Here is a 55991-nt window from a genome sequence, read left to right as displayed (position 1 = left end):
AGACGCCGGTCGAGAGGTACTTCCAGCCGCCGTCGGCCACGACGAACACGATGTCCGCCGACTCGCCCGCGGCCACCGCCTTGCGGCCGACGCCGATCGCCGCGTGCAGTGCGGCGCCCGTGGAGACGCCCGCGAAGATGCCCTCCAGCTGGAGCAGCTCCCGCGTGCGGGTGACCGCGTCCGCCGAGCCCACCGAGAAGCGGGTGGTGAGCACCGAGGCGTCGTAGAGCTCCGGGACGAAGCCCTCGTCGAGGTTGCGCAGGCCGTAGACGAGGTCGTCGTAGCGGGGTTCCGCCGCGACGATCTTCACGCCCTCCACGTGCTCCCGCAGGTAGCGGCCGACGCCCATGAGGGTGCCGGTCGTGCCCAGGCCCGCCACGAAGTGGGTGATCGAGGGCAGGTCCGCGAGGATCTCCGGGCCCGTGGTGGCGTAGTGCGCGCCCGCGTTGTCCGGGTTGCCGTACTGGTAGAGCATCACCCAGTCCGGGTGCTCGGCCGCCAGTTCCTTGGCCACCCGCACGGCGGTGTTCGAGCCGCCCGCCGCGGGTGAAGAGATGATCTCGGCTCCCCACATGGCCAGCAGGTCCCGGCGTTCCTGGGAGGTGTTCTCCGGCATCACGCAGACGATGCGGTAGCCCTTGAGCTTGGCCGCCATCGCCAGGGAGATGCCGGTGTTGCCCGAGGTCGGTTCCAGGATGGTGCAGCCGGGGTACAGGCGGCCGGACTTCTCGGCCTGCTCGACCATGTGGAGCGCGGGGCGGTCCTTGATCGAGCCGGTCGGGTTGCGGTCCTCCAGCTTGGCCCAGATGCGGACGTCCTCGGACGGCGACAGCCGGGGCAGCCGGACCAGGGGCGTGTTGCCCACCGCGGCCAGGGGGGAGTCGTAACGCATCAGACAGCGCCGCCGGCCACGGCCGGGAGGATGGTGACGTTGTCGCCGTCCTTGAGGGCGGTGGAGATGCCCTCGAGGAAGCGGACGTCCTCGTCGTTGAGGTAGACGTTCACGAAGCGGCGCAGCTGGCCGCCGTCTGCCTGGTCGACGAGTCGCTCTCGAATGCCCTTGTGGCGGGTCTCCAGGTCGGCGAAGAGGTCGGCGAGGGTGGCGCCTTCACCGGTCACGGCCTTCTCGCCGTCGGTGTAGGTGCGGAGGATGGTCGGGATGCGGACCTCGATGGCCATGGCAGGCTCCAGTGTCGTGAAAGGGGCGAAGAAGTGTGCGGGCGCGCGTTCGTGCAGCCCCGCGCGGAAGGGGCCCGGTGCTCAGGCGGCAGGACAGATGGCGCTGGCGAGGCGGCACAGGTCGACGTGCAGCCGCGCCACGAGCAGAAGCCTGCCGGGCGTCTCGATGCTCACGTCGTGGGAAACCATGCGGTCATGTTAACGATTCCCGGTCCCCCGTTTGGAGTGTGATCCCGCATCGTGGACGCCGACTGCTCACATGGTGGTCAGTAGGCGGCTACGACCTGCACTTCTTCCTCCGTGATCACCCCGTCGACGATCCGGTACGAGCGGAACTGGAACTCGCCGAGGCCGTCCTTGTCCGCCGTCGAGACGAGGACGTAGTGCGCGCCGGGCTCGTTGGCGTAGGTGACGTCCGTGCGCGAGGGGTAGGCCTCGGTCGCGGTGTGGGAGTGGTAGATGATCACCGGCTCCTCGTCGCGGTCGTCCAGTTCGCGGTAGAGCTTCAGCAGGTCCTTCGAGTCGAACTCGTAGAACGTGGGCGACCGGGCGGCATTGAGCATCGGGATGAACCGCTCGGGCCGGCCGGTGCCCGCTGGGCCGGCCACGACGCCGCACGCCTCGTCGGGGTGGTCCTGGCGGGCGTGCTCGACGATCTGGTCATACAGGGCCTGGGTGAGGGTCAGCATGAGCGACAGGATAAGCAGACGGGCCCTTCCGTACCGAGGTGTGGTACGGAAGGGCCCGAATGGTGGACAGGGTGCTGCTACGAGGCCTTGGTGAAGGCGTCGGCGCGCGGGTTGCGGGCCTTCAGGGCCAGGTAGGACACGCCCAGGATCAGGCCCCACAGCGGGGCGCAGTAGAGCGAGACCCGGGAGTCCTTGTCCATGCCCATCATCACGATGACCATGGCGATGAAGGCGAGGGAGACGTAGCTCGTGTAGGGGGAGCCGGGCGTCTTGAAGCGGGAGGCGGGCAGCTCGCCGCGGTCGGCCTTGGCGCGGTAGCGGATCTGGCAGACGAGGATGACGATCCAGGCCCACATGCCGGAGATGGTGGCGAAGGAGACGACGTAGTCGAAGGCCTTGCCGGGGGCGACGTAGTTGATCCAGACGCCGACGAGCATCAGCGAGGCCGAGAAGGTGGTGCCGACCAGCGGGGTGCCGTTCTTCGTCAGCTTGGTGAAGACCTTCGGGCCCTGGCCGTTGAGCGCGAGGTCGCGCAGCATGCGGCCGGTGGAGTACATGCCCGAGTTGCAGGAGGAGAGGGCGGCGGTCAGCACGACGAAGTTGACGATCGCGGCGCCGACGCCGAGGCCCATCTTCTCGAAGGCGGCGACGAAGGGGCTGACGCCCGGCTGGAACTCGTGCCACGGCACGACCGACAGGATCATGATCAGTGCGCCGACGTAGAAGACGGCGATGCGCCACGGCACGGTGTTGATGGCCTTGGGCAGGGTCTTCTCGGGGTCCTTGGACTCGCCGGCGGTGACGCCGACCAGTTCGACCGCGAGGAAGGCGAAGACCACGATCTGGAGGGTCATCAGGGTGCCGCCGATGCCCTTGGGGAAGAACCCGCCGTCGTTCCACAGGTTGGAGACGGAGGCGGTGGCCGCGGCGTCGGAGAAGCCGATGGTCAGGATGCCCGCGCAGATCAGGATCATGCCGACGATGGCGGTGACCTTGACCATCGAGAACCAGAACTCCAGCTCGCCGAAGAGCTTCACGGAGATGAGGTTCGCGGCGTAGAGGATGACCGTGAAGATCAGCGCGTAGGCCCACTGCGGGAAGCTGTCGCCCGTCCAGTAGGCCATGTACTTGGCGGCGGCCGTCACCTCGGTGATGCCGGTGACCACCCAGAACAGCCAGTACGTCCAGCCGGTGGCGTAGCCCCAGAAGGGGCCGAGGAACTCGCGTGCGTAGTCGGAGAACGACCCCGCGACCGGGCGGTACATGAGCAGTTCGCCCAGGGCCCGCATGATGAAGAAGATGATCACGCCGACGATGGCGTAGGCCAGGATCAGGCTCGGTCCGGCTTTGGAGATGGCCTTGCCGGCTCCCAGGAAGAGGCCGGTGCCGATGGCTCCGCCGATCGCGATCATCTGGATCTGGCGGGCGCCGAGTGCGCGGTGGTAACCCTCGCCACCCTCGGCGGGTGCGCCCTCGCCGGGCGTCCTGTCGTTCTGCTCGACCTGCACTGAGGTCATGTCTTGATGCGCCTTTCTCCACGCCGACCCGCGCCTTCATTGGCTGCGGATCGGGTCCTCGATCCCCCCGGATACGGATGGAGCTGCACGCCGGCGGTCAGCCGGTTCAAGCGGGCCGCGGAACAGGGGTGGCGTCCCGGCGGTCGTGAAGATTTATCACGCCATTACGGACGCCCGAGGGGGTGGAATGTGACGCAGGACACCGGAAATCCTGGGCAAGGGGCCAGAAATGCATCAGATCACCGCATCGCAGTGATCTGATCGTTATCCGGATTTGAGCGTCCGCTGAGCGAACGGACTGTCGCCTTGAGGCTCCCCTGAGGGTCCCGGGATGATCTCCGGGTCCTCCTCACAGGGTTTCGATGAGGGTCTCCTGGAGGCCGCCCAGCCAGAGGTACGCCATCACCATCGGCTTGCGCGGGTCGTCGTCGGGCAGCCGGAAGAGCGCCGCGCTCTCGTCGTCCTCCGTGATGTCGAGGCGGGACGCGATGGTCAGGCGCAGGTCGTTGAGCGCGCCGAGCCAGCGCAGCGGCAGTTCGCCGGTCAGCTCGAGCACCGCGGCTCCGTCGCCGGCCGGGGTGAGGCCGTCCAGGCTGCGCACGACGGAGAGGGCGTCCTCGCGCTTGCGGGTGCGCAGGTCGTTCTCCGTGAACCGGCGGAACTCCGCGGAGCGGGCCTTCAGCTCGGCCTGGTCGACGCCCTCGTCGCCGCTGCCGTCGGGGGAGCCGTAGGCGTCGGGGAAGAGCCGGGCCAGCGCGGGGTCGGACGGGGGCTCGGAGGGGCCCTCGGCGAAGAGGGCGGCGAGCGGGTCGGCGTCCTCGGCCGGTTCGGGCTCGCCGGGCCCGATGAGCTCCAGCAGCTGGACGGCCAGGGAGCGGAGGATGGAGATCTCGATCTCGTCGAGCGCGATGGCGGCGCCGCCGCCCTTGAGTGCCTCGAAGGTTCCGCCGCCCATCAGACGCGGTCCTGCGAAAGGGTCGCCCACAGGCCGTAGCCGTGCATGGCCTGCACGTCGCGCTCCATTTCCTCGCGGGTGCCGCTGGACACGACCGCCCGCCCCTTGTGATGGACGTCCAGCATCAGCTTGTGCGCCACGTCCTTCGAATAGCCGAAGTACGCCTGGAACACGTACGCCACGTAGCTCATGAGGTTGACCGGGTCGTTGTGCACCAGGGTCACCCAGGGGACGTCGGGTTCCGGGACCGCGAAGGTCTCTTCGGCCGACTCGGTGCGTTCGATCTCAATGGGAGCAACACTCACTCGTCCCATGCTGCCACCGTAACGGGGTCGTCGCACAAACGGGTCCTACATCTCGTCACTCTGACGAAATGTGCGCTAGCATCCGTGCCATGAATCCTGCGGACCTGGGCCTGCCGGTGGACGTGCCGTCGACAGCGCTCTTCACGGACCATTACGAGCTCACGATGCTGCAGGCCGCCCTGGCGAACGGCACGGCCGACCGCCGCTCGGTCTTCGAGGTGTTCACCCGGCGGCTGCCCGAGGGGCGGCGCTACGGCGTCGTCGCCGGCACCGGGCGGGTGCTCGACGCGGTGGAGAACTTCCGCTTCGACGGCGCCGTGCTGGAGTTCCTGCGCGAGCGGGCCGTCGTCGACATGCGGACGCTGGACTGGCTCGCCTCGTACCGCTTCTCGGGCGACATCTGGGGCTACCCGGAAGGGGAGGTCTACTTCCCCGGCTCGCCGATCCTGCGGGTCGAGGGCAGCTTCGCCGAGTGCGTGCTGCTCGAGACGGTGATCCTGTCGATCCTGAACCACGACTCGGCGATCGCGGCGGCGGCCTCCCGGATGTCCTCGGCGGCCGGCGACCGGCCGCTGATCGAGATGGGCGCGCGGCGCACGCACGAACTGGCGGCGGTCGCGGCCTCGCGGGCCGCCTACGTGGGCGGCTTCGCCTCCACCTCGGACCTGGCGGCCGGCTTCCGGTACGGGATCCCGACGGTGGGCACGAGCGCGCACGCCTTCACGCTGGTGCACGACAGCGAGCGGGACGCCTTCACCGCGCAGATGGCCTCGCTGGGCCGGGGCACCACCCTCCTGGTGGACACGTACGACGTGGCCGAGGCGGTCCGCACGGCCGTCGAGGTGGCCGGTACGGAGCTGGGCGCGGTCCGCATCGACTCGGGCGACCTGCTGCTGGTGGCGCACCGGGTGCGGCAGCAGCTGGACGAGCTGGGGGCGACCTCGACGAAGATCGTGGTCACCTCGGACCTGGACGAGTACGCCATCGCCTCGCTCGCGGCCGCCCCGGTGGACGCGTACGGGGTGGGCACGCAGCTGGTCACGGGCAGCGGGCACCCGACGTGCTCGATGGTCTACAAACTGGTGGCGCGGGCCGTCTCGGCGGACCCCAAGGCGGCGCTGGCGCCGGTGGCCAAGCGGTCCACGGGCGGGAAGACGTCCATCGGGGGCCGCAAGTGGGCCGCGCGGCGCCGCGACGCCGAGGGGGTCGCGGAGGCGGAGGTCGTCGGCGTGGGCCCGGTGCCGGCTGCGCTGTCCGACCACCAGCTCCTGACCCAGCTGGTCAAGGCGGGCGAGGTCGTGGCCCGCGAGCCGCTGGAGGCCGCGCGGGACCGTCACCGCGCCGCGCGGGCGGGGCTCCCCCTGTCCGCGACCCAGCTCAGCCGCGGCGAGGCCGTGCTCCCCACGGAGTACGTGTAGCCCCCTGCGCCTCCGGGGCTCCGCCCCGGGGACCCCGCGCCGGGCAAAGCAGCCCTCAGCCTCGCCGGCGTTTGAGGCGCGGGGGTCTGGGGGCAGAGCCCCCAGCAGCCGGCCCGCACCGTTCACACCGCCAAAGCGAAGGGCACCGAACATGCACCGCGCACTGATCGTCGTCGACGTACAGAACGACTTCTGCGAAGGCGGCAGCCTCGCGGTGGCCGGCGGCGCCGACGTGGCCGCCGCCGTCACCGAGTACATCGGCCAGGCCACCCCCGCCTACCGGCACGTCGTGGCCACCCGCGACCACCACGTCGACCCCGGGGCGCACTTCGCGCACCCCCCGGCGCAGCCGGACTACGAGACCTCCTGGCCCGTGCACTGCGTGGCCGGGACCGAGGGCGTGGGCTTCCACCCGAACTTCGCCCCCGCCGTGGCGTCGGGGGCCGTGGCCGCCGTGTTCGACAAGGGCGCGTACGAGGCCGCGTACAGCGGCTTCGAGGGCGCCGACGAGAACGGGGACACGCTCGCCGAGTGGCTGCGCGCCCGCCAGGTCACCGAGGTGGACGTGGTCGGCATCGCCACCGACCACTGCGTGCGGGCCACCGCCCTCGACGCCGCCCGCGCCGGCTTCGCCACCCGCGTCCTGCTGGACCTGACGGCGGCCGTGGCCCCCCGCACCACGGAGAGGGCCCTGGAGGAGCTCCGGGCGGCCGGGGTGGAGCTCGTGGGCGGGGAGCGGCTCGCGGCCTCCTAGCGGCCTCCTACGTGCCCAGCAGGGCCCGGATGGGGTGCCAGAGCTCCTGCGCCCGGTCGGGGGCCCCGCGCCACAGGAGGCCGTCCGGGTGGTGCAGGACGGCCGTGACCTCGTCCGGGGTCGGCGGGTGCGCGTTGCCCCGCAGGTAGACGGCCCGCATGCCGTGGTTCCGCAGCCTGGTCAGGGCGCGGGCCCGGTTCGCGGCGTGTACGAGTACACGGACATTTCCGCCCTCTCCGGACGGCCTCGGCAGTGTGAGCGCGACCACCACACTGCCGCCTGGCAATCTGACGAAACCTCCACCGGGCACGGCTGTCATCTCCCCCGTCAATAAGAAACTCGTACCGCGCATCTAAACGCGATCGGCCGCCGCCCGCTAGAGGGCGACGGCCGATCATGCTTTGACCTGCGGTTTTATCTAATTACTTGGTGGCGGGGCCGACCTCGACCGTCATGACCTGACCGTCGTAGGTCTCCTTGGCGATCTTGATCTTGGTGTTGGTGTCAGTGACCTTCACCGAACCGGTCGGGTTCTCCTCGTACCAGTACTTGCCCTTGTGGTCGTCGAAGACCAGCTGGGCCGGCTTCGGCTTGAGGAAGAGCTCCTCGCCGTTCTTGTGCAGCGTGATCGCGTCCGTCGAGTAGGCGCTGAAGGCGGCGTCGTACGGCTGGATCTTGTTGCGCAGCAGGGTGCCGTCGGCCCACTTCATGGGCTTGGCGTTGGCGTCGATCGGGAGGATCAGACCGGAGCCCGGGTGCTGGCTGGTGTTGTTGTCCTTCTGGGAGGTGTCCCAGAGCCAGATCAGGAGGCCGTCCTGGTAGGCGTAGTGCTCGACCCAGTTCGGCTTGGTGTTGGCGAAGCCGAAGTTGTACGGGCCCACCTTGAGGGTGGAGTCGTACGAGACGTAACGGCGGTTCTCCGCCAGGTAGTACTGGTCGTACTCCTTGGTGAAGCCGTTGCCGATGCGGGAGAAGCCCTTGCCGGTCCAGCCGTTGTCGCCGTTCTCGGCGCCGTCGGTGAACAGCGCGGCGCCGTCCGCGGTGAGGGTCATGGCGTCGGCGGTGAAGCCCTTGCCGCCCGCGCCGCCGTCCGTCTGGTAGCGGAAGCGGAGGTCGACCTTCTTGCCCGCGTAGGCGTCGAGCGGGAAGTTCAGGTTCTTCCAGGCGCCCGAGACACCGGTCAGCGACGGGCTGCCGGAGGCGTCGGCCGGGATGGCCGTGCCGTCGGCGGTACCCGCGAGGGCGGTCCAGGTGGCGCCGCCGTCGGTGGACACCTCGGTGTAGAGGTAGTCGTAGTCGGCCTCGATGTCCCACCAGCCCTTGAGGGACAGGGCTGCGGACTTCTTGCCCGTCAGGTCGACCGAGCGGGTCAGGGTGTTCTTGAGGTCGTCACCCATGTTGCTCCACCACTGGGTGGCGCCTTCGGCGGGTGCGGTGACCTCGGTCTTGACCTGCTTCTTCGGCAGCTCGACGACCAGGGCCTGCTTGTCCTTGGTGTTGAACTCCGAAACGCCCAGCTTGTGGGTGGACTTCGTCGCGGCCTTGGCCTTGTCGTAGTTCAGCCAGCCCAGCTGGAGCTTGTCCCAGGCGGTCATGTCGCCCGGCATGTCGCCTATGGAGTCCTTGCCGGTGCCGAGCCAGGAGCCGGCCGACATCAGGGACCAGAAGCCGACCGAGTTCTCGCCGCCACCGGAGGTGTCGTAGAGGTCGGGCAGGCCGAGGTCGTGGCCGTACTCGTGCGCGAAGACGCCGAGGCCGCCGTTCTCCGGCTGCATCGTGTAGTCGCCGACCCAGATGCCCGAGTTGCCGATCTGGGTGCCGCCGGCCTTGTTGTTGGCCGGGCCGGTCTTGCCCGCGTCGGTGCCGTAGGCGTACCAGCGGTGCGCCCAGAGGGCGTCCTTGCCCTGGACACCGCCGCCGGCCGACTCGTCCTCGCCCGCGTGGACGATCTGGAAGTGGTCGATGTAGCCGTCGGGCTCGTTGAAGTTGCCGTCGCCGTCGAAGTCGTTGCGGTCCCACTGGTCGTACTGCGCCAGCTGGGCCTTGATCTGCTCGTCGGTCTTGCCGGCCTTCTTCTGGGCCGCCACCCACGCGGTGACGCCGTCGCGGACGGTGTCCCACACGTTGCCGCAGTTGCTCTGGCCGCAGTAGTTCGAGCCGTAACGGGCCTCGTTGTACGGGACCTTGACCCAGTCGGCGACCTCGCCCTCGACCGAGTAGCGGCCCGAGGAGGTCTTCTCGTAGTAGGTCTTCAGCGAGTCCTTGCCCGAACCGGACGCGAAGTACAGGTCCTGGAAGTACTGGCGGCTGAAGTCCTTGCGCCAGGCCGTGCTGTTGTTGCTGGCACGGTCGGGCTGGGCGATCGTGTTGTGCAGCGGACCGGGGGTACCGCCGTACTTCGGGACGGCCGGCTTGGGGCCCGGGCCGTCCGGGTCGAACATGGTGGTGTTGTCGACCTGGTCGCCGAACTCGACGAGGATCGTGAAGATCTTGTCGGTCTTCTCGCGGCCGAGCTCGACGTACTTCTTGTCGTCGAGCTTGACGACCTTGGAGGCGCCGCGCTGCTCGACGGTCTTCTTGCCCTTGAGGACCTGGTCCAGGGCGGCCTTGCGCTGCGCGGCGCGCTGCTCGCTGAACGGGCCCTTGAGGTCGTGCTCGACCACCTTCGAAGGGGCGGTCGGGTCCTGGCGGTCGGCGGCGGAGACGCTCGGGCCGGTTTCGACTGCCTGGGCCGCGGTGACGGCGAAGAAGGTGCCGCTCGTCGCACAAGCAGCCATGGTGACGCCGATGGCCACGGCGCGCATCGCGCGCTTCCTGGCGGAGTTGCTGGTCACTTGATGTGTTCCCCTCCCGCGGCCGCATGGATGGTCGGAACGTCTCCATCGGAGCAGGGGGGTTCCGCGCGGCGCGCGTCTCAAGTGACGACATTTGACCGGACGGGCGAGAGAAAAGACAGACCTTGACTTGTTCCTTACAACTGCACTATGCGGTCAGCGAGTTCCGCTATCCGGACGTTCCGCTCCCATACGGGGCGAAGGGCGCTTCCCGGCCGGGCATTTGACGCCTTCCGGACTCGACAGGCCCCGCCCGCCGCGGATGTGGTGAGAAAGATGACCCCCGTGCGCCCCCCGTGCTCCGGCACCGTGGGTTAGGTCACGCTTACTGGCGGTTCCGTTCGGGCATCTCCCGTCGTAGAGTCACTTGACGCGCGACCTAGTTGAGCCGACTCCCCCTCCCCTCCCTGAGGACGGATATCGCCATGCCGCGTCCGACTGCCGCACAGCTCGCCTACGGGTCCGCCACCGTCATCGTGTCGACGATCGCCATGCTGCTGCTCTCGCAGACCAGCACGGGGCTCGGAGTCGCGGTCATCTCAGCGGCCGCCCTCGCCCTCGGTCTGCTCGTCGCCGTCACCGTGCCCGCCCCCGGGCGACGCGGACGGCACGCGGCCCGCGCGGGTGCTGCCGCGGGCCCGGCCTCCGCCGACGCCGTCACCGACGTCGTCACCGGGGCCGTCGCCGAACAGCCCGTGCACCACTGATCCGTACGGCACCGACCCGTACGACGCGGAGCGGGCGGCCTCCCCGGAGGGAAGACCGCCCGCAGCGTAGTGCGTGCCCGTGCCGGCTGCCTAGGTGGTGACCTGGACCACCACGGTCTTGCCGACCTTGTCGTGCAGGCCCTGCCGGTACGGCTTGTCGACGAGGATCGAGACGATCAGGGCGAGCGGCCAGAGGCAGAAGCAGCAGATCAGCGTCGGCAGCCAGAGCACCGCGGCGCGCGACAGGGCCGGCCCGTTCTGCGGGACGCTGCCGTCGTTGAGCATCGCGACGCGCAGGCCCATCGCCTTCTTGCCGACGGTCTGACCGTTCTTCTTGGTGAACCACCAGTCGTAGCCGACGTAGGCGACGATCGAGATCAGGGTCATCAGCAGGCCGCTGCCGCTGTACGACTTGGTGACGATCTCCGTGACGTCCTCGCCCTTGTTCGTCTCGACCGTGTAGCGGTTGCGGTCGCCGATGGCCAACTGGATGAGGAACAGCGGTACGGCGACGATGATCACGTCGATGACGCGCGCGGCGAGCCTCTTGCCGAAGTCGGCGAGCGGGGGCATGCCGGCGAGCGGATCGGGCATGCCGTAGCCACCGCTGCCGCCGTACGGGTCACCGCCGTACGGGGGCGGCGGGGGCGGGTATCCACCGCCGCCGCCTCCGGGGGGCGGGGGCGGGTAGCCGCCGCCTCCTCCTGAAGGCGGGGGCGGATAGCCGCCGCCTGCGGGGGGCGGGGAGTCGTACGGCGAACCACCCGACGGAGGCGTCGGTTCCTGGGGCTTCTTGAGGAACGGGTCGTCCTCTGGCGGCTCGCCCGGCGGCGGCTGGTCGGTGCTCATGGCCCGAGTCGAACCCGGCTCCGCCGCCCCCGCAACGGGACGGCGTCCGTTCGGGGTACGGGCCGTGCGGGGGGCGGTGCGGGGCCGGGCGGGCCCGGTGCGGGGTGCGGCGCGGCGGGCTCAGCGGGAGACGTACGTCTTGGCTGCCCTGTCGTGCCAGGCCCGTCGGCGCGGGCGGTCTCCCAGGCAGGCGAGGCTGCCGGGGAGACCGAGGAAGGCGTACACCAGCCAGCGGCGCAGGGCCGCGCCGAAGCGGGGCGGGCGCAGGGTGGCGGCCGCCAGCACCCTGACGCCGAGGAGCCCCTTGCCCGGGGTGCGGCCCCAGCGGGCGGTGGGCAGGACCTCGTAGAGGATCCCGAAGAGGAGGACGGCTCCGAGGACCAGGGCCAGTCGGCCGGTGATGGTGGCGTCGAGGAGCCAGACGGTGGTGGCCCGGCCGCTCGCCCGGGCGGCGTCCACCTTCGACTCGATGTGGGCGGTGGCCCCGGGGAGCAGGGGCCGGGCGGCGGCGTACGCGGCGGCCGCGTACACGAGGGAGTCCAGGACTCGGGCCGCGAACCGGCGGCCGAGTCCTGCGGGGCGGACGGCGTGCTCGGCCATCCGCTCGAAGACGGCCCTGGCGGGGTCCTCGCGCGGCTCGCGGAGCGCCGCGGGCGGGGTGTCCTGCTCGGGGCGCGGGAGCACCGGGCGGGTGCCGGCCGCGCGGGGCGGCCACGCCTCGGCCTCGCGGGGCGTGGCCTGGCGGGGGGCTGCTTCGCGGGGCGCTGCTTCGCGGGGCGCTGCTTCGCGGGGCGTTGCTTCGCGGGGCGTTGCTTCGCGGGGCGTTGCGGGCTGGATGTCCTCCGCGGGGCGCGGGGGGACCGGGCGGGCGTCCTCCGCGGGGCGGGGCAGCGCCGGGCGGGCACCGGCCGCGCGGGGCGGCCACGCCTCGGGGCGGGGCATCGCCTCGCGGGGCGGGGCGGGGGCGGGCTCCGCCTCGGGCCAGGAGGACGTCAGGCCGGACACCGAGGCCCCGGCGGCTTCGGGCCAAGCGGTGTCGGACCACGCGGGGGCGGCCGGGGCGGGCGGAACCTCGGCGGCCGGGGCCGGGGAGGTCCCGCCGGGGCCGTGCGGCCGCCGGGGCGTCTCCTCGGGCGCCGAACGCTTCCAGGGGTCGGAGGGGAGGGCGTGGTCGTGTTCGGCGCCCTGCGGGGACGCCCCGGCGTCCACCCGGCCCCGGCGGCGGCCCGCTTCGGCGTCCTCGAACCCCGTCGCGTCGTATGCCGCGCCCTGCGGGGACGCCCCGGCGTCCGCCCGGTCCCGGCGGCTGCCCGCTTCGGCGTCCTCGGGGCTGCGGGTGCCGTAGGCCGGGAGCCGGCGGGGTTCGGGGCTGGCCTGGGGGCGGGCCAGGCTGATGCCCGGGCGGGGTTCGGGTTCCGGGCTGCCCCAGGAGACGCGGCGGTCGTGCGGGCCGCCGAAGCCGGCCTGGTGCACGGGATCGGCCTGCCACACCGCCGGTTGGTCCAGGAACACCGGCCCCGTCTCCTCGGAGCGCGCGGCGGGGACCGCCGCGGCGGGGCGGCTCGTACCCGGCACCCAGGACAGGCCGTTCCAGTAGCGGACGTACCCGGGGATGGACGGATCGGGGTAGTAGCCCTCACGGGCCACGTGCTCTCCGTCACCAGGGGAGGCCGTCAATGTCCCCAACTCCGATCGTGGCTTGAGGCTTGCGCAAGGGAGGACCATAGCCAAGAACCCCTGTGCGGTAGGGGTGGTAACGGGAGAATCCAAACCTTCGGGCGAATGTTTCGTACGGCGACTTTCGGTCAGCCGACAGAATTCGGCCAATGTGCGCGAAGTCGCGTCATGGTCCGGTGCCCCGGTGCTCTCTGCGGATGTGGGGCCAGATCCCGGTCCCACAGCGACACCGCGAAGTGAGGCCGCCATGCACCACCACCCCGTCGTCGAGCGCGAGCTGGAACTCAAGCTGGTCCTGTCCCCCGAGCGCAGCGTCCCCGTCCCCGCACGGCTCCTCTACCTGACGGACGACCCGTACGCCGTGCACATCACCTTCCACACCGGCTCCAACACCCCCGTGAACTGGACCTTCGCCCGTGAGCTGCTGGTCGAGGGGGTGTTCCGGCCGTGCGGGCAGGGCGACGTACGGATCTGGCCCACCAAGGTCGACGAGAAGGCCGTGCTCTGCATGGCGCTCAGCTCCCCCGACGGCGACGCCCTCCTGGAGGCTCCGGCCTCTTCCGTGTCGGCATGGCTGGAGCGCACCCTGCGCATCGTGCCGCCCGGTACCGAGGCCGAGCGGCTCGGCCTGGACGACGCCCTGGCCGAGCTGCTGGCCCCGACCCCGGCGGACGAGCTGTGGCTGCGCGATCCCTGGCCCTCGGACGAGTCGGCCGACGGTGATGCGTGATGCGTGATGGGGTCAGAAGAGCTTGCCGGGGTTGAGCAGGCCCTGCGGGTCGAAAGCGGCCTTGACCGCCTGCTGCATCTCCAGTCCCACGGGGCCCAGTTCGCGGGCCAGCCATTCCTTCTTGAGCACGCCCACCCCGTGCTCGCCGGTGATGGTGCCGCCGAGCGAGAGGCCCAGGGCCATGATCTCGCCGAAGGACTCGCGGGCCCGCCGCGTCTCGTCCTCGTCGGCGGGGTCGAAGCAGACGATCGGGTGGGTGTTGCCGTCGCCCGCGTGCGCGCAGACCCCGATGAGCAGGTCGTGCGCGCGGGCGATGGCGGCCGTCCCGTCCAGCATCTCGCCGAGCCGGGAGCGCGGTACGCACACGTCGTCGATCATCGTCGCGGGCTTCAGCGCCTCCAACGCCGGGAAGGCCATCCGGCGGGCCTGGAGCAGCAGTTCCGACTCGGCCTCGTCCTCGGCGGGTACGACGGCGGTGGCCCCGGCAGCGGTGCAGAGCTCCCCCACGGCGGCGAGGTCCTCGGGGGCGTGCGGGGTGTCGAAGGCGGCCATCAGCAGCGCCTCCGTGGCCTCGGGCAGGCCCATCTTGCCGAGCGCGTTGACCGCCCGGACGGTCGTACGGTCCATCAGCTCCAGCAGCGAGGGGGTCAGGCCGGCCTCCATGACGGCGCAGACGGCTTCGCAGGCGGCGGCGACGGAGGGGAACTCGGCGGCCAGCGCGAGCTGCCGGGGAGGGGCGGGGCGCAGGGCGAGGACGGCCTGGACGATGATGCCGAGGCTGCCCTCGGAGCCCACGAAGAGCCGTGTGAGGTCGTAGCCGGCGACTCCCTTGGCGGTGCGCCGGCCGGTGCGCAGCAGCCGCCCGTCGGCCAGGACCACGTCGAGGCCGAGCACGTATTCGGCGGTGACGCCGTACTTGACGCAGCACAGGCCGCCGGAGGCGGTGCCGATGTTGCCGCCGATGGTGCACTGCTCCCAGCTGGAGGGGTCGGGCGGGTAGTACAGGCCCCGTTCGGCGACGGCGCGGGAGAGGACGGCGTTGACGACGCCGGGTTCGACGACGGCGATGCGGTCGACGGCGCTGATCTCCAGGATCCGGTCCATCTTGACGAGCGAGAGGACGATGCAGCCGTCGGAGGCGTTGGCGCCGCCCGACAGGCCCGTGCGGGCGCCCTGCGGGACGACGGGGATCCGTAGGGCGGTGGCCGTGCGCATGACGTGCTGGACCTGTTCGACGGTCCGGGGCAGGACGACGACGGCCGGGTTTCCGGCGGGGCAGAAGCTGGCCATGTCGGTGGCGTAGGAGGCGGTCACCCCGGGGTCGGTGATCACTGCCTCGGCGGGGAGTCCGTCCAGCAGGCTCGCGCGCAGGCGGGCGAATCCGGTCTCAACATCGGCATCCATGGGACCAGAGTGGCAGTCGGGGCCATCGGTGTGAACACGGCCGCAACGCTCTTCGGACACCGCGGCGAACTCTTCATATTGACGCACAGTGACTCCATGGAGCGTATGGACATCGTCGAGGAAGCACAGCAGCCGGCGCCGCCCGTGACCTTCACCGGCCGCAAGACGCTCGTGCCGGCCGCGGTCGCGGTGGTCCTGATCGCCGGGGCCCTGCTGATCAGGCCGGCCCGGGCCGGTGACGACGCCCGCCCGCCGGGGCCGACCGAACGGGCCGCGTCGGCGGTGGGCATGGGCGCGCCCGTGGCCGCGGTGGACCTGACGGCGCTGGTCGCGGACCGGGAGAAGTGGCTGGCCAAGCACGCGGACGACGAGGCTTCGTGGGCGGTGCTCGGCGCCGCCTACCTGGAGCAGGCGCGGCGCACGGCCGATTCGGGCTGGTACCCGAAGGCGGAGAAGTCGCTGAAGCGGTCGCTGGAGCTGCGCCCCGCCGAGAAGGGCAACTTCGAGGCGATGACGGGCATGGGCACGCTGGCGAACGCCCGGCGGGACTTCGGGACCGCGAAGAAGTGGGGCGAGCTCGTACGGGCGCAGGCGCCGAAGCAGTGGTCGGCGTACCCGGTGCTCGTGGACGCGTACTCGGGGCTCGGCGACTACAAGGGCGCGCAGAAGGCGATGGAGCGGCTGCAGGAGCTGCGGCCGGGCCTGGTGGCGTTCCTACGGGCCTCGCAGGTGTACCGGGACCGGGGCTGGCGCGAGGACGCGGCACTGGCGATGGAACAGGCGGCCGGTGAGGCGAAGACCCCGGCGGAGAAGGCGTACGCGCTGTTCCGGCTCGGGGAGCTGTTCTGGGAGCGGGGCGAGGCGCAGCAGGCGCTGGACCACTACGAGGGCGCGCTGCGGGCCGATCCGGCGCAGGCCCAGGCGCTCGCCGGCCGGGCCCGGGCGCTGGGCGCGCTGGGGCGGGGCGGTGAGGCGGTCCGGGACTACCGGCTGGCGCTGGGAAGGGCCCCGGTGCCGCAGGTGGCGCGGGAGCTGGGCGAGCTGCTGGAGTCGCTGGGGCGCGGGGAGGAGGCGCGGGCGGCGTACGACGTGCTGGGCGGTCTGTCGGCACGGGACGGTACGAACGGGGTCGACGACGACGTGGTGCTGGGCCTGTACGAGGCGGACCACGGCGATCCTGCGGCGGCGGTGCGGCGGCTCTCGGAGGAGTGGTCGCGGCACAAGAGCGTGGAGGTGGCGGACGCGCTGGGGTGGGCGCTGCACAAGGCGGGCGAGGACGCGGCGGCGCTGGAGTACGCGACGAAGGCGACGGAGACGGGGCTGCGGAACGCGGAGTTCTCGTACCACCGGGCGATGATCGAGCGCGGTGTCGGCGACGAGGCCGCGACCCGCCGCTACCTGCAGGACGCCCTGCGCATCAACCCGGGCTTCTCGCCGCTGCGCAGTCCGCTGGCGAAGGAGGCCCTGGCGGCGATCGCCGCGCCGCCGCCGGGCGGCCCGGAGAACATCCTCCCGACCAAGCCGTGGGTGGCCCCGGAGCTCCCGAAGCCGAAGCCGGTGGTGAAGCCGGCGTCGAAGCCCGCGCCGAAGCCGAAGCCGTCCCCCACCGCCCCCTGACGGGGCCGCGACCCTCCCCTCGCGGGGTCGCGACCCCAAGGGGTGGCACACGGCACAAGACCGCTGCGCGGCCCTCCCGGACTCCGCCCGGCCCGCGCCTCAATCGCCGGCGCGGCTGGGTCTGCCTCCGGCGGCGCCTCGAACGCCGGCGGGGCTGACATTGCCCTCCGGGCAATCCAGCCATGCCTGGCGGCCCGCAGCAGCCACATCCAGCCCCGTCGGCGTTTGAGGCGCGGGGTCCGGGCGGAGCCCCGGCAGCGGCGCCGCAGACGCAGCGGCGGGCCCCCCGGCGGCCGATCGGCGGCGGCAGCCGGGGGGCCCGGGTGGCGCAACCTACAGGTTGCCGCGCTTGGCCTGCTCGCGCTCGATCGCCTCGAACAGGGCCTTGAAGTTGCCCTTGCCGAAGCCCATCGACCCGTGCCGCTCGATCATCTCGAAGAAGACCGTCGGCCGGTCCTGCACCGGCTTGGTGAAGATCTGCAGCAGGTAGCCGTCCTCGTCGCGGTCGACGAGGATCTTCAGCTCGCGCAGGGTCTCGACGGGAACCCGCGTCTCGCCGGCCCACTCGCCGAGCGTGTCGTAGTACGAGTCCGGGGTGTCCAGGAACTGCACGCCCGCCGCCCGCATCGACCGCACGGTCGCCACGATGTCGTTGGTGGCCAGCGCGATGTGCTGGACGCCCGCGCCGCCGTAGAACTCCAGGTACTCGTCGATCTGCGACTTCTTCTTCGCGATCGCCGGCTCGTTGATCGGGAACTTCACCTTCAGGGTGCCGTCCGCGACCACCTTCGACATCAGCGCCGAGTACTCGGTCGCGATGTCGTCGCCCACGAACTCCTTCATGTTCGTGAAGCCCATGACCTTGTTGTAGAACGCGACCCACTCGTTCATGCGGCCGAGCTCGACGTTGCCGACGCAGTGGTCGATGGCCTGGAAGGTGCGCTTGGCCGGGGGCTCGACCATCGGGTCGACGGCGACGTAGCCGGGCAGGTAGACGCCGGTGTAGCCGTCGCGCTGCACGAGCGTGTGGCGGGTCTGGCCGTAGGTGGCGATGGCGGCCAGCGTCACCGTGCCGTGCTCGTCCTTGACCTCGTACGGCTCGTCCAGGCCGCGCGCGCCGTGCTCGACGGCGTACGCGTACGCGGCGCGCACGTCCGGGACCTCGATGGCGAGGTCGATCACGCCGTCGCCGTGGGCCGCGACGTGCTCTTCGAGGAAGCGTCCGTGGTCCGTCGTCGCCTTGATCACCGACGTCAGGACGAAGCGCGCGCCGCCGTTGGTGAGGACGTAGCTGGCCGTCTCGCGGACGCCGTTCTCCGGTCCGGAGTACGCCACGAGCTTCATGCCGAAGGCGGTCGAGTAGAAGTGCGCGGCCTGCTTGGCATTGCCGACGGCGAAGACGACCGCGTCCATGCCCTTCACCGGGAAGGGGTCTGCCTCACGCGCGGTGTGCGGGGTGGTTTCGAGGTTCGCCAAAGACTCAGTCATGAGCGCAGAGTCCCGCCGATCCACAAGCTGCGCAATAGTTTCCATTTCTGCTGTACATATTGACCAGCTCAGCCGCAGGATGACTGAGACATCTGTGCACTATGACCACTCCCGAACCATTCGCGGGCCACACACCCTGCCGGAGGCACCCATGGGCATCGACGAGCTCGACGGCCGTCTCATCGTCCTGCTCGCCCGCGAGCCCCGGATCGGGGTCCTGGAGGCCTCGCGCCGCTTGGGCGTGGCCCGCGGGACGGTGCAGGCCCGCCTCGACCGGCTCCAGGCCAACGGGGTCATCCGCGGTTTCGGCCCGCAGGTGGATCCGGCCGCGCTGGGGTACCCGGTGACCGCGTTCGCCACCCTGGAGATCAAGCAGGGGCAGGGTGCCGACGTACGGGCCCACCTGGCCGGGGTGCCGGAGGTGCTGGAGCTGCACACGACCACCGGGCACGGGGACATGCTGTGCCGGCTCGTGGCACGGTCCAATGCCGATCTGCAGCGGGTGATCGACCGGGTCGTCGGCTTCGAGGGGATCGTCCGGGCTTCGACGGCGATCGTGATGGAGAACCCGGTGCCGCTGCGGATCATCCCGCTGGTCGAGCAGGCGGCGGAGGACGACGACCGCTGAGCCACACCCCCGCCCGAGGGGTTCCAAAGAAGACGTTGCAAAGAAAACCTTGCATAGGACTCTTTGCAACTCTACTGTTGAGCCATGCCCGAGAAGCCCGAGCCCCACCAGCCCGCCCAGCCGGACGCACCCAAGGTCCGCACCCTCGACGCCCGTTCGCTGCGCGGCCTCGCCCACCCCCTGCGGATGCGCATGCTCGCCGCGCTGCGCCAGGACGGGCCCGCCACGGCCTCCCAGCTCGCCGAGCGGCTCGGGGAGTCCAGCGGGGCCACCAGCTACCACCTGCGCCAGCTCGCCGCGCACGGGTTCGTCGAGGACGCGCCCGAGCACGGCAAGGGCCGCGAGCGCTGGTGGCGGGCGGCGCACGAGGGCACGGCGTTCGACGAGTCGCTGATGTACGACGGCGACCCCGAGACGCGCGGCGCCGCCGACGCCTTCCTGCACGAGATCGCGACGATCCACACGCAGGAGATGAACACCTACCTCGGCGACGCCCACAACTGGTCCAGGGAGTGGCGCCGCGCCTCGGACCTCAGCGACTTCACGCTGCGCCTGACGCCCGAGCAGAGCCTCGAACTAGTCCGCAAGATGCACGAGTTGGTCGAGACCTACCGCGACCTGCCGCCGGCCGAGGGCATGGAGACGGTGCGCGTCCACACGCACGCCCTCCCCCGCCGCAGCGGCAACTAGGGCCCACGACACCCCACCCCGTTTCCCCAGAAGGAGTCCTGCCATGCACGCCTTCACCCACGCCGCCGACCACACCGCCCGCACCGCCGAACTGTCCGCCGAGGCCGCCGCCTGGCACCTCGCCGCCGAGGCGCACACCGCCCCCGCCCTGCGCGACCGGCTCGGCGAGGCCCTGATCGCCGCCGGGGTCCGCCTCGTCCGGCCGGAGCACGCCCACGGCCGCCTCCGGCACCAGCACCGGCTCGCGGCATGAGCAGGCGGCCGTTCACGGCCGTCCTGGCCGCCAACACGATCTCCATAGCCGGGAGTTCGCTCACCCTGATCGGCGTCCCGTGGTTCGTGCTCCAGACCACGGACAGCGCCGGCCGGGCCGGGATCGTCGCCTTCTGCGCGACGCTGCCGGTCATCGTGGCGGCCCTGGTCGGCGGACCGGTCATCGACCGGATCGGCCGCCGCCGGGTCTCCGCCGCCTCCGACGTGATCTGCGGGCTGGCGGTCGGCGCGATCCCGCTCCTGCACCACGCGGGCGTGCTGGAGTTCTGGATGCTGTGCGCGCTGATGGCCCTCGGCGGCCTCGTGCACACCCCGGGCCTGACCGCCCGCTACGTGCTCCTGCCCAACCTCGCCGAACACGCCGGCACCACCGTCGCCCGGGCCGCGAGCCTGTACGACGCGGTCTCGCGCGGAGCGCGGATGATCGGGGCCGCGCTGGCCGGCGTACTGATCGCCGCGTTCGGCGCCGAGACCGTACTGCTGCTGGACGCGGCGACCTTCGGGGCGTCGGCGCTGCTGGTCTCCGCCTTCCTGCGCGGGGTGCCGGCCGCCGAGCCCCAGCGCACCGCCGGGAAGGTGTCGTTCGCCGTCTACCGGACCGAACTCGCCGAGGGCTGGACCTTCCTGACGCGTTCTCGGCTTCTGATGGGCATCACCGTGATGGTGATGATGACCAACGGCCTCGACCAGGGCTGGTCCTCCGTACTGCTGCCCGTGCACGCCCGCGACTCCCTCGGCGGGGCCACCGCCATGGGCCTGCTGGTCGCCCTCTTCGGCGGCTCCGCCCTGCTGGGCGCCCTGTGCTACGGCGCGTGGGGCGAACGCTTCCCGCGCAGGACCGTCTTCGCGGCGGCCTTCCTCGCCTCCGGGGCCACCCGCTTCGCGGTGGCCGCGTTCACCGGCACCACGCTCCCGCTCGCGGTGACGATGGCCCTGGCCGGACTGGGCGCGGGCATGCTCAACCCGATCCTGTCCACGGTGATGTACGAGCAGGTGCCGGAGAGGCTGCGCAGCCGCGTCTCCGGGGTGACCACGGCGGGCTGCGAGCTGACGATGCCGGTGGGCGGACTCACCGCCGGTCTGCTGGTCGACGGCTTCGGGGCGGCGCACGCGCTGCTGCTGTTCGGCGGCACCTACCTGCTGACGACGCTGGCCCCGGTGGTCTTCCCGGCGTGGCGCGCGATGGAGGCCAAGGCCTCCGGGGAGCCCGGGGACTTCAGGGAGCCCGGGCAGCCCGGGGACCTCAGCAGGACGGAACCGAGTCCTCTCCCCGGTTCAGCGCGCGAAGGGCGTTCACCGCATCCGTCAGCGAAGTGACGGGGACCAGCCGCAGCCCCTCGGGGAGTTCCGATTGCGCGTCCGAGCACTCCGCCTTCGGTACGAGGAACACGGTCGCCCCGTCCCGCCGCGCGGCCTGGGTCTTCAGCGCCACGCCGCCGACCGCGCCGACCTCGCCGTCCGCGGTGATGGTGCCCGTGCCGGCGATGTTGCGCCCGCCGGTGAGGTCGCCGCCGCTGCCGTCGCCGTCGAGCTTGTCGACGATGCCGAGGGAGAAGAGCAGTCCGGCGCTGGGGCCGCCGACGTCGGCGAGGTTGAGGTCGACCTTCACGTCCTTGGGGTTCTTGTGGAGGTAGCCGAGCGCGGCTTCGGAGGCGGCCGACTGCGACTTGGCCATTTCCTCCAGATTGTGCTCTTCGATCTCCTTGTCGCTTCCGCCCGAGGAGTAGACGACTTCCCTGGGCATGACCGCCCGGGAGGAGTCGAACCAGTCGCCGACGAGATCGGGCAGGGTCACCGTGGTGGAGGGGCCGGTGGCCTGGATGGTCGTCATCCGGAGCTGCCCCTTGGTGTCCCGGGTCGGGGCGCCGGAGACGGAGATGACGGCCTTGCCGTCCCGCTCACCCAGTACGTCGGCCGTGAGCCCGGGCTGGGCGATCACGAACGGCAGGGGCGCGAGGGCCGCGACGGCGAACAGCCCGACCACGGGCACGGCGCAGACGGCCAGTGCGGCGGGACGCGGCAGACGCGTGAGACGAGAGAGCACCCGCCCAATCTATCGGCCACCCCCCACCACCCCCACCAGGGGCACAACCGGCCCGGCCCCGCCGGGGGCACATCCAGCCCCGCCAGGGGGCATGAACAGCCCCGCCGGCGTTCGAGGCGCGGGGGTCCGGGGGCGGCGCCCCCGGCAACGGCGCCGCACGGGCAGACCCGCCGACCCCGGCAGAATCCGCCCGGTCCGCGCTAGCGAAGGGCGTCGGCGACTTCCCGCGCCGCGTCGACCACCCGCGGCCCGACCCGCTCCGGCACCGCGTCGGCCAGCATGACGACGCCCACGCTGCCCTCCAGCCCGGTGATGCCCACGAGCGGCGCGGCAGCGCCACTGGCGCCCGCTTCGAGCTCCCCGTGGGTCAGCGTGTACCCCGGTTCGATCAGCGAGCCCTGACGGGCGGCCAGAATGGCCCGCCCGGCGGCCCCGCGGTCCAGCGGGTGGCGGAAGCCGGCCCGGTAGGCCACGTGGTAGTCCGTCCAGGTCGGCTCCACGACGGCGACGGCGAGCGCCTCGGACCCGTCGACGAGGGTCAGGTGCGCGGTGGCCCCGATGTCCTCGGCGAGGGACCGCAGCGCGGGCAGCGCGGCTTCGCGCACCAACGGGTGCACCTGCCGCCCCAGCCGCAGCACGCCGAGCCCGACGCGGGCCCGGCCGCCGAGGTCGCGGCGGACCAGGGCGTGCTGTTCGAGCGTGGCGAGGAGCCGGTAGACCACGGTGCGGTTGACACCGAGGCGGTTGGAGAGCTCGGTGACGGTCAGACCGTGGTCGGTGTCGGCGAGCAGTTTGAGGACTCGGAGCCCTCTGTCGAGAGTCTGGGAGGTTTCCGCGGTCACGACGCCTCTCCCTCTTTCGGTGAGCGGCGGTGACTCTCGGGTGACGCACGTCGCCGGTCCCGCGGCGACGCACGGAGAGGCCGCCGGTAGCGGCCATTGCACCGGCTGCGCTCCCGCGGCGGCGCTGCCACGGTGCGTTCAATGCGGGGACATTAGCGAGCAGGTCCGCTCAGCGGAAGGCCTCGTCCAGAATCCGGGCGCCTACTACCCGTTTATGCCGGTTCCTGAACGCCTGCGGAACCGTTTCGCGGCCCGCTCGCCACAACCCGTCTGTAGGACCGCACATGCGCGGCGGAGGCCCCGCGCGGCCGGTGTCCGTACGATGATCCGCACCGGCCGGCGTCACGCTCCGTAACACCCGACCGGTCCTGGCGGGGCTCCCACTCGCCCCGACCCACCCCGCCCGGGCACCCCGCCCGGCCACCCCCGCCCGGCCACCCCCGCCCGGGTCACCCCACCGGGGTCACCGCATCCGGGTGGCCCACTCCTGCACCTTCTTGATCCGCTCCCGGATCTGCCCCGCCGTCGCCTCCGCGCTCGGCGGCCCGCCGCAGACCCGGCGCAGCTCGGTGTGGATCACGCCGTGCGGCTTGCCGCTCTGGTGGACGTACGCGCCGACCATCGTGTTCAGCGATTTGCGCAGTTCCAGCAGCTCCTTGTGGGAGACCACCGGCCGCCGTTCCGCGGGCAGCTCCAGCAGGTCCGCCTCGGAGTCCGGCTTGCGGCGGCTGTGCGCGATCTGCCGCGACTGGCGCTTCTGGAGCAGCATCTGCACCTGGTCCGGCTCCAGCAGCCCGGGGATGCCGAGGTAGTCCTGCTCCTCCTCGCTGCCCGGGTGGGCCTGCATGCCGAATTCGGCGCCGTCGTACAGCACCCGGTCGAAGACGGCGTCGGACTCCAGTGCCTCGAAGGACATCTGCTCGTCCTCGCCGGTGTCCTCGTCCTCCTGCTTGTTCGCCTCGTCCATCTCCTTCTCGGACTCGGCGTACGGATCTTCCTCGCCCTGCTTCTTGGGCTTGTCGAGGACGTGGTCGCGCTCGACTTCCATCTCATTGGCGAAACCGAGGAGATAAGGAATGGTCGGAAGGAACACGGATGCGGTCTCGCCGCGTCTGCGTGATCGCACGAAGCGGCCGACCGCCTGCGCGAAGAACAGCGGGGTCGAGATGGTCGTCGCGTACACGCCCACCGCGAGGCGCGGTACGTCGACGCCCTCGGACACCATGCGGACCGCGACCATCCAGCGGTCGGTGTTCCCGCTGAAGGTGTCGATGTTCTTCGAGGCCCCGGTGTCGTCGGAGAGCACCAGGGTCGCCTTCGTGCCCGTGATCTCGCGGATCAGCTTGGCGTAGGCGCGCGCCGAGTCCTGGTCGGAGGCGATGACGAGCCCGCCCGCGTCCGGGATGCCCTTCCTGACCTCCGTCAGCCGCTGGTCGGCGGCGCGCAGCACGTTCGGCATCCAGTCGCCGCGCGGGTCCAGGGCCGTGCGCCAGGCCTGCGAGATGGCGTCCTTGGTCATCGGCTCGCCGAGCCGGGCCGCGATCTCGTCGCCGGCCTTGGTGCGCCAGCGCATGTTGCCGCTGTAGGACAGGAAGATCACGGGCCGGACGACGCCGTCGCCGAGCGCGTTGCCGTAGCCGTAGGTGTAGTCGGCGGAGGACCGCCGGATCCCGTCGTTCCCCTCTTCGTACGTGACGAAGGGGATCGGGTTGGTGTCGGAGCGGAAGGGCGTACCCGTCAGCGCGAGCCGCCGGGTCGCCGGGTCGAAGGCCTCGAGGCAGGCCTCGCCCCAGGACTTCGAGTCGCCGGCGTGGTGGATCTCGTCCAGGATCACGAGGGTCTTGCGCTGCTCGCACCGGTTGCGGTGCAGCATCGGGCGCACGCCGACGCCGGCGTAGGTGACGGCGACCCCGTGGTAGTCCTTGCTGAGCGGTCCCGCCGAGTACTCGGGGTCCAGCCGGATGCCTATCCGGGCCGCCGCCTCCGCCCACTGCTTCTTCAGGTGCTCGGTCGGCGCGACCACCGTGACCTGCTGCACGACGTGGTGGTGCAGCAGCCACGAGGCGAGGGTCAGCGCGAAGGTGGTCTTGCCTGCGCCCGGGGTCGCGACCGCGAGGAAGTCACGCGGCTGCGTCTCGATGTACCGGGTCAGGGCACCCTCCTGCCAGGCACGCAGCTTGCTGGCGGTGCCCCACGGCGCACGGCCGGGGAAGGCGGGTGAGAGGTGGTGGGAGGCGGTAGTAGTCACGGTCTCCGGTTCGGGCTCTCGGCGTACTCGCGTACTGGCATGGGCAGTCGTACGTAGGACAACCGGGCCACCTTACCGGGACGGGCCCGCCCCTCGCGGAGGGACAGGCCCGTGACCTCGGGCGGTGCGGCGAGGGTCACATCGGAATCTCAGCGGGCGAACCTCGGGAGCTGCGCCGCGATCTTGGGCACGTCAAGAGCCCCTTGGCACACGTCGAGCACGAACTGCTCGGCTTCGTCCACGTCGAAGTCGGCGTCGAGCGGATGGCCGTTCATGTGGAGGAAGACCCAGGTCGCGTACCAGGCGATGCGCTTGTTTCCGTCCACGAGGCCGTGGTTGCGGGCGAGCGATTCCATCAGGGCCGCAGCCTTCTGCCACACGTCCGGATAGGCGTCCTGGCCGAACACGCTGGCTTGCGGGCGCGCGAGCGCCGAATCGAGCAGCCCGTAGTCGCGCACTTCGTTCGCCCCGAGACGCTCCGCGAGGTTCAGCAACTCGGGAAGCGTGAGGTAGTGCATCAGGCAAGCCTCCGATTGAGTTCGGCGCTCGCCTTCAGCACGTGCTCCGCCGCCTCGTTGAACAGCCGGGAGTGCTCGTTTATGGCCTTGATGACCGCGTCGTGCGCGAAGGACTGCATACTGCGGCCCTCAGCCTCGGCGCGCTGGCGCAGGGCGTCCAGCTCTTCTTCGGTGAATCTGACGTTGAGACCAGCCATGACACGACGGTACCGCGCGGTACCAGTCGGTGTCATGCGGATTCTGGAACCGGCTCCAGTCGGGTCGCCACCCACGCCCCCACCAGCGCCACGCAGGCCATCGGCAGGAAGACCACCAGGAACGCGGCGGGGTGCGAGGCCGCCCCGTCGGCCGTCGCGGCGTGCCCGGCGCCCACCGCTCCCCCGCCCAGCGCGGCGAACGCGGCCCCGCCCACGGCCAGCAGCACCACGTTGGCGAGCGCGTCCGAGATCTGCAGCGCGGCGGAGTTCGCGCCGGCCTCCTGCGGCGCCGACAGCTTCAGCAGCAGCACGCTCGTGGAACCGATGACCAGACCCATGCCCAGGCAGCCGACCGCCCAGGACAGCGCCACCGTCCACACCGGGACGGAGGCGATCAGCACGGCGGGCGCCGTGACGATGGCCAGCGCCACCATCACCATCCCGCCCACCATCAGCCGCTCCCGGTACGGAGCCATCCGCCCCTTCGACTGCACCCACGAGCCACCCGCCCACGTGACCCCGCCGAGCGCGAGCGAGAACCCGGCCATGGTCGGGCTCAGCCCCCGCTGGGTCACCAGCATCAGCGGTACGAAGCTCTCCGCCGCGATGAACGACCCCGCGGCCACCCCGCGCAGCAGCACCACCGACGGCAGCCCGCGCCGCGCCAGGTACGTCCCGCGCGGCAGCAGCCCCAGCACGGCGGGCACGAGCAGGGCCGCGCCGACCGCACCCGGCACCAGGGACCACCACTCCAGCCCCTGGGCGGCGTACTGCAGCAGCCCCGCCCCCAGCGAGATCCCGAAGGCCAGCCGGATCCGCCGCCGGTCGAAGGCCACGGGCTCCCCGCCGACGGGCCCGGAGGCGGTCCGCCGGATCGCCGGCAGCGCCACGCACAGCGGCACCACCACCAGGACCGGAATCCCCAGGAACACCCACCGCCATCCGAGGTGCTCGGTGACGGTCCCCGCCGCCAGCGGCCCGACGATCGACGGCACGACCCAGCTCGCGGCGAAGGCCGCCATGATCGCGGGCCGCAGCCGTTCCTCGTACGCCCTGCTCACCACCACGTACAGCGCGACGATGACCAGCCCGCCGCCGAAGCCCTGCACGGCCCGCCCGACCACGAAGACCCCCATGACCTGGGCGGTCCCGGAGCACACCAGCCCGGCGGCGAAGGCCCCGATCCCGACGGTCAGCGGCCGCAGCGGCCCCTGCCGGTCGGCCCACTGCCCGGAGAGGACCATCCCGAACAGGCTGGTCGTGAAGTAGGCCGAGAACCCGAAGGCGTACAGGCCGACCCCGTCCAGCTCCCGCGCGGCGACGGGCATGGCCGTCCCCACCGCGGTGGCCTCGAAGGCGATCAGGAAGACAACAGAAATGATCCCGACACTGAGCGTCCGGTACGCGGGCCCGAGAACCCCGCCCGGCGACGGGGCCGGGCGGGGCGGGGATATCGGGGGCACGCGGGGTTCAAGGGCGCTCATCGCCCCAGAGTAAGGTGCGTGGCCGCATCTCGACCCTGTCATTTAGACGGATCCGGCCCTCCGCCTCCGGCCCTGGTCCTCCCCGGACTGTGAACGCGGCATGGCAGTCGCATTGCACCCCGCCCGAAACCCTTCCGGGCCGCTCCGGACCCCCATACGGTCATGTCCATCACCACCACACAGCCGTGTGCCCGAGTGGTTGAGGGACTCGCCTGCAAAGCGGGTTACGCCGGTTCGATTCCGGTCACGGCTTCGACGCGAAGGCCGCTCAGGGGGAGGCGCACCCCTGAGCGGCCTTCTCTCTGCCACCGCCGCTAGACGCCGCAGCCGGTCTGCTGCTTGGCGGCGTCCAGGTACTTCGTCATGAGCGTGGTGAACAGGGGCCGTGACGTACCGGGCTTCATCCGGTCGGTGGAGCCGCTGATCCCCAGCTCGAGCTCGAAGGAGCCCTCGGACCCCTTACAGGTGAGCGCGACGCGGGCACCGGTGTTCCAGACGATCCCCTTGTCACCGAGCGGCAGCGGATCCGGTGAGGGCTGGTTCTGGTCCATGGGCGGCCAGACGGTGCTCTGCCCCGACGGCTTGCGCGTGGCGGTGACCAGGACCCGGCCCTTGCCGTCGACGTACACGTTGCACGTCGCCCCGGGCCGCTGCGCGGTCAGCCGCACATCGGCCGGCGAATCCACCTTCACCGTCTCACCGGTACCCAGCAGAGGCTCCAGGTCGGCCTGCGTGAAGATGCCGAAACAGGTCCTCTCGGGCAACTGCGGGGCCGCCTCCTTCTTCTCCTCACCGCAGCCGGTCAGGGCCACGGCCGCAGCCAGGGTGAGGGCGCAAGCGAGCGGGAAACGAGGGTTGCGCATCAGGAGCCGCCGTTCGACGTGGCAACCTGTCCGCGCCCGACCGCGTGCGCGTTCGCCGTCTCCGTCGAAGCCACACCGGCGAGGGCGTCGATGGTCCTCTGGCTCATGCCCGTTCCCTCCACAGCCTTGCGGACCGATTGCGCTGCGGACTCACCGGCTTCCATCTGCGCGTTCGTGTAGTCGATCACAGCCTTGTGATCCGCCTCGCCGGTCTTCTCCGCCTGGTCCTTCTTCGCGCGTTCCACCACACTCTCCGTGATGTCTTCCTGGAGCCACTCCACCACATCCCCGGCCAGCGGCACCATCTCCAGGTACTTGCCGCCCGCCGCGCTGATTCCGCGGTTGATCCACTTGGCGTTGTCCTCGACGCCCTTGACGTACTCCTCCGCCTTGTGGCCGTTCTCCGCGAACGTGCCCTCGGCCCGGGCCTCGGACAAGATGCCGGCGATCTGACCTCCGGGGTGCACAGCGCTCTTGATCGCCGCGTCCAGGTCGTCGTATTCCGTCCGGTGCGCGACGACGTCGTTGATGAGTGTGGTCGTGAACGCCCGCTGGGAGTTGGTGATCGCGCCATATGCGTCCGGGTCCTGGCCCACGGCCCCGATGAACGCTGCCATGTCCGCCTTGTGGAACTCGGCCATCACACCATTGGCCTTGATCATCCGGCTGCCGTTCTCTGCCGACGCCTGCATGTCCGGCATGTACTCTGCGGCCATCTGCCCGAAGTGGCCAGCCATCCCCTTCAGACGGCCGTCGTCCTCACCCGGCTTCGCAGCGATCAGTTCCGGCTTATCGCCCACCTTCTCGACGACGCGCTCCATGATCGACGCCATTTCCTTGGTGTGCGGCACCGGCTTCGCATCCTCGTCGCCCGCCGCGCGCCCGCTGACCGCCGCCTCCAGGGCGGAGCCGAGCGCCTCCTGGCCCGGGCCCGCTTCGCCGTAGGGATGGCCCGGGGCCCGGTCGAAGGCGTCGGCCCAGGACTCCTTGTCCAGCATGTAGTCGACCATGCCCCGCGCCTTGCCGTGCTGCCCGTCCACGGCCTTGTCGGCCGTCGTGACGATGCCGTCGCCGTTGCTGTCCTGGCGGACCGGCTCGTTGAAGAAGGCCGTCGCCGCATCCGGGTTGTGGGACATCGCGTCCATCAGGCCCGTCAGCGGATAGAACCCGCGGCTGCCGTCCTTGCCCTGACTCAGCACCGTCTTCGGGTCGTACGGGGCCCCGTGCTCCCACTCCTTCGCGTGCTCGCGGTCGAACGCGACCATGTCCCGGCCGACCGAGGTCAGGAAGTCCTTGTCGTACTTGCCCTCGTGGAGCAGCGCACCGAGCGCCTGGTAGCCGTAGATCTTGCTGGTCAGATCGCCGGTGACCTGCATTTCCTTGCGGCCGGCCTTCATCAGGTCGGTCGTCCAGGCCGCGTCCAGGTGGTTCGGCGTGTCCTTCTGCGTGGCGAGCCCGAGCATCGCGCCCATGTCGTTCTGGATGTTGCCGACCATCGCCAGGCGGTCCTTGCCGGCGTCGCCCAGGGTCGACGCGTCGATGGACAGCTTCGCGTACGCCTCGAGCGTGCCGTCGGGGCCGAGCTTGCGGTAGAAGTCCGGCGCGAACTCGGGGTCGTTGCGGTTGTCGTCGAGCAGGTCCTCCAGCTCGCGCAGCGCCTCGGGATTGCGCGCCACCCCGCCCGGCTCCTTGCTGAGCTTCTTCATCAGGTCGGCCGCCCGGTCGGCCTGTTCGCCGTCCAGGGTGGTGTACTTCGGCCCGCTGAAGTCGTGGTCGTCCGTGACGTTGGCGCGCAGGGCACGGGCCAGGGAGTCGTCGGCGTCCGCGACGTCCTCGACGAGCCGGTCCACCTTCGCCTGCCAGGCCTTGCGGTTCTCCTCCTGCTTGCGCTTGAACTCGGGGTAGTCCGGGTCGTGCCGGGCCGCGAACTCCGTCTTCGGGTCCATCGGGATGGCCGTGACCTTGCCGGCCCCGTCCACCTGGAACCCGGCGGCGGGGGCCTCCTCCTGGACGGCCTTCTTCAATGCGTCCTGGGCCGTCTTGATGGTGGTGTGGCCGTCGCTGAGGAGCTGCTGGACGCCCCTGGCCTCCTTGGCCGCGTCCTCGAACTCCTTGGCCGTCTTGTCGACGAACGCCCGACCGACCCCGGCCGTGACCCCGCTCCACTCCGCCTTGTCGGACTTCGCCTTCATGCCGTTGCGAGCGGCCTCGGCCATCTCGTCCAGCTTGTCGACCATGGCCTTCCAGTCGGTGGCCGCCGTCTGGAGCTTGTCCAGCGGGGCGTGCATCACGTTCTCGTACGTCAGCATTCCGGAGGCCTACTTCAGGTATTTGTCGATGGCGGACGCGGTGAAGTCGGCCTGGAGCTGCTGCTCGTCCTTGGCGTGGGACTTGAGCGAGTAGTTCAGGCCGTTGGAGATGTTCGCGCAGGCGGCCACGAGGGTCTTCACCTGGCTCTCCCACATGCTGTTGACCTTCAGCAGCGCCGCCCCGCTCGCGAAGCTCTCCTTCGTGAGCGCACCGGCCGCCTCTGTGGTTGCGGTGGCGGCGTGCTTGCCGTCGGTCTGGAGACGGGAGTGCAGCTTGAACGCCTCGGAGCCGATCGCGCCGATGTGGTCCTGATTCAGCTCGAGGTCACCACCGCCACCGCCGCCACCACCGCCCGGGTCCATCGGGACGTGGTTGAGGCGCATGGCGACATTGGCACTGGCCGTGGCGCGCGCCGACGCCCATTCCTCGTCGAACGACATCGCGTGAACTCCTGTGTCAGGTCGTGGGGGGGGTGGTGTCAGCGTTCCGGCGTACGACAACCGCGGTGACGGCACCGGCGACCAGCAGGCACTGTAACGCTTGTTCGACTCCGGATCACTGCGGCGTGGCGGCGCCCTGGCTGCGGGCGTACGGGCTCACGGCCTTGCGGCCTTACCTGGTCGGCGCGGCCTTCTCCTTGACGACCAGCCTGTCCGGCAGCCCGCCATTGTCCTTGCATCCGAGTTCCTTGGCCATGGCCAGGGCAGCCGAGTGAACGATGGCCAGGTTGGCCTCGCGCAGCTCGGGTTCGTCCCCCTTGGAACCTTCCGAGACGCTGACACTCGCCGCGACGGGCACCACCTTTTCGAGACCCCCGAGGCGGGTGCTCGCGCAGTCGAAGAACAGCATGGCCTGCCGCGAGATGGCCAGGGCATTGCGGCCGAGGTCGTACTCCCAATAGCGGCCCTGGCCACTCTCACTGTGTTCCCCGGTCCGCTGCAGGTCGCTCTGGATCTCGAAGCTCACCGAAGCCTTCCGCCGGTTCTTGTCGTCCAGCGGAGTGGCCTTGCATACCGGCCCGCCGAGCGAGGCGCCCGCCTTGGCGTAACCGGCGACCAGTAGGTCCGCCACCCCCGGGACTCCCTTGCTCTCACCGTTCTCCGGCGGCGCGAAGACCGTAGCCCCGGTGACCTTCTCGAGTCCGCGGACCGCGTCGGGGCCGAGCATGCCTCCTGGGCACACCTGTGCCGCGGTCAGCTCGGTGGGACCGCTGGGCTCGGCGCCGTCCCCGGAACAACCCGCGAGCAGCACCGCGCCCACGACGGCCAGAGCCACTCCTCTGGCCCGCCCTTTCGCGGTCCCCGGAATCGCTGGTGTCATCCTCGCCCCTCAGTTCCCTGTGACGGGCTGGTTGCCCGTGTGCCGCTCCAGTCCCCAGCCCGTGTTGTAGCCGGTCTGCGAAGACTGCCTCAGGATCTCGTCGAGCGGGTCGGTCGAACTAACCGGGTGGCGGATCAGGAACCGGTCCACCGGTCCCGAGGCATTGGCCTCCCCCTGGGTATACACGCTCTGCTTGTCCTGGTGCGCCTTGGCTTCCCTGCGGTCCTTCTCGCGGTCGCCCTCGGCCTCGGACCAGTCTCCGATGAGGTTGCCGGCGACCTGTTCCAGCGCCCCGCTGCCCGTGTCGACCGCCAGCGGAACGATGATGGCCGCAGCTCCGGCCGCCGCCGCCGTGGCGGGCAGGAAGGCAACACCCGCTGCTATCCCCGCCGTGGCACCGAACTCGATCCACCCGGAGCGCTTCTCGGCGGCCTTGTCGTAATCTTCGGTCCACTTCTTCGCGTCGGCGTCGATCTGCTTGCCGCGGGACTCGTCCAGAATGCCCTGGAACTCTCCCCCGGTCCGTGCCGCCTCCATGAGACCGCTCTGGTTGAGCTTCCCGTCAGGCGCCACCTGTGATTCCAGCATCGAAGCCTGGAAGACGGACTCGGCCTGGGACATCGTGAGGTAGGAGTCGGGATGCTGCCCGAGGCTGCTGAGGAACTTCCGCGCGTCGTCGCGCTCGAACTCGGCATGGCCGTCGGCCACCTTGGCGAACGCGCTGTCCGGACGGTTGTCGTTCAGCCCGTGGTTGAGGTCGTCGATGTATCCCGCCCCCATGTTCCCCAAACTGTCCGCCAGGGATTCCTGGTTCTTCAGCAGTTCGGCGTCACCGCCGTACTTGGAGACGACCTCCTGCATGATGCGCGAGGACGCCTCGTCACGCTCCAGCTTCGGCGACGGGTCGTCCCAGGCGTGGCCCAGGGTCGCCGCCTCCAGCGCGTGACCGAGCGCGTCCGGCATGTACTGCTGGACCTTCTTCAGGTCGTCGGGGTTGGTCCCCTCCATGTCGATGGTGAAGTCGTACTTCTCGTTGCCGAAGAAGTCGAGGTAGTTCTTGACCGGGTGCTTGTCCTTGTCCTTGCCCAGATCGGCCGGCCCGGACTTCTCTGTCCCGTCCGTGTTGTACGCACGCGGTTCGCGCTCCGGGTCGAAGAACTCCTTCGCCGCCTCCGGGCTGTGCCCCATCGCCTCCAGGAAGCTGACCACCGGGTCATAGCCCGCACCGTTGACCCCGGAGGGGTTGAACAGGTTCTTGCCGTACCCGTTGATGTGCCGCGTCGCGTTGAAGAAGTCCGGGTCCTTGGCGTGGATCTGCGTGGCGTGCTCCGCGATGGGCACCAGGAACTTGGGGTCGTAGTTCCCGTAGCGCATGATGCCGCCGAGCAACTGGTACCCGTACGGCGGATTCTGGTCGTACTTCGCGAGCGGGATGTGCTGGGTGCCCAGCTTGCGCAGCTCCTGCGCGTAGCTGTCCGGCAGATGCGGCTCGTTCTTGGAGTTGGTGGCCGTGGCCAGGTTGAGGCCCAGGTTCTTCTGGAGTTCCTGGACGTCCTTGAGGCGCTGCTCGTCGAGTTTGGAGTAGTCGTACGTGTCGGTGGACATGTAACCGAAGAACTGGAGCGCCCCCTTGGGGCCGAGCGTCTCGTAGAAGTTCTTCGAGAACTCCGGCACCTTGGCGTTGTCCGCCAGCAGCTCGTTGAGCTCCACGAGCTCGTCGTGGCTGATCTCCCGGCCCTTCTTCGCGAGATCGGCGGCTCGGCCGGCCTGTTCCGCGTCGAGGGTGGCGTACTTCGGACCGCTGAAGTCGTGCCCGTCGGTGACGTTGGCGCCGAGCATGCGGGCCAGCGACTGGTCGACGTCGTCACAGTTGTCGATGATGGCGTCGATCTTCTGCTGCCACAGTCCGCGGTTCTCGCTCAGGGACCGCTGGTAGTCGGGGTCGTGCCGGGCGGCGTTCCGCTCCCCCTCCGTGGCCGGGAGGATGGCCGTCACACGCCCGGTGGCATCGACCTGGAAGCCGGCCGCCGGAGCTTCCTCCGTGGCGATCTTCTTCAGCTGGTCCCTGGACTGCTTGAAGACGGCGAGGCCCTCGGTCAGGGCCTTGTGGATGCCCTTGGCCTCCTTGGCCGCGTCCTCGAACTCCTTCGCCGTCTTGTCGACGAACGCCCGACCGACCCCGGCCGTGACCCCGCTCCACTCCGCCTTGTCGGACTTCGCCTTCATGCCGTTGCGAGCGGCCTCGGCCATCTCGTCCAGCTTGCCGACCATCGCCTGCCAGTCGGTGACCGCCGTCTGCAGCTTGTCGACGGGCGCGTTCAACACGTTCTCGTACGTCAGCATGCGGGCGCCGCCTACTTGAGGTATTTGTTGATCGCGGATGCGGTGAAGTCGGCCTGGAGCTGCTGCTCGTCCTTGGCATGGGACTTGAGCGAGTAGTTCAGGCCGTTGGAGATGTTCGCGCAGGCGGCCACGAGGGTCTTCACCTGGCTCTCCCAGGTGGAGTTGACCTTCAGCAGCGCCGCCCCGCTCGCGAAGCTCTCCTTCGTGAGCGCACCGGCCGCCTCTGTGGTTGCGGTGGCGGCGTGCTTGCCGTCCGTCTGGAGACGGGAGTGCAGCTTGAACGCCTCGGAGCCGATCGCGCCGATGTGGTCCTGATTCAGCTCGAGGTCACCACCGCCACCGCCGCCACCACCGCCCGGGTCCATCGGGACGTGGTTGAGCCGCATGGAGACATTGGCACTGGCCGTGGCGCGCGCCGACGCCCATTCCTCGTCGAACGACATCGCGTGAACTCCTGTGTGGGAGGGGCTGGGTCGGTCAGCGGTTCCGGCGTACGACGACGGCGGTGACGGCACCGCCGATCAGTACGCAAGCTCCCAGTCCGAGGCCGATCCAGGGAAGGAGACTGCTCTCCTTCTTCTGCTCGGCCTGGGGGGCGGGGGCGGGCGCGGCGGCATCGGGGGCCTTGGCGTCCGGGGAGCCGGAGGGTGATCCCTTGGACCCGGATGCGGCTGCTGCCGCCAGGTCGGGGAGGGGGTAGACGTCGGCCGGGCCGGGGTCGCCGGGGTTCTGCAGCGCTACGCGGGGGCGAACCACGCCGTAGCCGACGTAGTCGTTGCGCTGGCTGCCGTCGAGGGGCTTGCCAGCAGTGTTCAGCAGGACACGGAGGACCTGGTTGTTGGTCCAGTCTGGGTGGGCGGACCAGACGAGGGCGGCGGAGGCAGAGGCGAGGGCGGAGGCATCACTCGTACCGTGGGTTTTGCAGAGCCCCGTCTTGCCTGAGCAAGCGGTGACGATGTCGATGCCAGGTGCGGCCATGTCCACCTGGGGGCCGTGCTCCGACTCCTTGGTCGGCTCGCCTGTGGGATCGACTGCCCCAACCCCCACCACCCCGGGAGTCCCGGCCGGGTAAAGAAGCTCGTTGGTCGAATCCCCGTAATTGCCAACGGCAGCAAAGATCAACTTACCCTTTGAGAGCGCGTATTTCACCGCCTCAGCCCGTGCTAGATCATCCTCCGGCTTACCGTCGATACCGATGGACATATTGATGATCTTGGCATCCGAGTCCGCGGCGTATCGAATGGCCGCAACCCATGACGGCGTTTTCAGTTCTTTATTGTCAACGAGGAGCGGGAGAATCTTGGCACCCGGCGCAAGTCCGTAGCCACCGTCGCCACTCGGATGCTTTCCCGTTCCAGCGATCATCGCGGAGATGCCTGTGCCGTGGCCACTGTTCTCACTGCGTCCGTCGCCACCACGCGGTGTGAAAGTCTTGCCAGAGACAATCTGACCTTCCAGCTCGGGAATCACCTGCACCCCGTCATCGATTACCGCGACGGTGACACCCTTCCCCGTGCTGATTTTCCAGATCTCGTCGGCCTTCATGGCGTCGAGATGCCATTGCTGCGATCGGATGGTCTCCGCGTGGGCCGGGGTCGCGGCGACCCCGGCCAGCAGGAGACCCACGAGGGCCGAGGTCGCCTTACGCATGTGCATCCCGCGCAATGTCCGTTCTGCTCAGTCGATCACCGGCGGAGCAACACGACGGTTGCCCTGCCAGGTCTCTTCGTCTTCGACCAGGTAGTCGGGGCGTTCGCCCCCCTGGTCGTCCCCTCGCTTACCCGGAGCGTGCGCACCCGCGCCAACAGCGCCGTTCCGCACCAGGCCCGAGCCGCCCTGGGTGAACGGCTTACCACCCGCGATCGGGCGACCGGCAGCAGACTGGCGTCCTCCGACGACGCCTCCCGGCTCCGAGGCGAGTCGGCGGCCCGCCGCCGGGCCGCCTCCGTGAGCGCCGCCACCCATGCCGCCACCCATCGGGCCACCCATGCCACGGCCGGCCTGGGCTCCTTCGCCGATGACCGTGCCGCGCGGGATGCCCGAGCCAGGACCGTTGGATGTCACGGGTCGACCGCCCATGATGCCCGTGTCACGCGGGGGCATGCCCGGCGGCATACCGCCGACCCTGCCAACCGGACTGTTGGGTCCTGTCAAACGCGGGTAAGGGCCAAGTCCGGGTCCTGCGCCCGGGCCAGTCCCCTTCAGGCCGCCGACCGGCGGGAGACTCGCGGGCGGGACGAAGGGGCCGGGGGTGGGAACGCCGGGGCCCGGACCAGTGGGCAGCGGCCCACTGGGCGGGGCCGTCACCGGCGGCACAGCCCGATCCGGGAGGGTGCCCAGGGAGTCGAGACCCACGTTCACGTTGCGGTCCGGAATTCCCGGCACGGGTACCGACGGGACCGTGTTGTCCGGCTGCGGCTGGTGCCCGGGCACCCAACCGGGGCTGTTCGAAGGCGCATCACCGTACGAGCTAGGCGGCGTGTATGAGGAACCGGCCGAGCCGTATCCCCCGCCTGAACCGCCTCCGGACCTCGCCATGTCTTCTGAACCGTAGTAGGAAGGCGGCACAAGCACCTTCGGCGGCGGCGGAAACGTCGGGGCCTTCGACTGTGCCCTGTTCATCTCCAAAGTCGACTGGTCGTACGCCCCGGCCAGCTTGTTCATCGCGTCCACGGCCCGCGCGTGGTCTCCGTTCAACCTCCGCCACGCGTCCTGGCCGAGCTGCACCGCATCCGGATCATTGTGGTACTTGCGGGACAGCTCGAGGTCTTCCTTGAGGCTCGCCTCGGTACGTGGGTTGTAAGGAGGCATGTTGCCCTCCGCACCGTCGGACCCCTTGACCTCCCCCATGACCTGAGCCGCGTGGACCATGCTCTTACCGCTCTCCGCGCTGTACTCGGCCAGCACCAGCGTGGCACTCCCCGCCTGGCTCACCCAGTTCTGGAACGCGTCGGCCGATTCGCCCTCCCAGCCCGTGACCTTGTGGTCCTTGAGCTTGTTCCCGATCTCCTCGATCGTCTTGGCGGCATCGGCGAGCTGCGTTCCCAGCGCACGGACCGCTCCCGGGTCGATCGCAGTAGCCATCGCGTGAAGCTGCGCGTGCGTGTAGCCCTCAAAATTCGTCATCCGAGAAGAGCGCCCTTCCTCGTCCCCTTCGGCTGCGGACTGTTCGGCGCGGCCTGTGTTCCATCACCCTTCTTGTCCGCGTACGGGTCACGGTCAGGGATGTACTGATCATGGGCCTGCTTGGCGAGGGCGACCAAGCGACGCTTGGTCTCCTCGTCCACCTCGGCAAAGCTCTTGCCCGCAGACTGGACTGCGAGACCCAGGGCCTCGATCTGCACCGCCAACCCCTTCGACAGCTTCTGCAGCTCCGCGTGAACGGTGCGGTACGAATGGTTGAGTTTGGTGGCCTCGGCGAAGTCACCCAGGGCTGATGTCGACAGCGCGCCGTCGGCCAGCTTTCCGTGGTGCGCCGGAGATTCCTGAAGCTTCGTCAGAAGGTCGTCCACCAGCTTCTGGTAGTCCTTCAAATTGTCGTACTGAATCCGCAGTGCCGCGGCGGTGGCTTGCGCGGCCGCCTGCGCGGCGATTCCGCTCGCCACGCCCGCTGCGATGCCAACCCCGAACAGACTTGCCCCGTTGTCCTCTGCCACGTCGCTCTCCCCGTCTCCCCGTGGTCACGGCGCTCGTCAGCGCCGCTCCCCGTCCCCGTTCGCGGGCGTTCGCGCGCATTCACATGCGCACGTACCCACTCTCACCGATCACTCTAGCGATCTGCTCCGACAGCCCCAAGTCCGGGTTGCACGTGCAATGCGGTTCACACGGTCACGAGTTGGGCACCGCGACCGCCGCCGATGGCCGGATCGGGAGCCTGTTGACCGGGCGGCCCGTGGCCGCGCGTACTGCCGAGGCCACCGCCGCCGGGGCCGTGACCACGGGGACCGCGCTCGCCGCCTTCGCGCCGAACGGGGCCACCACGTCGCGCTCCTCGACCAGTTTGACGATGCGGACCACCGGCGCGTCCAGTGCGGTCGGCAGGGCGTAGCCCGTCAGGTCGGGGTGGCGGACGAGGCCCGAGACCGTGCGGAGGTTTTCCGTCAGCGCCGCGCCCACGCCCTGGGTGACCCCCGCTTCGATACGGGCTTCCAGCTGGCGGGGGTTGAGGATGCGGCCCACGTCCTGGGCCACCGCGAGTTCGACCACGCGGACCGAGCCGAGCTCGATGTCCACGTCCACCACCGCGCGGATCGCGCAGAAGGCCAGGCCGACGAAGGCGTCGCCCTGCCCGTCGCCGTCCAGGGGTTCCGTGGGGTGCGGGCGGCACTGGGCCGTCGCCCAGAGCTCCTTGCCTTCTATGGCCTCCGCGACCGTCATGGAGAAGGCGCCGTCGTACGACGTGATCCGGCCATCCGCGATCTGCAGGAGTTCCGTGGACATGCCGAGTTTGTGGGCCATCGGCTGGAGGAGCTGCGTACGGACCATCTTGGCCGCCCGCTCCACCGCTCCGCCCGACACCCAGGTGTGGCGGCCGTGCGCCGCCGGGCCGGCCGGCGGCTGGTCTGTGTCGACGGGGGCCGTCGTCACCTCGTCGACGCCCAGGACCTCCTGGACGATCTGGCGGGCGAGGGTCGCGAAGCCCTGGCCGGTGTCGACGGCGGCGCAGATGACCGTCGCCGCGCCGTTCACCACCTTGACGGTGGCGGTGGAGACCTCGTCGGTGCCCTCGGCGCCGAGCATGTGCACCATGCCGACGCCGTAGCCGACGCCCCGCCGCACCGCGCCCGGCTCGCCCGCGCCCTCCGGGCCGCCCGGGAGCAGCCACTCGTCCTCAGGAGTGTCCTTCGGGAGGGCAGGGAGTTCGAAGTCGCGGACCGCGCGCAGGAGTTCCGCGACCGGGGCCGGGCAGGTGACCGTCTGGCCGGTGGGGAGCAGGTCGCCCGTCGCCAGGACGTTGCGCATGCGCAGTTCCGCGCCGTCGATGCCGAGGGCGGCGGCCAGTTTGTCCATCTGGCCTTCGTACGCCGCGCAGACCTGCATGGCGCCCTCGCCGCGGACGTGCCCGGAGGGGGGGTTGTTGGTGCGGACCGCCCAGCCTTCGACGAAGGCGTGCGGCACCACGTACGGGCCGCAGGCGAACGCGACCGCCGCGGCCAGGGATTCGGAGGACGAGTCGGCGTACGCGCCGGCGTCCATCAGGATCTGCGCCTCGACCTTGACCAGCCGCCCCTCCGCGTCCGCGTGGTGGCGGTAGCGCAGCAGGGTCGGGTGGCGGTGGGTGTGGCCGAGGAAGGACTCCTCGCGGGTCGCGGCCAGCTTGACCGGGCAGCCCGTGCGCAGGGCGAGCAGGCCGAGCGGGAGCTGGAAGGCGGCGTCCTCGCGGTCGGCCATGGCACCCGGGACGCCGGTGACGACGACCCGTACGCGGTCCGGGTCCAGCCCGAAGCAGGCGGCGGCCAGGTCGCGGTCGGTGTGCGGGTCGGTCGAGGCGGTGTACAGCTCGACGCCGCCGTCGGGGCGCGGTACGGCCAGCCCGGCCTCGGCGCCGATGGGCGCGGGGTCCTGGCGGCCGATCCGGTAGAGGCCCTCGACGACGACCTCGCCGGTGATCTCCGGGTCGCCGTAGCGGAGCGGGATGTGCCGGATGAGGTTGCCGTCGGGGTGCAGCGGGGCGGCGCCGAAGGACTGCTCGGGGTCGGTGACCGCGTCGAGGAGCTCGTACTCGACGGCGATGGCGGCCGCTGCGAGGCGCGCGGTGTCGGGGTGGTCGGCGGCGACGGCGGCGATGGGCTCGCCGTGGTGGCGTACGACGTCGTGCGCGAAGACGGGCCGGTCCGCGATCCGGCGGCCGTGCGTGGTGGCACCGGGGACGTCGGCGTGGGTGACGACGGCACGCACGCCCGGCATGGCGGCGGCGGCCGTGGTGTCGATGGAGAGGATCCGGGCGTGGGCGTGCGGGGAGCGCAGCACGGCGGCCCACAGCAGGCCCTCGGCCCACAGGTCGGCGGCGTAGGGGAAGGTGCCCTCGGTCTTGGCCCGGGTGTCGGCGGAGGGCACGGAGGCGCCGATTCCGCGCGGAACCTGCTGGTCGGCTGGGTCCGTGGGCGCCGCCAGGGCGGTCACCATCGTGTTCAGCGCCGTCGTCGCCGTCGCCGCGTCCTGACCGCTCACGCCGTGCCTCCGTGGTGGATGCCGCCCTCGCCGGGCGCTGCCTGGTGCGGAATACGCGGCTCCGGCGAAGCCGCGGACTCGGCGGCCGCCGCCTCGCGCTCGGCCACGACCTCGCGCACGGCGTCGACGACCCCCGCGTAGCCGGAGCAGCGGCAGAGGTTGCCGCAGAGCGCCTGGCGGGTCTCCAGCTCGCTGGGAGCGTGGTTGCCCTCCAGCAGGTCGTGGATGGTCATCGCCATGCCGGGCACGCAGAACCCGCACTGCACCGCACCCGACCTGCACAACGCCTGCTGCACGTCCGAGAGTTCCCCGTCCGTCGCGAGACCTTCGACGGTGCGGACCTCGCTGCCGGCGGCCGTCGCCGCCGGGACCAGGCAGGAGGCGACGAGCCGGCCGTCGACCTGCACGGCGCACGCCCCGCATTCGCCCTGCGAGCAGCCGTCCTTGGCGCCGGCGAGGCCGAGGCGCTCGCGCAGCACGTAGAGCAGGGACTCGCCGATCCAGGCGCCGGTGACGGGGCGGTCGGCGCCGTTCACACGCAGGACGTAGGAGGCCTGGGGGTGCTCGTTCTCTTCTTCGTACGTCGGCACCTCGGCCGGGACACCTCCGGTGGTGTCCTCGTCCAGGGGTGACAGGGCGCTGTCGGCGGTGACCGCGGTCGGCACGGGCGCGGAGGCGTCGTCCGCCGGGGCCTGGACGGCTTCGCCGGGCCCGGATCCGCCGGCCTCGGCGGGGTCGGCGGCGCCGGCTCGGGGTGCGGCCGTCTCCGCGGGCGCGTGCGGGTCCGCGTCGGCGGCCTCCGCCGCGGGCCCGGTGGCGGCCGGACCGTCGACCGCGGCGTCGACCGGGGCGTCGACCGCGGCATCGGCCGGACCGTCGACGGCGACATCGGCGGGCAGCGCCGCGGACTCCGCCGGGGCCCGGTCGGGCGCCTGCCCGAAGGCGTCGAAGCCGCGGCCGTCGGTGCCCACGGGCGGCACGAACTCCGCGTGCCCGGTGTGGCTGGTGAGGTCGATGTGGCCGGTGTGACTGGCGTGCCCAGAGTGATCGGCGTGCCCGGAGTGGTCCACATGGCCGGAGTTGTCGACCTGCCCGGAGTGCTCCGCCTGCCCGGCGCCCTCCCCGTGCCCGGCACCGTCCGCGTGCTGCGCGTGGACCGCCTGCTCGGCGTGCGCCGCGAACTCCGCCTGCTCGGCGTGCCCCGCGAACTCCGCCTGCTCGGCGTGCCCCGCGAACTCCGCCTGCTCGGCGTGCCCCGCGAACTCCGCGTACTCCACGTGCCCGGTGTGCCCGCCGTGCGCCCCGAAGCCTGCATGCCCCGCATGTCCCGCATGCCCTGCATGCCCCACGTGCCCCGCATGCCCGCCGAACTCCGCGTGCTCCGCGGCCCGCGCCCCCTCGGCCGGCTCCTGCGCCGGGCCGTGGGCGGCCTCGATGTCGTGCGGGGTCGGGTGCGCCGGCTCGTCCTCCGGGAGCGGGGTGCCCACACCGGGGCCGCCCAGCACCCGCGGCCCGCGCAGCGGGGCGGTGCCCACGCCGGGGCCGCCGAGCAGCCGGCCGGAGGTGGCCGCCGTGGCGGCGGCAGCGGCGGCCGATGCGGCCGCGGCCTCGTCGGTGCCCGGCAGCGTGCCCGCGTCCTGCGTCAGGTACGCCCACGGGGCCGGGGCGCCGCCCGGCAGCGTCGCCGGGGCCTGGCTCCAGTCGGCGTCCAGCGCACTGGGCGCCGGCGGCCGGAAGTCACCCTGCTGCTCGGGAGCCCCGTGCAGCCCGGGAGCGCCGTGCAGCCCGGCCGCCCCCTCCTGCGTCCCCCCGTACTCCGCGTACTCCGAGTACCCGGGGACCGCCCACTGCCCCGTCGAGGCCTCGTCCTGGAACCGCCACTCGGCCGTCGCCCCGGGGTCGTGCGCCGGGGGCTGCGCCTGCTCCGGCTCCGCCTCGGCGAACGCCGCCGCCACCGCTGCCGGGATCGGGATCGACGCCGGGATCGGGCCGCCCACCGGCGCGGGCGTGGGAGCGGGCCCCTGGTCGGCCTGGGCGGAGCCCCCCGCCTCGGGCCACTGCACCGGGATCGTCCAGGTCCCGGTGGCGCTCGGATCCGTACTGACCGAGCCCAGCGGCACGATCATCGGCGGCGGCACGAACCCGTGCCCGGGCGCCGCGAGGGGCTCGCCGGTGCCGAGCGCGTCCAGCATGTCCTGCGGAAGTTTCACGAAGGCGGTGGCGTCCGAGTCGTACTCGCCGCCCTGCGGGACGGGTTCCCAGCCCCAGCCCGCCGCGCCGTTCGCACCGTTCCCGGCGTTCCCCTGGGTCACGTTCTCGTTCTCGTTCTCGCTCATGAGGTCAGCGCCCTCCCCAGGGCCCTCCGTGCCAGCACGGCCACCGTGCGCCGCAGGTGCAGCACACCGGGAGCCACGGGGTCCCCCTGGTCGGGCACGCAGGCCGCCCCGACGTACTCGCCGAAGGCCTCCAGCGCCTCGGGGGCCAGGCTCCGGTCCCCGTCCCAGTCGATCAGCGAGGCCACCCACTGCTCGGCCTCCAGCGGACGCAGCGGCATCGGGGCCACCGCTCCGATCGCACACCGCACCCCGCGGCGGGCGGGATCCAGTACGAGTCCCACGGACGCCACCGCGCGCCCCGGTCCCGTACGCCCCGTGGCCTTGAGGAACACCTGCGGCGCGTGCAGCAGCGGCACCCGCACGAAGCCGATCAGCTCACCGGGCCGGAGCATCTCGCGGCCCGCCAGCAGGTGCGAGACCGGGATCTCCCGCTGGCCGAGCGGCCCGGCGACGAGGAGCACCGCCTCCAGCGCGGCCAGCACGGGCAGTGCGTCGCCCGTCGGCGCGGCCGTGGCGATGTTCCCGCCGAGGGTGCCCGCGTTGCGGATCTGCGGGGGCCCGGCGGCGCGTGCGGCGGCCGCCAGTGCGGGGATCAGGGCTGCGAAGTCGGGCCGTCCCATCCGCGCGTGCGTGAGGCCGGCGCCGAGCAGCGCGTGGCCGTCCTGGTACTGCCAGCCGCGGATTTCGTTGATCCGGCCCAGGCCGACCAGCGCGGCGGGCCGCAGGAGCCCGGCGTTCACGGCGGCCATGAGGTCGGTGCCGCCGGCGACGGGCACGGCGGCGGGCATGGCGGTGAGCGCCGCCACGGCCTCGTCGAGCGAGGTCGGCAACGTCACGGACTGCGCCGCGTGCGGGCCCTGCGCCGAATACTGGCCCTGCGCGCCCTGCGGCGCATCCGACGCGTGCGGTGCTTGCGGTGCGTGCGTGGTCAACCCAGCTGCCCCTTCCCGATGTCCCGGTCCCGGCGCTCACGCCTGTCCGCCGTACGGTACGTGCTCACCGCCGGGAGGTGGCAACTCTGGCACATCTTCCGGGCCGCTCGCCGCGAGGGTCTGCCGGGGCGGGGGCAGCCGGGCCGCGGGGCCCTCACCGGCCCGCTCGCGGCTTCCTCACGGCCTCCGCGGAACCCCCTGCCCGATGGCCCGATTTTCCCCGTATAGGAGGAAAACCAGACAGAGTTCCGATTCCCGGCGTCGCAGGATCGTCGCGCGATCGTCGCCCGCTCGTCACGCGATCGGGGGCTCGCCCTCGATCGGACGCCCGAGCACCCCCGGCCGCCGCTGCCACGGCAACGGGCCGCCCGGCGGCCGGTAGTCGACGCCGAGCGCGTCCAGCCGGGCGTAGTGCGCCGCATCCATCCGGCGCTCGAAGTCCGCGTAGTCCCGCTCGCCGGGCTCCGGCAGCCGGGACCACACCACCTCCGCGAAGGCCGCCAGCCGCGGGAACGCCTGGTAGTCGACGCGGCTCTGGTTCTCCATCACCTCGGTCCACACGTTGGCCTGCGCGCCCAGCACCCGGGCCGCGGCCGCCTCGGACATCTTCGGCGGTACCGGCTCAAACCGGTACACGTCCTCCAGCGAGCGCACGTACCCGATCGGCATCGGCTCGTCCCCGCCGCCCGCCTGACGGTGGTCCAGGTACACCTGCTGCTCGGGGCACATCACCACGTCGTGCCCGGCCTCGGCGGCGGCGATCCCGCCCGCGTAGCCCCGCCAGGAGGAGACGGCGGCGCCGTCCGCCAGCCCGCCCTCGAGGATCTCGTCCCAGCCGATCAGCCGCCGGCCGCGCTCGGCGAGCCAGCCGTCGAAGTGCCGGATGAACCAGGACTGCAGCCCGTCCTCCCCGTCCACCCCCAGCTCGCGGATCCGCTCCTGCGCGACCGCCGAGGCCTTCCACTGCGCCTTGGGGCACTCGTCCCCGCCGACGTGCACGAAGGGCGAGACCTCCGCCGGGAAGAGCTCCAGCAGCTCCTCGAAGACCCCCTCGTAGAAGCGCAGCACGGCCTCGGTCGGCGCGAGCACGTTCTCGTTGATCCCCCAGTCGTCCCACACCTCCAGCGCCGAGGTGTCCACCACGTCGGCGTTCCCCAGCTCCGGGTACGCGGCGATCGCGGCCTGCGAATGCCCCGGCAGGTCGATCTCCGGGACCACCCGTACGTGCCGCTCCGCGGCGTACGCGACGATCTCGCGGATGTCGTCCTGGGTGTAGAAGCCGCCGTGCGGGGTCTCGTTCCACAGCGGCGAGGCCCGGTGCCCCCACCGGCTGCGCGCCCGCCACGCGCCGACCTCGGTCAGCCGCGGGTGGCGCTTGATCTCGACCCGCCAGCCCTGGTCGTCCGTCAGGTGCAGGTGCAGCACGTTGAGCTTGTGCGCGGCGATCAGGTCGATGTACCGCAGCACGCCGTCCTTGGGCATGAAGTGCCGGGCCACGTCGAGCATCAGCCCGCGCCACGCGAAGCGGGGGCCGTCCAGGAGGTCGCCCACCGGCAGCCGCCAGCCGCGGCCCCGCATCGTGGGGGCCCGCCGGTAGGCCTCGGGGCCGAGCAGCTGACGCAACGTCTGCGCGGCGTAGAAGATCCCCGCCGGGTCGGCGCCTTCGAGCAGCACCCACCGCCGCGTGACGTGCAGCTCGTACGACTCCGCGCCGACGCTGCGCGCCAGGTCGGGGCGGAGCACCAGCCGGATCACCGTGCGCCCGCCGTGCTCCTCCCCCGCCGCCGGCGCGGGCAGGTCCCAGCCGGTGGCGCCACCGAGCTCGCGGCGCAGCCAGCGGGCGGTCCCCTCGGTGCCGGGGCCGACGTCGAGCAGCGGATCGTCCAGGACGCACTCGCCGGCGCCGCGGGCGAAGCGCGCGAACTGCGGCTCCGGAATCACATCGGGCATGGCCGACCCCTCCACCGTCCAGCCGTTGCGACATGCGCAACGCACGTTTCGCATGGCGCGCTCCGGCGCCCGTGCGGCCGACCCTAGCCCTCCCCTCGCACACGGCAAAGGCCCCCGGACGCGCGCGAGCGCATCCGGGGGCCTCCGGGGCCATTGGCCTGCGGGGAGCGGGCCGGACGGAGCCGGACTACTTGTCCTTGCCGCCCTTGTCCTTGTCCCCGCCGGGGCCCATGGACTCGTAGATCTCCTTGCACATGGGGCAGACCGGGTACTTCTTCGGGTCCCGGCCCGGCACCCAGACCTTGCCGCAGAGCGCGACGACGGGGGTGCCGTCGAGCGCGCTCGCCATGATCTTGTCCTTCTGGACGTAGTGGGCGAAGCGCTCGTGGTCGCCGTCGCCGTGGGACACCTGTGGCGTCGGTTCTACGAGGGTCCCCGTACCAGTCCCGCGCTCGGGCTCAAGAGTGCTCATAAAGCCAGGGTACCGATCCCCGCACGGGTCAGTTGAGCGACGGGTCGTCCGGATAGGTGGCGACCATCGCGAGTTCGCTGCGCTGGCGGCGCAGCACCGCCCGCCAGAGCCGTTCGGGGTCCGGGAAGGACACGTCGCCGGGCTCCGACTCCACCACGTACCAGGCGCCGTCACCCAGCTCGTCCTCCAGCTGGCCCGGCCCCCAGCCCGAGTAGCCGGCGAAGATCCGCAGCGAACCCAGCGCCGAGGCCAGCAGCTCCGGCGGCGCCTCCAGGTCGACGAGGCCGATGGCCCCGTGCACCCGGCGCCAGCCCAGCGGGCCCTCCTCGCCGGGGATGACGGCCACGCCGAGCGCCGAGTCGAGCGCCACGGGCCCGCCCTGGAAGACCACCCCGGGATCGCCTGCCAGCGGCGCCCAGGGCAGCAGTACGTCGCCGACGCCCACGGGCGTCGGCCGGTTGAGGACCACGCCCAGCGAGCCCTGCTCGTCGTGGTCGAGCAGCAGCACCACCGCGCGGTCGAAGTTCGGGTCCGCGAGGGCGGGGGTGGCCACGAGCAGCCGCCCTGTGAGGGAGGACACCTCGGTCATGCCGACATGATCCCGCACATTCGCCCGTCGCGGGGAGCGGGCGGCGAGATCGGATCGCTCGCAGCTCAGGGCGCACGGCAGCAGCGGGCAGCGCACACGGACGGCGCATGCGGAACACAACACTCCGCCATGTGGTGGATACGGAGGGTGTTGTGCCGAATTCATGACAGTCCTACGGCCACGTCACCCTTACGAACAAGGGGGTGGTGGCCCTTACCCTTGTCACTCGCCCCCCGCCCACTCCTCTCCGGAACGCGAGATTCATGACCGGCATCAGTGACGATGTACTGCTTGTCCACGGCGGCACCCCGCTCGAGGGCGAGATCCGAGTCCGCGGTGCGAAGAACCTCGTGCCCAAGGCCATGGTCGCCGCGCTGCTCGGCAGTGAACCCAGCCGGCTGCGCAACGTTCCCGACATCCGTGACGTCCGGGTCGTCCGCGGGCTGCTCCAGCTGCACGGGGTGACGGTCCGTCCCGGCGAGGAACCGGGTGAGCTGGTGCTCGACCCGACCCACGTCGAGAGCGCGAACGTCGCCGACATCGACGCCCACGCGGGCTCGTCGCGCATCCCGATCCTGTTCTGCGGTCCGCTGCTGCACCGCCTCGGCCACGCCTTCATCCCGGGCCTGGGCGGCTGCGACATCGGCGGCCGGCCGATCGACTTCCACTTCGACGTGCTCCGCCAGTTCGGCGCGACCATCGAGAAGCGCGAGGGCGGCCAGTACCTGGAGGCCCCGCAGCGGCTGCGCGGCTGCAAGATCCGCCTGCCCTACCCCTCGGTCGGCTCGACCGAGCAGGTGCTGCTGACGGCCGTGCTGGCCGAGGGCGTCACCGAGCTCAGCAACGCCGCCGTGGAGCCCGAGATCGAGGACCTGATCTGCGTCCTGCAGAAAATGGGCGCGATCATCTCCATGGACACCGACCGGACCATCCGGATCACCGGTGTCGAGCGTCTCGGCGGGTACAACCACAAGGCGCTCCCGGACCGCCTGGAGGCCGCCTCCTGGGCTTCCGCGGCCCTGGCCACCGGCGGCAACATCTACGTGCGCGGCGCCCAGCAGCGCTCGATGATGACCTTCCTGAACACGTACCGGAAGGTCGGCGGCGCCTTCGAGATCGACGACGACGGCATCCGCTTCTGGCACCCGGGCGGCCCGCTCAAGGCCATCGCGCTGGAGACGGACGTCCACCCCGGCTTCCAGACCGACTGGCAGCAGCCGCTGGTCGTGGCCCTGACGCAGGCCTCCGGCCTCTCGATCGTCCACGAGACGGTCTACGAGTCCCGGCTCGGCTTCACCTCGGCGCTCAACCAGATGGGTGCTCACATCCAGCTGTACCGCGAGTGCCTGGGCGGCAGCGCCTGCCGGTTCGGCCAGCGCAACTTCCTGCACTCGGCGGTCGTCTCCGGCCCCACCAAGCTGCAGGGCGCCGACCTGGTCATCCCCGACCTCCGCGGCGGCTTCTCGTACCTGATCGCGGCGTTGGCGGCCGAGGGCACCTCGCGCGTCCACGGCATCGACCTGATCAACCGCGGCTACGAGAACTTCATGGAGAAGCTCGTCGAGCTCGGCGCGAAGGTCGAACTCCCGGGCGGCGACCTCGTCTGACCCGGACGGTCCGACCCGGACGGTCCGACCCGGACGGTCCAGCCCGTACGGACGTGAGCCCCCCGGGCCCCGCAAGGGGCCAGGGGGGCTTTCCCGTGCCCGGCACGGGCCCTGACGGGGCCTCACCGGCACCCGGACCTCCGGAGGGGCGCGCAAGGGCCTGGAGGGGCGTGCAAGGGCCCGGGAAAGGCCGAAGGGCGGCCGCCCCCGTGCGGGGGCGGCCGCCCTGGGCCGTTCTGCGTACCACTGCCGTCCCGAGGGCCTGTGCGGCCCTCGGCACAAGGGCGTACTACTTGCCCTTGGCGGCTTCCTTGAGCTTGGAGCCCGCGGAGACCTTCACGCTGTAGCCGGCCGGGATCTGGATGGGGTCGCCGGTCTGCGGGTTGCGCGCGGTGCGAGCGGCACGGTGGGTGCGCTCGAAGGTCAGGAAGCCGGGGATGGTGACCTTCTCGTCGCCCTTGGCGACAATCTCGCCGACGGTCTCGGCGAGCGCGGCCAGAACGGCGTCGGCGTCCTTGCGGGTCACCTCGGCGCGCTCGGACAGAGCGGCCACCAGCTCACTGCGGTTCATGTTGTACTCCCGTGTTCAACTTGCCTTAGAGGCGTGAGATCGAAGCCGATGCTGCCAGGGCCCTAGGACAGTCCCCGGACCCGGGTCTGAACGTCAGACCCTCTCGCCCGGTTACGCATCCTGCCCCCACCAGCGGCGGGAAAGCCAATCCGGCACCCGCCGGGGTCACACGAAAAGCGCCACAGTCACGCCGCGGTGACGCTCCGTCCACACCCTTGCGCACTCGCAGACGCGGGACAGCGGAACCCGCGGGCATCCCCGCAACCCTAGAGGCGGCCCACCGGGCCCGCATCTCGCGACGCGCCGGGAGCGGCGGGCCGTGAGGGCCGTCACAGACGGCCCCCGGGCCCTTCGCCGGGCGGCCCGGCCGCCCGGCGGACTCAGGCGTTGGTGGCGGCCTTGCGGACCGCGCCCGCGACCGCGCCGGCGACCTTGTCGTTGAAGACCGACGGGATGATGTAGTTCGCGTTCAGCTCGTCCTGGCCGACGACGTCGGCGAGGGCGGTGGCGGCGGCCAGCATCATGTCGGTGTTGACCGTCCGGGACTGGGCGTCGAGCAGACCGCGGAAGACACCCGGGAAGACCAGCACGTTGTTGATCTGGTTCGGGAAGTCGGAGCGGCCGGTGGCGACGACGGCGGCGGTCTGGCGGGCGACCGCCGGGTCCACCTCCGGGTCCGGGTTCGCGAGCGCGAACACGATCGCGCCTTCCGCCATGGCCGCGACGTCCTCGCCGGAGAGCACGTTCGGGGCCGAGACGCCGATGAACACGTCGGCGCCGACCACGGCCTCCTTCAGGGTGCCCGTGTAGCCCTCGGGGTTGGTGTTGTCGGCGATCCAGCGCAGCGGGGAGTCGGGGGCCGCGTCGACGAGGTCGGGGCGGTCCGCGTGCACGACACCGTGGATGTCGGCGCTGACGGCGTTCTTGACGCCCGCCGCGAGGAGCAGCTTGAGGATGGCCGTACCGGCCGCGCCGGCGCCGGACATGACGACCTTGATGTCCCCAACTGCCTTGCCCACCACGCGAAGTGCGTTCGTCAGGGCGGCGAGGACCACGATGGCGGTGCCGTGCTGGTCGTCGTGGAAGACGGGGATGTCCAGGGCCTCGCGCAGCCGGGCCTCGATCTCGAAGCAGCGCGGCGCGGAGATGTCCTCCAGGTTGATGCCCGCGAAGCCGGGGGCGATGGCCTTGACGATGGAGACGATCTCGTCGGCGTCCTGCGTGTCGAGGCAGATCGGCCAGGCGTCGATGCCCGCGAAGCGCTTGAAGAGGGCGGCCTTGCCCTCCATGACGGGCAGCGCGGCCATCGGACCGATGTTGCCGAGGCCCAGCACGGCGGAGCCGTCCGTCACGACTGCGACGGAGTTGCGCTTGATGGTGAGGCGGCGCGCGTCCTCGGGGTTCTCGGCGATGGCCGTGCACACGCGGGCCACGCCCGGGGTGTAGATCATCGACAGGTCGTCACGGTTGCGGATGGGGTGCTTGGACGACATCTCGATCTTGCCGCCGAGGTGCATCAGGAAGGTTCGGTCGGAGACCTTGCCGAGGCTGACGCCCTCGATCCCCCGCAGCTTCTCGACGATCTCGTCGGCGTGCGCGGTGGAGGTGGCGGCGATGGTGACGTCGATCCGGAGCTTCTCGTGGCCGGAGGCCGTCACGTCGAGGCCGGTGACCGAACCGCCGGAGGACTCCACGGCGGTGGTGAGCTGGGAGACCGCGGTTCCGCTCGCGGGCACTTCCAGGCGGACCGTCATCGAATACGAGACGCTGGGCGCCGTTGCCATGGCCGTGTTTCCTCTTCTGTCCCTGGTTCGCTGTACACGCAGGGTCCCGCGCTGCACCAGCCCCGTGCGGTGACAGGTGCGGCAGGACCTGTTGTCCGATCGTCCCACCTACCAGCCGGTACAAGGTAACCAGCTACAAACTTCGGAAAGACTCTTCCACCATACGAGATAAAAGAGGGGGTCGGAATGGGGGGTCCATACAAAACAGGTCCGCGCCCTCCACTCGCGGAGGGCGCGGACCTGTTGATACATACGTCTATGACACCGACCCGCCATGCTCGCCTCGCGGCAAGTGGTCGCTCTAAGCGACGAAGGTTGGGCCCGGGGGCTTGGATCGAGTCGGTGCCGTACCCAGGCTAACAAAGGATCGCCCGATGTCATCCCCGGTGCGGAAGTCGGTTCAAAAGCACCACGCTCCTGGCCGCGGACCATACGGCCCTACGAACCGGCCCGCACCGCCGGGCCGAGGCCGGCCGAATCCAGCCCCGCCAGGGGGCACCTCCCAGCGGTGGCCGGGCCCGGCCCTGATCCGCCGGACACCCCCTAGCCCCGCTCCTGGCTCCGCAGGAGCGCCGGCACCCCGTCCGCGTCGGGCTCGTCCCGGTCCGCCGCCGAGACCACCGTCAGCTGCTGCGTCGCGCGCGTCAGCGCCACGTACAGCACCCGCAGGCCCGCCGCGGACTCCTCCGCGATCTCCGCCGGGGAGACGACCACCGTGGCGTCGTACTCCAGGCCCTTGGCCTCCAGGCTGCCCAGCGCCACCGCCCGCTCGCCGAGGTCCGCGAGCCAGCCCGCGGCCTCCGCGCGCCGGTCCATGGCCACGACCACGCCGACGGTGCCGTCCACCTGCTCCAGCAGCCGCCGCGTCTCCTCGCGGACCACGGCGCCCAGATCGCCCTCCGCGGCCGTGAAACGGGGCTCCAGGCCCGTGGAGCGCACCGCCGACGGCGGCTCCATCCCGGGCATCGCCAGCCGCAGCACCCGGGCGGCGACCTCGGCGACCTCCGCCGGGTTGCGGTAGTTGACCGTCAGCGTGAACCGCCGGCGCGGCCGGCTGCCCAGGGCCTCGTCACGGGCCGCCGCCGCCTCGTCCGGATCGGTCCACGAGGACTGCGCCGGGTCGCCCACCACCGTCCAGGTGCCGGTACGGCCCCGGCGGCCCACCATCCGCCACTGCATCGGCGTCAGGTCCTGGGCCTCGTCGACGATGACGTGCGCGTACTCGGTGCGCTCCGCCGCGAGCCGCTCGGCCCGCTCCCACTGGGTCTCCTCGCGGGTCGGCATCAGCTCCTCCAGCCCGCTGAGCTGGTCGAGCGGGTCCATCTCCCGCTTCCGCTTCGGCCGCGCGGGCGCGCCCAGCAGCTGCTGGAGCTCGTCGAGCAGCGCCACGTCGTGCACCGACAGCGGGCCCTTGCCGTCCGGGCCGACGCGGCGCAGCGAGCGGGCGAGCTGGCGGACCTCGCGGGGGTTCAGGTCCCGGCGCGACCAGCGGCCGAGCCGCCGCTCGTCGGCCATCGCGGCGAGGACGGTGCGCGGGGTCAGCTCCGGCCACCACGCGTTCAGGAACTCGATGAACACGTCCTCCGTCGAGATGTCCTCGTCGAAGGCGGAGCGCAGCTCGGCGGCCAGCTCCGGGTCGCTGTGCCGGCTCGCGCCGCCGGTCTTCGCGTACAGCGCGTCGAGCAGCAGCTTGCGGGCGCGCGGGCGCAGCAGGTTCACGGGCGCGCTGCCGCCGAGCACGTTCTGCCGGATCCGGTTCAGCTCGTCGGCCTCCAGCTCCTGGCGGCGGCCGAAGGCCACCACGCGCAGCCGGTCGGGGGCGTTGCCCATCTCGAGGGCTCCGCGCACCGCCTTGCGCAGCACCTTGAGCATGCGCGAGGAGCCCTTGATCCGGGCCACGGGCGGATCGTCGTACGTGCTCGCCTCCGCGCCGTCGACCAGCGAGCCGAGCGCCCGGATCGCGACCTGGCCCTCCTCGCCGAGCGAGGGCAGGACGCCCTCGGTGTACGCGACGAGCAGCGGGGTCGGCGAGACGATCAGGATGCCGCCGGAGTAGCGCCGCCGGTCCTGGTAGAGCAGGTACGCGGCACGGTGCAGGGCGACGGCGGTCTTGCCGGTGCCCGGGCCGCCCGCGACCTCGGCGACCGAGGCGGCGGGGGCGCGGATGACCAGGTCCTGCTCGGCCTGGATGGAGGAGACGATGTCCCGCATGGAGTGCGTACGGGCCCGGCCGAGCGCGGCCATGAGCGCGCCGTCGCCGATCGCGGGCAGCTCCCGGCCGTCGAGGGAGGCGGTGATCTCGGGGCGCATCAGGTCGTCCTCGACGCCCAGCACCTTGCGTCCCTTGGACCGGATCACGCGTCGGCGCACGACGCGCCCCGGGTCCTTCGGGGTGGAGCGGTAGAACGGCGCGGCGGCCGGCGCGCGCCAGTCGATGACCAGGGGCGAGTAGTCGGAGTCCAGGACTCCTATCCGGCCGATGTGCAGGGTCTCGGCGATCTCGGCGGTCAGGTCCTCGCGGATCGCGTCGTCGGCGGGCTCGATGGAGGTGTACGCGCCGTCCGGGCCGCGCTCCCCGTCCTTGCCGAGGACCAGGTCGATCCGCCCGAAGAGGAAGTCCTCGAACTCGCTGTTCAGCCGGTTCAGGTGGATACCGGCCCGGAAGACCTGCGCGTCCCGCTCGGCCAGGGCTCCGGGCGTACCCACCTGGCCGCGCTTGGCGGCGTCGTTCATGAGGAACTCGGCCTCGTGGATCTTCTCCTCAAGGCGCCGGTACACCTGGTCGAGATGCGTCTGCTCGACCGCGATCTCCCGATCGCGGACGGAATCCGCCGTGTTGTCGACAGCGGCATTCTGCGCGGCCACCAAGGCCCCCTTCTGACGTGCATGGGCGACCGTCAACCGTACGCGAACCGGCCCCCTGTCCGCACGCCCGTTCCGCAACGGGTCGGGGGCGGTTCGGGGGCGGGGGGTGTACGGGCCCCGGAGCGTGCGGGACTTTCACCCCCTCGGGCCCCCTCCCAGGGCGGGGTTCGCCCACCCGCCCCGGGAGGGGGGTGGGTGGGGGTGGCGGGGGTCGCGGGGTCCCGGCCGAGCGGAATCAGAGAGGCCTTGGGGGGTTCCCGGCTGTCCCATCGTCCTTCCGGTTCGGGCCGGTCCCTCAAGAGCGCTCCTTCGTCGCGTCGCTTCGCGATCGCCTTCGGCGACTCTTGACCGACCGTCCCGACCCGGAAAGACAAAGGACAGCCGGGAACCCCCCAAAAGGACGGGCCGGTCCGAGGACAAAACACGGCTGTGTCGACGATGCCCGACCCCGCTCCGGCCCCCACTCTCCCCCCGGGCCCTGCCAGGCCGCTCCCCGGACCGGTCGGGCGCAACAGATCGCTACGCGCTTCGCCCGTCTCGGCGTCTGCGACCCGTCTGGGGCTGGTCCGACGCCCCAGATCGCTACGCGCTTCGCCCTCACGGCGTCCGACGGCCGCCTGGGGCTGGTCATAGCGCGACAGATCGCTACGCGCTCCTCGATGACGGCGTCCGACCGTCACCTGGGGCTGATCACAGCCGGAGAGGGACGGCGGGAGCTGAAATCTTCACCTGAAGAGGCCGGTGGGAGGGTTGGAGTGGTGAATCCTCGGCCTATCCGAGCTGTATCCACCTCAAGACGAAGACCTCACCACAACCCCACCCCCAAATACTCCTAATCAGGGCAATTCGATCCCTCTTTTCGGTTGCTCTGCTGCCTGACGTGAGTACAGCTCGACATGGCCGCTGTTTGGGCCTGTTTCCGCCCGGGACGGCGGTCAGGCGCCGTCCCGGAGGAGCGCGTAGCGATCGTTGGCGGCTTGACCGGCCCCGGACGGCCGTCGGACGCCGTCAAGGAGGAGCGCGTAGCGATCTGTTGCGTCAGATCAGCCCCAGACGGGTCGCAGGCGCCGAGATCCGAGGAGCGCGTAGCGATTTGGTGCGCCTGTCGGGGGCTGAGGGTCTTGTGGTCGAGGTTCGGGGATGGGTGGCCGCCTGCCCGGTCCGGGGAGCGGGCTGGGAGGGCCCGAGGGGAGAGTGGGGGGCCGCAGCGGGGTCGGACATCGCTGACACGGCCGTCCTTGGAGTTGCGGACCGGCCCGTTCTTTTGGGGGTTTCCCGGCAGTCCTTGTCTTTCCGTGGCGGGACGGCCTGTCAAGGGCGGCCGAAGGCCGTCGCGCAGCGACGCGACGACGAAGGAGGAGCGCCCTTGACAGGCCGGCCCGACACGGAAGGACCATGGGACTGACGGGAAACCCCCAAGACCTCTCTGATTCCGCCCAGCCGAAGTCCCGCCACCACCCCCCACCCCGCCGCACAGAACGACCCCGCCCCGCTCCACCCCCCAGGGCCGTCCGGCCCCGCCCGCTACCCCCCGCCCGCGGCCAGGGCTCGGCGTCGGTGCCGGGCTACTCGCTCGCGGTTGCCGCACAGTTCGCTCGAGCACCAGCGGCGGCGGTGGCCCCGGGAGGTGTCCAGGTAGACCCGGGCGCAGCCGTCGCCCGCGCAGGCCCGCAGGAGTGCGAGGTCGCCGGGGTCGGTCAGCAGCTCCACGGCGTCGCGGGCAACGGCTGCGAGCAGCGCCCCGCATTCCACGCCGCCGCACAACTCCCGCACGAGGTGCCCGTCTTGATCGCGTACGGCACACAGTCCGGGGGGTGACCCGGCGGCCAGTGCGTTGACCCGCGCGAGGGCCGCCTCTCCAGCCTCCGCGCCTCCCTCTCCCGCGCCGCCCGCCTCCGGGCCGCCCGGCCCCGGCCCTCCCCGCTCCGCGCCCCGCCGCCCCGCTTCCGCCCCTCCGGGTTCGGTCCCGTCGAGCTCGGCCCGTACGAGGGCCTCCACGTCCCGGCGCAGGGCCTGGAAGGCCGCCACCCAGTCGGGGCCGACGCGTGCGAGCGGTGTCCGGTCGGGCACCAGACCGGCGCCGGCGAGCCATGTCCGCAGCGCTTCACCGTCCCGGATGCGCTCGGTGGCCACCAGGTCCAGGCAGACCCGCCCTGAGTCGAACCGCATGCCCGTCACCGCCTCGCGTCGTGGGGCGCCACACCAGATTGCCGCCCCGCGCGCACATGCGGAAGCCCCCGAACCGGTCCGTCCCGCGTGCGCGCGTTGCCGCCCGGCAAGACCCCGCACGAGGCCCCCGCGAAGCCCCCGCCGCGCTCCCCCGCTACGCCCCCGGCGGTTCGTCGTGCAGCAGCCGCTGGAAGAGGCGGTGGTCGCGCCAGACGCCGTTGACGTGGAGGTAGCGCGGTGCGAGGCCGTACTCCTCGAAGCCTGCCTTCTGCAGGACCCGCTGCGAGGCCGCGTTGTCGACGAGCGTCCCGGCCTCCACGCGGTGCAGCCCCACCTCGTCGCGGGCGACGCGGAGGACCTCGGCCAGGGCGGCCGACGCCAGCCCCTTCCCGTGCCAGGCCGTGTCGACCCAGTAGCCCACCCCGCCGCTGCACAGCGGTCCGAGCGCGATGGACCCCAGGTTGATCGCGCCGACGACCGCACCGCCGGCGGTGTCGACGAGCAGCCACGGGACCAGCCGGCCCCCGTCCCGGTCGGCGAGCATCCCTTCGATCCGGGCCTGCTGCCCGGCCTCCGTGTAGTAGACCTCCGGCCTGATCGGCTCGTACGCCTGCATGTACGCCCGGTTCCGCGCGAACGCCTCGGCCAGCGCGGCGGCGTCG

General features: G+C 71.4%; 49 protein-coding genes and 1 tRNA gene (2 of these 50 only partly in view). 11 read left to right on the top strand and 39 right to left on the bottom strand.

The window, feature by feature from the left end; translation table 11 throughout:
- The 7 genes from ACIGFK_RS28840 to clpS all read right to left on the bottom strand — a co-directional run.
- Positions 1–892: the 5' portion of a PLP-dependent cysteine synthase family protein gene (locus tag ACIGFK_RS28840; protein ID WP_376658534.1), read on the bottom strand. 59 nt of this gene lie to the left of the window's left edge; 892 of the gene's 951 nt are visible here — the first part of the coding sequence; its start codon is at positions 890–892; its stop codon lies beyond the left edge, outside the window.
- A complete protein-coding gene (locus ACIGFK_RS28835; protein ID WP_376658535.1) occupies positions 892–1179 on the bottom strand; it encodes a MoaD/ThiS family protein in 288 nt (95 codons plus the stop codon). Before ACIGFK_RS28835 ends, ACIGFK_RS28840 begins: the two co-directional genes overlap by 1 nt.
- A gap of 81 nt (positions 1180–1260) precedes the next feature.
- On the bottom strand, positions 1261–1368 hold the full coding sequence (locus ACIGFK_RS28830; protein ID WP_311736929.1) for a putative leader peptide: 108 nt from the start codon (positions 1366–1368) through the stop codon (positions 1261–1263).
- 77 nt (positions 1369–1445) lie between these two features.
- Complete coding sequence (locus ACIGFK_RS28825; RefSeq protein ID WP_376658536.1) at positions 1446–1868, bottom strand: Mov34/MPN/PAD-1 family protein; 423 nt, start codon at positions 1866–1868, stop codon at positions 1446–1448.
- Between the two features lie 77 nt (positions 1869–1945).
- Positions 1946–3385 (bottom strand): amino acid permease, encoded by a 1440-nt coding sequence (locus tag ACIGFK_RS28820; RefSeq protein WP_376658537.1) that lies wholly within the window; start codon positions 3383–3385, stop codon positions 1946–1948.
- A gap of 349 nt (positions 3386–3734) precedes the next feature.
- Positions 3735–4340 (bottom strand): DUF2017 domain-containing protein, encoded by a 606-nt coding sequence (locus tag ACIGFK_RS28815; RefSeq protein ID WP_376658538.1) that lies wholly within the window; start codon positions 4338–4340, stop codon positions 3735–3737.
- Positions 4340–4654: an ATP-dependent Clp protease adapter ClpS gene (gene clpS, locus ACIGFK_RS28810; protein ID WP_376658539.1), complete on the bottom strand. Its 315-nt coding sequence runs from the start codon at positions 4652–4654 to the stop codon at positions 4340–4342. Before clpS ends, ACIGFK_RS28815 begins: the two co-directional genes overlap by 1 nt.
- Before the next feature lie 80 nt (positions 4655–4734).
- Between clpS and ACIGFK_RS28805 the strand changes: the two genes are divergently transcribed.
- Both ACIGFK_RS28805 and ACIGFK_RS28800 read left to right on the top strand, forming a co-directional pair.
- Complete coding sequence (locus ACIGFK_RS28805) at positions 4735–6063, top strand: nicotinate phosphoribosyltransferase (protein ID WP_400054151.1); 1329 nt, start codon at positions 4735–4737, stop codon at positions 6061–6063.
- 151 nt (positions 6064–6214) lie between these two features.
- Positions 6215–6817, top strand: coding sequence for an isochorismatase family protein (locus ACIGFK_RS28800; protein ID WP_376658541.1), 603 nt, complete (start codon positions 6215–6217; stop codon positions 6815–6817).
- 7 nt (positions 6818–6824) lie between these two features.
- Here the strand turns inward: ACIGFK_RS28800 and ACIGFK_RS28795 are convergent, their stop codons facing one another.
- Both ACIGFK_RS28795 and ACIGFK_RS28790 read right to left on the bottom strand, forming a co-directional pair.
- The gene (locus ACIGFK_RS28795; protein ID WP_376658542.1) at positions 6825–7169 is read right to left on the bottom strand and encodes a hypothetical protein; all 345 of its coding nucleotides are present in this window, start codon (positions 7167–7169) and stop codon (positions 6825–6827) included.
- Positions 7170–7239: 70 nt separating this feature from the next.
- The gene (locus ACIGFK_RS28790; protein ID WP_376658565.1) at positions 7240–9594 is read right to left on the bottom strand and encodes an immune inhibitor A domain-containing protein; all 2355 of its coding nucleotides are present in this window, start codon (positions 9592–9594) and stop codon (positions 7240–7242) included.
- A gap of 482 nt (positions 9595–10076) precedes the next feature.
- On the opposite strand from ACIGFK_RS28790, the gene ACIGFK_RS28785 reads away from it, so the two are divergent.
- Complete coding sequence (locus tag ACIGFK_RS28785; protein ID WP_376658543.1) at positions 10077–10358, top strand: hypothetical protein; 282 nt, start codon at positions 10077–10079, stop codon at positions 10356–10358.
- 90 nt (positions 10359–10448) lie between these two features.
- Here ACIGFK_RS28785 and ACIGFK_RS28780 read toward each other — a convergent pair whose 3' ends face one another.
- Positions 10449–11207, bottom strand: a complete 759-nt coding sequence (locus ACIGFK_RS28780) for an RDD family protein (protein WP_376658544.1) — start codon at positions 11205–11207, stop codon at positions 10449–10451.
- 120 nt (positions 11208–11327) lie between these two features.
- Positions 11328–12854, bottom strand: a complete 1527-nt coding sequence (locus tag ACIGFK_RS28775) for an RDD family protein (RefSeq protein WP_400054148.1) — start codon at positions 12852–12854, stop codon at positions 11328–11330.
- A gap of 277 nt (positions 12855–13131) precedes the next feature.
- Between ACIGFK_RS28775 and ACIGFK_RS28770 the strand changes: the two genes are divergently transcribed.
- Positions 13132–13614, top strand: a complete 483-nt coding sequence (locus ACIGFK_RS28770) for an SsgA family sporulation/cell division regulator (protein ID WP_376658546.1) — start codon at positions 13132–13134, stop codon at positions 13612–13614.
- Positions 13615–13626: 12 nt separating this feature from the next.
- On the opposite strand, the gene ACIGFK_RS28765 is transcribed toward ACIGFK_RS28770, so the two are convergent.
- Positions 13627–15018 carry an FAD-binding oxidoreductase gene (locus tag ACIGFK_RS28765; protein ID WP_376658547.1) on the bottom strand — a complete coding sequence of 464 codons (1392 nt, stop codon included), beginning with the start codon at positions 15016–15018 and terminating at the stop codon, positions 13627–13629.
- 96 nt (positions 15019–15114) lie between these two features.
- Between ACIGFK_RS28765 and ACIGFK_RS28760 the strand changes: the two genes are divergently transcribed.
- Positions 15115–16635, top strand: coding sequence for a tetratricopeptide repeat protein (locus ACIGFK_RS28760; protein ID WP_376658548.1), 1521 nt, complete (start codon positions 15115–15117; stop codon positions 16633–16635).
- 333 nt (positions 16636–16968) lie between these two features.
- On the opposite strand, the gene hppD is transcribed toward ACIGFK_RS28760, so the two are convergent.
- Positions 16969–18123: a 4-hydroxyphenylpyruvate dioxygenase gene (gene hppD, locus ACIGFK_RS28755; protein WP_376658549.1), complete on the bottom strand. Its 1155-nt coding sequence runs from the start codon at positions 18121–18123 to the stop codon at positions 16969–16971.
- Positions 18124–18274: 151 nt separating this feature from the next.
- On the opposite strand from hppD, the gene ACIGFK_RS28750 reads away from it, so the two are divergent.
- From ACIGFK_RS28750 to ACIGFK_RS28735, 4 genes are all read left to right on the top strand, one after another.
- On the top strand, positions 18275–18751 hold the full coding sequence (locus ACIGFK_RS28750) for an Lrp/AsnC family transcriptional regulator (protein ID WP_376658550.1): 477 nt from the start codon (positions 18275–18277) through the stop codon (positions 18749–18751).
- A gap of 84 nt (positions 18752–18835) precedes the next feature.
- Entirely contained in the window at positions 18836–19441 is a 606-nt protein-coding gene (locus ACIGFK_RS28745; protein ID WP_376658551.1) for an ArsR/SmtB family transcription factor, read from the top strand.
- Between the two features lie 43 nt (positions 19442–19484).
- Positions 19485–19694 carry a hypothetical protein gene (locus tag ACIGFK_RS28740; protein ID WP_376658552.1) on the top strand — a complete coding sequence of 70 codons (210 nt, stop codon included), beginning with the start codon at positions 19485–19487 and terminating at the stop codon, positions 19692–19694.
- Positions 19691–21031, top strand: coding sequence for an MFS transporter (locus tag ACIGFK_RS28735; RefSeq protein WP_400054144.1), 1341 nt, complete (start codon positions 19691–19693; stop codon positions 21029–21031). The genes ACIGFK_RS28740 and ACIGFK_RS28735 overlap by 4 nt, the downstream gene beginning before the upstream one ends.
- On the opposite strand, the gene ACIGFK_RS28730 is transcribed toward ACIGFK_RS28735, so the two are convergent.
- From ACIGFK_RS28730 to ACIGFK_RS28705, 6 genes are all read right to left on the bottom strand, one after another.
- A complete protein-coding gene (locus ACIGFK_RS28730; RefSeq protein ID WP_376658554.1) occupies positions 20958–21758 on the bottom strand; it encodes a PDZ domain-containing protein in 801 nt (266 codons plus the stop codon). The genes ACIGFK_RS28735 and ACIGFK_RS28730 overlap by 74 nt on opposite strands.
- A gap of 200 nt (positions 21759–21958) precedes the next feature.
- Positions 21959–22600: an IclR family transcriptional regulator gene (locus tag ACIGFK_RS28725; protein ID WP_376658555.1), complete on the bottom strand. Its 642-nt coding sequence runs from the start codon at positions 22598–22600 to the stop codon at positions 21959–21961.
- A 463-nt stretch (positions 22601–23063) separates the two neighbouring features.
- Positions 23064–24848: a DEAD/DEAH box helicase gene (locus ACIGFK_RS28720; RefSeq protein ID WP_376658556.1), complete on the bottom strand. Its 1785-nt coding sequence runs from the start codon at positions 24846–24848 to the stop codon at positions 23064–23066.
- A gap of 149 nt (positions 24849–24997) precedes the next feature.
- Entirely contained in the window at positions 24998–25366 is a 369-nt protein-coding gene (locus ACIGFK_RS28715; RefSeq protein ID WP_376658557.1) for a type II toxin-antitoxin system death-on-curing family toxin, read from the bottom strand.
- Positions 25366–25563, bottom strand: a complete 198-nt coding sequence (locus ACIGFK_RS28710; RefSeq protein WP_376658558.1) for an Arc family DNA-binding protein — start codon at positions 25561–25563, stop codon at positions 25366–25368. Before ACIGFK_RS28710 ends, ACIGFK_RS28715 begins: the two co-directional genes overlap by 1 nt.
- A gap of 32 nt (positions 25564–25595) precedes the next feature.
- Positions 25596–27047: an MFS transporter gene (locus ACIGFK_RS28705; protein WP_376658559.1), complete on the bottom strand. Its 1452-nt coding sequence runs from the start codon at positions 27045–27047 to the stop codon at positions 25596–25598.
- Positions 27048–27228: 181 nt separating this feature from the next.
- Here ACIGFK_RS28705 and ACIGFK_RS28700 point away from each other — a divergent pair.
- Positions 27229–27300 (top strand) — tRNA-Cys (locus ACIGFK_RS28700).
- Positions 27301–27361: 61 nt separating this feature from the next.
- Here the strand turns inward: ACIGFK_RS28700 and ACIGFK_RS28695 are convergent.
- The 15 genes from ACIGFK_RS28695 to ACIGFK_RS28625 all read right to left on the bottom strand — a co-directional run bounded on the left by ACIGFK_RS28695 (position 27362) and on the right by ACIGFK_RS28625 (position 46333).
- Positions 27362–27910 carry a hypothetical protein gene (locus ACIGFK_RS28695; RefSeq protein WP_400054140.1) on the bottom strand — a complete coding sequence of 183 codons (549 nt, stop codon included), beginning with the start codon at positions 27908–27910 and terminating at the stop codon, positions 27362–27364.
- Positions 27910–30219 carry a hypothetical protein gene (locus ACIGFK_RS28690; protein WP_400054138.1) on the bottom strand — a complete coding sequence of 770 codons (2310 nt, stop codon included), beginning with the start codon at positions 30217–30219 and terminating at the stop codon, positions 27910–27912. The genes ACIGFK_RS28695 and ACIGFK_RS28690 overlap by 1 nt, the downstream gene beginning before the upstream one ends.
- 9 nt (positions 30220–30228) lie before the next feature.
- Positions 30229–30660, bottom strand: coding sequence for a hypothetical protein (locus tag ACIGFK_RS28685; protein ID WP_376660981.1), 432 nt, complete (start codon positions 30658–30660; stop codon positions 30229–30231).
- A 172-nt stretch (positions 30661–30832) separates the two neighbouring features.
- The gene (locus ACIGFK_RS28680; RefSeq protein WP_400054136.1) at positions 30833–31495 is read right to left on the bottom strand and encodes a hypothetical protein; all 663 of its coding nucleotides are present in this window, start codon (positions 31493–31495) and stop codon (positions 30833–30835) included.
- A gap of 54 nt (positions 31496–31549) precedes the next feature.
- Entirely contained in the window at positions 31550–33883 is a 2334-nt protein-coding gene (locus tag ACIGFK_RS28675) for a hypothetical protein (RefSeq protein ID WP_400054134.1), read from the bottom strand.
- Between the two features lie 11 nt (positions 33884–33894).
- Positions 33895–34326: a hypothetical protein gene (locus ACIGFK_RS28670; RefSeq protein ID WP_400054132.1), complete on the bottom strand. Its 432-nt coding sequence runs from the start codon at positions 34324–34326 to the stop codon at positions 33895–33897.
- Positions 34327–34360: 34 nt separating this feature from the next.
- A complete protein-coding gene (gene mycP, locus ACIGFK_RS28665) occupies positions 34361–35539 on the bottom strand; it encodes a type VII secretion-associated serine protease mycosin (RefSeq protein WP_400054130.1) in 1179 nt (392 codons plus the stop codon).
- A gap of 21 nt (positions 35540–35560) precedes the next feature.
- On the bottom strand, positions 35561–37009 hold the full coding sequence (locus ACIGFK_RS28660; protein WP_400054128.1) for a WXG100 family type VII secretion target: 1449 nt from the start codon (positions 37007–37009) through the stop codon (positions 35561–35563).
- A complete protein-coding gene (locus ACIGFK_RS28655) occupies positions 37006–37539 on the bottom strand; it encodes a hypothetical protein (protein ID WP_400054126.1) in 534 nt (177 codons plus the stop codon). Before ACIGFK_RS28655 ends, ACIGFK_RS28660 begins: the two co-directional genes overlap by 4 nt.
- A gap of 172 nt (positions 37540–37711) precedes the next feature.
- A complete protein-coding gene (locus ACIGFK_RS28650) occupies positions 37712–40009 on the bottom strand; it encodes a xanthine dehydrogenase family protein molybdopterin-binding subunit (RefSeq protein ID WP_376660983.1) in 2298 nt (765 codons plus the stop codon).
- A gap of 41 nt (positions 40010–40050) precedes the next feature.
- Positions 40051–42390, bottom strand: coding sequence for a (2Fe-2S)-binding protein (locus ACIGFK_RS28645; RefSeq protein ID WP_400054124.1), 2340 nt, complete (start codon positions 42388–42390; stop codon positions 40051–40053).
- Positions 42387–43226, bottom strand: coding sequence for an FAD binding domain-containing protein (locus tag ACIGFK_RS28640; protein WP_376660982.1), 840 nt, complete (start codon positions 43224–43226; stop codon positions 42387–42389). Before ACIGFK_RS28640 ends, ACIGFK_RS28645 begins: the two co-directional genes overlap by 4 nt.
- Positions 43227–43616: 390 nt before the next feature.
- On the bottom strand, positions 43617–45272 hold the full coding sequence (locus tag ACIGFK_RS28635; RefSeq protein WP_400054122.1) for a beta-N-acetylhexosaminidase: 1656 nt from the start codon (positions 45270–45272) through the stop codon (positions 43617–43619).
- Between the two features lie 187 nt (positions 45273–45459).
- Complete coding sequence (locus tag ACIGFK_RS28630; protein ID WP_030010729.1) at positions 45460–45744, bottom strand: DUF3039 domain-containing protein; 285 nt, start codon at positions 45742–45744, stop codon at positions 45460–45462.
- 28 nt (positions 45745–45772) lie between these two features.
- Positions 45773–46333 (bottom strand): YqgE/AlgH family protein, encoded by a 561-nt coding sequence (locus ACIGFK_RS28625; RefSeq protein WP_376660975.1) that lies wholly within the window; start codon positions 46331–46333, stop codon positions 45773–45775.
- A 263-nt stretch (positions 46334–46596) separates the two neighbouring features.
- On the opposite strand from ACIGFK_RS28625, the gene murA reads away from it, so the two are divergent.
- The gene (murA, locus tag ACIGFK_RS28620; protein ID WP_376660974.1) at positions 46597–47940 is read left to right on the top strand and encodes a UDP-N-acetylglucosamine 1-carboxyvinyltransferase; all 1344 of its coding nucleotides are present in this window, start codon (positions 46597–46599) and stop codon (positions 47938–47940) included.
- Between the two features lie 289 nt (positions 47941–48229).
- Here murA and ACIGFK_RS28615 read toward each other — a convergent pair whose 3' ends face one another.
- The 5 genes from ACIGFK_RS28615 to ACIGFK_RS28595 all read right to left on the bottom strand — a co-directional run.
- Complete coding sequence (locus tag ACIGFK_RS28615; protein WP_007264399.1) at positions 48230–48511, bottom strand: HU family DNA-binding protein; 282 nt, start codon at positions 48509–48511, stop codon at positions 48230–48232.
- Between the two features lie 380 nt (positions 48512–48891).
- On the bottom strand, positions 48892–50295 hold the full coding sequence (locus tag ACIGFK_RS28610; protein ID WP_376662456.1) for an NAD-dependent malic enzyme: 1404 nt from the start codon (positions 50293–50295) through the stop codon (positions 48892–48894).
- Positions 50296–50838: 543 nt separating this feature from the next.
- On the bottom strand, positions 50839–53160 hold the full coding sequence (locus tag ACIGFK_RS28605; RefSeq protein WP_386467747.1) for a HelD family protein: 2322 nt from the start codon (positions 53158–53160) through the stop codon (positions 50839–50841).
- A gap of 1524 nt (positions 53161–54684) precedes the next feature.
- Positions 54685–55329 (bottom strand): CGNR zinc finger domain-containing protein, encoded by a 645-nt coding sequence (locus ACIGFK_RS28600; protein ID WP_376661823.1) that lies wholly within the window; start codon positions 55327–55329, stop codon positions 54685–54687.
- A gap of 154 nt (positions 55330–55483) precedes the next feature.
- Positions 55484–55991, bottom strand: the 3' portion of a protein-coding gene (locus ACIGFK_RS28595; protein ID WP_376661831.1) for a GNAT family N-acetyltransferase. It continues 20 nt past the right edge of the window; 508 of the gene's 528 nt are visible here — the last part of the coding sequence; its start codon lies off the right edge, out of view; the stop codon is at positions 55484–55486.

The organism is Streptomyces sp. NPDC085524 (assembly GCF_044541755.1).
Taxonomy (GTDB): Bacteria; Actinomycetota; Actinomycetes; order Streptomycetales; family Streptomycetaceae; genus Streptomyces.
Note: the sequence above shows the minus strand (reverse complement) of the source record. Positions and strands in the feature narration are given on the sequence as shown.

Coding starts and splice junctions, on each gene's coding strand:
- ACIGFK_RS28615 (WP_007264399.1), bottom strand. CDS start 48,511: ATGAACCGCAGTGAGCTGGTGGCCGCTCTGTCCGAGCGCGCCGAGGTG.
- ACIGFK_RS28835 (WP_376658535.1), bottom strand. CDS start 1,179: ATGGCCATCGAGGTCCGCATCCCGACCATCCTCCGCACCTACACCGAC.
- ACIGFK_RS28780 (WP_376658544.1), bottom strand. CDS start 11,207: ATGAGCACCGACCAGCCGCCGCCGGGCGAGCCGCCAGAGGACGACCCG.
- ACIGFK_RS28675 (WP_400054134.1), bottom strand. CDS start 33,883: ATGCTGACGTACGAGAACGTGTTGAACGCGCCCGTCGACAAGCTGCAG.
- ACIGFK_RS28695 (WP_400054140.1), bottom strand. CDS start 27,910: ATGCGCAACCCTCGTTTCCCGCTCGCTTGCGCCCTCACCCTGGCTGCG.
- ACIGFK_RS28635 (WP_400054122.1), bottom strand. CDS start 45,272: ATGCCCGATGTGATTCCGGAGCCGCAGTTCGCGCGCTTCGCCCGCGGC.
- ACIGFK_RS28745 (WP_376658551.1), top strand. CDS start 18,836: ATGCCCGAGAAGCCCGAGCCCCACCAGCCCGCCCAGCCGGACGCACCC.
- ACIGFK_RS28825 (WP_376658536.1), bottom strand. CDS start 1,868: ATGCTGACCCTCACCCAGGCCCTGTATGACCAGATCGTCGAGCACGCC.
- ACIGFK_RS28815 (WP_376658538.1), bottom strand. CDS start 4,340: ATGGGCGGCGGAACCTTCGAGGCACTCAAGGGCGGCGGCGCCGCCATC.
- ACIGFK_RS28760 (WP_376658548.1), top strand. CDS start 15,115: ATGGAGCGTATGGACATCGTCGAGGAAGCACAGCAGCCGGCGCCGCCC.
- ACIGFK_RS28690 (WP_400054138.1), bottom strand. CDS start 30,219: ATGCTGACGTACGAGAACGTGATGCACGCCCCGCTGGACAAGCTCCAG.
- ACIGFK_RS28625 (WP_376660975.1), bottom strand. CDS start 46,333: ATGACCGAGGTGTCCTCCCTCACAGGGCGGCTGCTCGTGGCCACCCCC.
- ACIGFK_RS28715 (WP_376658557.1), bottom strand. CDS start 25,366: ATGCACTACCTCACGCTTCCCGAGTTGCTGAACCTCGCGGAGCGTCTC.
- ACIGFK_RS28795 (WP_376658542.1), bottom strand. CDS start 7,169: ATGCGCGGTACGAGTTTCTTATTGACGGGGGAGATGACAGCCGTGCCC.
- ACIGFK_RS28765 (WP_376658547.1), bottom strand. CDS start 15,018: ATGGATGCCGATGTTGAGACCGGATTCGCCCGCCTGCGCGCGAGCCTG.
- ACIGFK_RS28735 (WP_400054144.1), top strand. CDS start 19,691: ATGAGCAGGCGGCCGTTCACGGCCGTCCTGGCCGCCAACACGATCTCC.
- ACIGFK_RS28805 (WP_400054151.1), top strand. CDS start 4,735: ATGAATCCTGCGGACCTGGGCCTGCCGGTGGACGTGCCGTCGACAGCG.
- ACIGFK_RS28705 (WP_376658559.1), bottom strand. CDS start 27,047: ATGAGCGCCCTTGAACCCCGCGTGCCCCCGATATCCCCGCCCCGCCCG.
- clpS (WP_376658539.1), bottom strand. CDS start 4,654: ATGGGACGAGTGAGTGTTGCTCCCATTGAGATCGAACGCACCGAGTCG.
- ACIGFK_RS28610 (WP_376662456.1), bottom strand. CDS start 50,295: ATGGCAACGGCGCCCAGCGTCTCGTATTCGATGACGGTCCGCCTGGAA.
- mycP (WP_400054130.1), bottom strand. CDS start 35,539: ATGCACATGCGTAAGGCGACCTCGGCCCTCGTGGGTCTCCTGCTGGCC.
- ACIGFK_RS28820 (WP_376658537.1), bottom strand. CDS start 3,385: ATGACCTCAGTGCAGGTCGAGCAGAACGACAGGACGCCCGGCGAGGGC.
- ACIGFK_RS28670 (WP_400054132.1), bottom strand. CDS start 34,326: ATGTCGTTCGACGAGGAATGGGCGTCGGCGCGCGCCACGGCCAGTGCC.
- ACIGFK_RS28660 (WP_400054128.1), bottom strand. CDS start 37,009: ATGACGAATTTTGAGGGCTACACGCACGCGCAGCTTCACGCGATGGCT.
- murA (WP_376660974.1), top strand. CDS start 46,597: ATGACCGGCATCAGTGACGATGTACTGCTTGTCCACGGCGGCACCCCG.
- ACIGFK_RS28830 (WP_311736929.1), bottom strand. CDS start 1,368: ATGGTTTCCCACGACGTGAGCATCGAGACGCCCGGCAGGCTTCTGCTC.
- ACIGFK_RS28790 (WP_376658565.1), bottom strand. CDS start 9,594: ATGGCTGCTTGTGCGACGAGCGGCACCTTCTTCGCCGTCACCGCGGCC.
- ACIGFK_RS28600 (WP_376661823.1), bottom strand. CDS start 55,329: ATGCGGTTCGACTCAGGGCGGGTCTGCCTGGACCTGGTGGCCACCGAG.
- ACIGFK_RS28800 (WP_376658541.1), top strand. CDS start 6,215: ATGCACCGCGCACTGATCGTCGTCGACGTACAGAACGACTTCTGCGAA.
- ACIGFK_RS28740 (WP_376658552.1), top strand. CDS start 19,485: ATGCACGCCTTCACCCACGCCGCCGACCACACCGCCCGCACCGCCGAA.
- ACIGFK_RS28630 (WP_030010729.1), bottom strand. CDS start 45,744: ATGAGCACTCTTGAGCCCGAGCGCGGGACTGGTACGGGGACCCTCGTA.
- ACIGFK_RS28685 (WP_376660981.1), bottom strand. CDS start 30,660: ATGTCGTTCGACGAGGAATGGGCGTCGGCGCGCGCCACGGCCAGTGCC.
- ACIGFK_RS28785 (WP_376658543.1), top strand. CDS start 10,077: ATGCCGCGTCCGACTGCCGCACAGCTCGCCTACGGGTCCGCCACCGTC.
- hppD (WP_376658549.1), bottom strand. CDS start 18,123: ATGACTGAGTCTTTGGCGAACCTCGAAACCACCCCGCACACCGCGCGT.
- ACIGFK_RS28710 (WP_376658558.1), bottom strand. CDS start 25,563: ATGGCTGGTCTCAACGTCAGATTCACCGAAGAAGAGCTGGACGCCCTG.
- ACIGFK_RS28770 (WP_376658546.1), top strand. CDS start 13,132: ATGCACCACCACCCCGTCGTCGAGCGCGAGCTGGAACTCAAGCTGGTC.
- ACIGFK_RS28645 (WP_400054124.1), bottom strand. CDS start 42,390: ATGAGCGAGAACGAGAACGAGAACGTGACCCAGGGGAACGCCGGGAAC.
- ACIGFK_RS28750 (WP_376658550.1), top strand. CDS start 18,275: ATGGGCATCGACGAGCTCGACGGCCGTCTCATCGTCCTGCTCGCCCGC.
- ACIGFK_RS28650 (WP_376660983.1), bottom strand. CDS start 40,009: ATGGTGACCGCCCTGGCGGCGCCCACGGACCCAGCCGACCAGCAGGTT.